This window comes from bacterium, from assembly GCA_035454885.1.
Lineage (GTDB): Bacteria > UBA10199 > UBA10199 > JACPAL01.
The window spans coordinates 1-56,602 of the sequence record DATIGE010000013.1; the positions used below are offsets into that span (position 1 = coordinate 1).

53 protein-coding genes and 6 tRNA genes are annotated in these 56,602 nt (G+C 61.4%); 14 read left to right on the plus strand and 45 right to left on the minus strand.

Annotation, left to right across the window (positions count from 1 at the left end; all coding sequences use genetic code 11):
• The 20 genes from VLJ37_02335 to VLJ37_02430 form a co-directional block, all read right to left on the minus strand.
• On the minus strand, positions 1-705 hold a 705-nt coding region (locus VLJ37_02335; GenBank protein ID HSA58508.1), incomplete at its 3' end, for a flagellar biosynthetic protein FliR.
• Positions 702-971, minus strand: coding sequence for a type III secretion system export apparatus subunit SctS (sctS, locus tag VLJ37_02340; GenBank protein ID HSA58509.1), 270 nt, complete (start codon positions 969-971; stop codon positions 702-704). The genes VLJ37_02335 and sctS, both read right to left, overlap by 4 nt.
• Positions 972-975: 4 nt before the next feature.
• A complete protein-coding gene (gene sctR / locus VLJ37_02345) occupies positions 976-1,776 on the minus strand; it encodes a type III secretion system export apparatus subunit SctR (protein HSA58510.1) in 801 nt (266 codons plus the stop codon).
• The gene (locus VLJ37_02350) at positions 1,773-2,075 is read right to left on the minus strand and encodes a flagellar biosynthetic protein FliO (protein HSA58511.1); all 303 of its coding nucleotides are present in this window, start codon (positions 2,073-2,075) and stop codon (positions 1,773-1,775) included. Before VLJ37_02350 ends, sctR begins: the two co-directional genes overlap by 4 nt.
• Positions 2,072-2,563 carry a FliM/FliN family flagellar motor switch protein gene (locus tag VLJ37_02355; protein HSA58512.1) on the minus strand — a complete coding sequence of 164 codons (492 nt, stop codon included), beginning with the start codon at positions 2,561-2,563 and terminating at the stop codon, positions 2,072-2,074. The genes VLJ37_02350 and VLJ37_02355 overlap by 4 nt, the downstream gene beginning before the upstream one ends.
• Before the next feature lie 2 nt (positions 2,564-2,565).
• A complete protein-coding gene (locus tag VLJ37_02360) occupies positions 2,566-3,474 on the minus strand; it encodes a FliM/FliN family flagellar motor switch protein (GenBank protein HSA58513.1) in 909 nt (302 codons plus the stop codon).
• Between the two features lie 70 nt (positions 3,475-3,544).
• Entirely contained in the window at positions 3,545-4,429 is an 885-nt protein-coding gene (locus VLJ37_02365) for a flagellar hook-length control protein FliK (GenBank protein ID HSA58514.1), read from the minus strand.
• A gap of 14 nt (positions 4,430-4,443) precedes the next feature.
• Positions 4,444-4,944, minus strand: coding sequence for a hypothetical protein (locus tag VLJ37_02370; protein HSA58515.1), 501 nt, complete (start codon positions 4,942-4,944; stop codon positions 4,444-4,446).
• The gene (fliI, locus tag VLJ37_02375) at positions 4,941-6,260 is read right to left on the minus strand and encodes a flagellar protein export ATPase FliI (protein ID HSA58516.1); all 1,320 of its coding nucleotides are present in this window, start codon (positions 6,258-6,260) and stop codon (positions 4,941-4,943) included. The genes VLJ37_02370 and fliI overlap by 4 nt, the downstream gene beginning before the upstream one ends.
• 17 nt (positions 6,261-6,277) lie before the next feature.
• Positions 6,278-6,976 (minus strand): FliH/SctL family protein, encoded by a 699-nt coding sequence (locus tag VLJ37_02380; GenBank protein HSA58517.1) that lies wholly within the window; start codon positions 6,974-6,976, stop codon positions 6,278-6,280.
• The gene (locus VLJ37_02385; protein HSA58518.1) at positions 6,973-7,929 is read right to left on the minus strand and encodes a FliG C-terminal domain-containing protein; all 957 of its coding nucleotides are present in this window, start codon (positions 7,927-7,929) and stop codon (positions 6,973-6,975) included. The genes VLJ37_02380 and VLJ37_02385 overlap by 4 nt, the downstream gene beginning before the upstream one ends.
• A 35-nt stretch (positions 7,930-7,964) precedes the next feature.
• Positions 7,965-8,444 carry a hypothetical protein gene (locus tag VLJ37_02390; protein ID HSA58519.1) on the minus strand — a complete coding sequence of 160 codons (480 nt, stop codon included), beginning with the start codon at positions 8,442-8,444 and terminating at the stop codon, positions 7,965-7,967.
• Positions 8,445-8,453: 9 nt separating this feature from the next.
• The gene (locus VLJ37_02395) at positions 8,454-9,224 is read right to left on the minus strand and encodes a sigma-70 family RNA polymerase sigma factor (GenBank protein HSA58520.1); all 771 of its coding nucleotides are present in this window, start codon (positions 9,222-9,224) and stop codon (positions 8,454-8,456) included.
• Positions 9,225-9,367: 143 nt separating this feature from the next.
• Positions 9,368-9,697: a hypothetical protein gene (locus tag VLJ37_02400; protein HSA58521.1), complete on the minus strand. Its 330-nt coding sequence runs from the start codon at positions 9,695-9,697 to the stop codon at positions 9,368-9,370.
• Positions 9,698-9,706: 9 nt separating this feature from the next.
• Complete coding sequence (locus tag VLJ37_02405; GenBank protein ID HSA58522.1) at positions 9,707-10,144, minus strand: hypothetical protein; 438 nt, start codon at positions 10,142-10,144, stop codon at positions 9,707-9,709.
• Positions 10,145-10,228: 84 nt separating this feature from the next.
• On the minus strand, positions 10,229-11,236 hold the full coding sequence (locus VLJ37_02410; GenBank protein HSA58523.1) for a hypothetical protein: 1,008 nt from the start codon (positions 11,234-11,236) through the stop codon (positions 10,229-10,231).
• Positions 11,236-11,646, minus strand: coding sequence for a tetratricopeptide repeat protein (locus VLJ37_02415; protein HSA58524.1), 411 nt, complete (start codon positions 11,644-11,646; stop codon positions 11,236-11,238). Before VLJ37_02415 ends, VLJ37_02410 begins: the two co-directional genes overlap by 1 nt.
• An 80-nt stretch (positions 11,647-11,726) precedes the next feature.
• Entirely contained in the window at positions 11,727-12,281 is a 555-nt protein-coding gene (locus VLJ37_02420; protein ID HSA58525.1) for a hypothetical protein, read from the minus strand.
• A 143-nt stretch (positions 12,282-12,424) separates the two neighbouring features.
• Entirely contained in the window at positions 12,425-12,724 is a 300-nt protein-coding gene (locus VLJ37_02425; GenBank protein HSA58526.1) for a hypothetical protein, read from the minus strand.
• 15 nt (positions 12,725-12,739) lie between these two features.
• Positions 12,740-14,848, minus strand: coding sequence for a PEGA domain-containing protein (locus tag VLJ37_02430; GenBank protein ID HSA58527.1), 2,109 nt, complete (start codon positions 14,846-14,848; stop codon positions 12,740-12,742).
• Between the two features lie 99 nt (positions 14,849-14,947).
• Here VLJ37_02430 and VLJ37_02435 point away from each other — a divergent pair, with 99 nt between their 5' ends.
• Genes VLJ37_02435 through VLJ37_02445 form a run of 3 tightly spaced genes read left to right on the plus strand, consistent with a single transcriptional unit; the run spans position 14,948 to position 18,074 of the window.
• Entirely contained in the window at positions 14,948-15,667 is a 720-nt protein-coding gene (locus VLJ37_02435) for a hypothetical protein (protein ID HSA58528.1), read from the plus strand.
• Positions 15,668-15,676: 9 nt separating this feature from the next.
• Complete coding sequence (locus tag VLJ37_02440) at positions 15,677-16,954, plus strand: tetratricopeptide repeat protein (protein ID HSA58529.1); 1,278 nt, start codon at positions 15,677-15,679, stop codon at positions 16,952-16,954.
• A 10-nt stretch (positions 16,955-16,964) separates the two neighbouring features.
• Positions 16,965-18,074 (plus strand): FHA domain-containing protein, encoded by a 1,110-nt coding sequence (locus tag VLJ37_02445; protein ID HSA58530.1) that lies wholly within the window; start codon positions 16,965-16,967, stop codon positions 18,072-18,074.
• Positions 18,075-18,080: 6 nt separating this feature from the next.
• On the opposite strand, the gene VLJ37_02450 is transcribed toward VLJ37_02445, so the two are convergent.
• From VLJ37_02450 to secA, 4 genes are all read right to left on the minus strand, one after another.
• Positions 18,081-20,012 carry a hypothetical protein gene (locus VLJ37_02450; protein HSA58531.1) on the minus strand — a complete coding sequence of 644 codons (1,932 nt, stop codon included), beginning with the start codon at positions 20,010-20,012 and terminating at the stop codon, positions 18,081-18,083.
• A gap of 240 nt (positions 20,013-20,252) precedes the next feature.
• Complete coding sequence (gene sctV / locus VLJ37_02455; protein ID HSA58532.1) at positions 20,253-22,382, minus strand: type III secretion system export apparatus subunit SctV; 2,130 nt, start codon at positions 22,380-22,382, stop codon at positions 20,253-20,255.
• Between the two features lie 15 nt (positions 22,383-22,397).
• Positions 22,398-23,591: a bifunctional glutamate N-acetyltransferase/amino-acid acetyltransferase ArgJ gene (gene argJ / locus VLJ37_02460; protein HSA58533.1), complete on the minus strand. Its 1,194-nt coding sequence runs from the start codon at positions 23,589-23,591 to the stop codon at positions 22,398-22,400.
• Between the two features lie 14 nt (positions 23,592-23,605).
• Positions 23,606-26,374 (minus strand): preprotein translocase subunit SecA, encoded by a 2,769-nt coding sequence (gene secA, locus VLJ37_02465; GenBank protein HSA58534.1) that lies wholly within the window; start codon positions 26,372-26,374, stop codon positions 23,606-23,608.
• 104 nt (positions 26,375-26,478) lie between these two features.
• Here secA and VLJ37_02470 point away from each other — a divergent pair, with 104 nt between their 5' ends.
• The gene (locus VLJ37_02470; protein ID HSA58535.1) at positions 26,479-26,853 is read left to right on the plus strand and encodes a hypothetical protein; all 375 of its coding nucleotides are present in this window, start codon (positions 26,479-26,481) and stop codon (positions 26,851-26,853) included.
• A gap of 69 nt (positions 26,854-26,922) precedes the next feature.
• Here the strand turns inward: VLJ37_02470 and VLJ37_02475 are convergent, their stop codons facing one another.
• The 4 genes from VLJ37_02475 to recN form a co-directional block, all read right to left on the minus strand.
• The gene (locus VLJ37_02475; protein ID HSA58536.1) at positions 26,923-27,798 is read right to left on the minus strand and encodes a peptidoglycan DD-metalloendopeptidase family protein; all 876 of its coding nucleotides are present in this window, start codon (positions 27,796-27,798) and stop codon (positions 26,923-26,925) included.
• A 173-nt stretch (positions 27,799-27,971) separates the two neighbouring features.
• On the minus strand, positions 27,972-28,736 hold the full coding sequence (locus tag VLJ37_02480; GenBank protein HSA58537.1) for a Stp1/IreP family PP2C-type Ser/Thr phosphatase: 765 nt from the start codon (positions 28,734-28,736) through the stop codon (positions 27,972-27,974).
• A 3-nt stretch (positions 28,737-28,739) separates the two neighbouring features.
• On the minus strand, positions 28,740-30,059 hold the full coding sequence (locus tag VLJ37_02485) for a TldD/PmbA family protein (GenBank protein HSA58538.1): 1,320 nt from the start codon (positions 30,057-30,059) through the stop codon (positions 28,740-28,742).
• 115 nt (positions 30,060-30,174) lie between these two features.
• The gene (gene recN / locus VLJ37_02490; protein HSA58539.1) at positions 30,175-31,827 is read right to left on the minus strand and encodes a DNA repair protein RecN; all 1,653 of its coding nucleotides are present in this window, start codon (positions 31,825-31,827) and stop codon (positions 30,175-30,177) included.
• A 211-nt stretch (positions 31,828-32,038) separates the two neighbouring features.
• Between recN and VLJ37_02495 the strand changes: the two genes are divergently transcribed.
• The gene (locus tag VLJ37_02495) at positions 32,039-33,319 is read left to right on the plus strand and encodes a replication-associated recombination protein A (GenBank protein ID HSA58540.1); all 1,281 of its coding nucleotides are present in this window, start codon (positions 32,039-32,041) and stop codon (positions 33,317-33,319) included.
• Here the strand turns inward: VLJ37_02495 and VLJ37_02500 are convergent.
• The 11 genes from VLJ37_02500 to VLJ37_02550 form a co-directional block, all read right to left on the minus strand.
• Positions 33,282-33,806, minus strand: a complete 525-nt coding sequence (locus VLJ37_02500) for a hypothetical protein (protein HSA58541.1) — start codon at positions 33,804-33,806, stop codon at positions 33,282-33,284. The two genes, VLJ37_02495 and VLJ37_02500, sit on opposite strands and share 38 nt — an antisense overlap.
• Before the next feature lie 108 nt (positions 33,807-33,914).
• Positions 33,915-34,442 carry a hypothetical protein gene (locus VLJ37_02505; protein HSA58542.1) on the minus strand — a complete coding sequence of 176 codons (528 nt, stop codon included), beginning with the start codon at positions 34,440-34,442 and terminating at the stop codon, positions 33,915-33,917.
• Positions 34,443-34,539: 97 nt separating this feature from the next.
• Entirely contained in the window at positions 34,540-35,316 is a 777-nt protein-coding gene (locus VLJ37_02510) for an undecaprenyl-diphosphate phosphatase (GenBank protein HSA58543.1), read from the minus strand.
• Between the two features lie 22 nt (positions 35,317-35,338).
• Positions 35,339-35,412, minus strand: a tRNA-Asp gene (locus VLJ37_02515).
• A gap of 27 nt (positions 35,413-35,439) precedes the next feature.
• Positions 35,440-35,511: transfer RNA gene (locus VLJ37_02520), tRNA-Val, on the minus strand.
• Between the two features lie 40 nt (positions 35,512-35,551).
• Positions 35,552-38,002 carry an endopeptidase La gene (lon, locus tag VLJ37_02525; protein HSA58544.1) on the minus strand — a complete coding sequence of 817 codons (2,451 nt, stop codon included), beginning with the start codon at positions 38,000-38,002 and terminating at the stop codon, positions 35,552-35,554.
• 130 nt (positions 38,003-38,132) lie between these two features.
• A complete protein-coding gene (clpX, locus tag VLJ37_02530) occupies positions 38,133-39,386 on the minus strand; it encodes an ATP-dependent Clp protease ATP-binding subunit ClpX (protein HSA58545.1) in 1,254 nt (417 codons plus the stop codon).
• A 7-nt stretch (positions 39,387-39,393) separates the two neighbouring features.
• Positions 39,394-40,050 carry an ATP-dependent Clp endopeptidase proteolytic subunit ClpP gene (clpP, locus tag VLJ37_02535; GenBank protein ID HSA58546.1) on the minus strand — a complete coding sequence of 219 codons (657 nt, stop codon included), beginning with the start codon at positions 40,048-40,050 and terminating at the stop codon, positions 39,394-39,396.
• A gap of 152 nt (positions 40,051-40,202) precedes the next feature.
• Positions 40,203-41,492: a trigger factor gene (tig, locus tag VLJ37_02540; GenBank protein ID HSA58547.1), complete on the minus strand. Its 1,290-nt coding sequence runs from the start codon at positions 41,490-41,492 to the stop codon at positions 40,203-40,205.
• A 50-nt stretch (positions 41,493-41,542) separates the two neighbouring features.
• Positions 41,543-41,616 (minus strand) — tRNA-Arg (locus VLJ37_02545).
• 1 nt (position 41,617) lies between these two features.
• Positions 41,618-41,699: transfer RNA gene (locus tag VLJ37_02550), tRNA-Leu, on the minus strand.
• A 62-nt stretch (positions 41,700-41,761) separates the two neighbouring features.
• On the opposite strand from VLJ37_02550, the gene VLJ37_02555 reads away from it, so the two are divergent.
• A tRNA-Lys gene (locus VLJ37_02555) sits at positions 41,762-41,834 on the plus strand.
• 52 nt (positions 41,835-41,886) lie between these two features.
• Here the strand turns inward: VLJ37_02555 and apaG are convergent.
• Positions 41,887-42,273, minus strand: a complete 387-nt coding sequence (apaG, locus tag VLJ37_02560; protein HSA58548.1) for a Co2+/Mg2+ efflux protein ApaG — start codon at positions 42,271-42,273, stop codon at positions 41,887-41,889.
• Between the two features lie 207 nt (positions 42,274-42,480).
• Between apaG and VLJ37_02565 the strand changes: the two genes are divergently transcribed.
• Positions 42,481-43,353 (plus strand): slipin family protein, encoded by an 873-nt coding sequence (locus VLJ37_02565; GenBank protein HSA58549.1) that lies wholly within the window; start codon positions 42,481-42,483, stop codon positions 43,351-43,353.
• Positions 43,354-43,538: 185 nt separating this feature from the next.
• Here VLJ37_02565 and VLJ37_02570 read toward each other — a convergent pair whose 3' ends face one another.
• Complete coding sequence (locus VLJ37_02570; GenBank protein ID HSA58550.1) at positions 43,539-43,685, minus strand: hypothetical protein; 147 nt, start codon at positions 43,683-43,685, stop codon at positions 43,539-43,541.
• A 79-nt stretch (positions 43,686-43,764) separates the two neighbouring features.
• Here VLJ37_02570 and VLJ37_02575 point away from each other — a divergent pair, with 79 nt between their 5' ends.
• Genes VLJ37_02575 through nrfD form a run of 3 tightly spaced genes read left to right on the plus strand, consistent with a single transcriptional unit; the run spans position 43,765 to position 46,358 of the window.
• The gene (locus VLJ37_02575; GenBank protein ID HSA58551.1) at positions 43,765-44,175 is read left to right on the plus strand and encodes a multiheme c-type cytochrome; all 411 of its coding nucleotides are present in this window, start codon (positions 43,765-43,767) and stop codon (positions 44,173-44,175) included.
• Positions 44,132-45,094, plus strand: a complete 963-nt coding sequence (locus tag VLJ37_02580; GenBank protein HSA58552.1) for a 4Fe-4S dicluster domain-containing protein — start codon at positions 44,132-44,134, stop codon at positions 45,092-45,094. Before VLJ37_02575 ends, VLJ37_02580 begins: the two co-directional genes overlap by 44 nt.
• Positions 45,095-45,113: 19 nt before the next feature.
• Positions 45,114-46,358, plus strand: a complete 1,245-nt coding sequence (gene nrfD / locus VLJ37_02585; protein ID HSA58553.1) for an NrfD/PsrC family molybdoenzyme membrane anchor subunit — start codon at positions 45,114-45,116, stop codon at positions 46,356-46,358.
• A 13-nt stretch (positions 46,359-46,371) separates the two neighbouring features.
• Here nrfD and VLJ37_02590 read toward each other — a convergent pair whose 3' ends face one another.
• Both VLJ37_02590 and VLJ37_02595 read right to left on the minus strand, forming a co-directional pair.
• Entirely contained in the window at positions 46,372-47,700 is a 1,329-nt protein-coding gene (locus VLJ37_02590) for a hypothetical protein (GenBank protein ID HSA58554.1), read from the minus strand.
• Positions 47,701-48,678: 978 nt separating this feature from the next.
• Positions 48,679-48,755, minus strand: a tRNA-His gene (locus tag VLJ37_02595).
• Between the two features lie 314 nt (positions 48,756-49,069).
• Between VLJ37_02595 and VLJ37_02600 the strand changes: the two genes are divergently transcribed.
• The 3 genes from VLJ37_02600 (at position 49,070) to VLJ37_02610 (ending at position 51,680) form a co-directional block, all read left to right on the plus strand.
• Entirely contained in the window at positions 49,070-50,236 is a 1,167-nt protein-coding gene (locus VLJ37_02600) for a heparan-alpha-glucosaminide N-acetyltransferase domain-containing protein (protein ID HSA58555.1), read from the plus strand.
• Complete coding sequence (locus VLJ37_02605; protein ID HSA58556.1) at positions 50,233-50,751, plus strand: NUDIX hydrolase; 519 nt, start codon at positions 50,233-50,235, stop codon at positions 50,749-50,751. Before VLJ37_02600 ends, VLJ37_02605 begins: the two co-directional genes overlap by 4 nt.
• Positions 50,752-50,846: 95 nt before the next feature.
• On the plus strand, positions 50,847-51,680 hold the full coding sequence (locus tag VLJ37_02610) for a hypothetical protein (protein ID HSA58557.1): 834 nt from the start codon (positions 50,847-50,849) through the stop codon (positions 51,678-51,680).
• On the opposite strand, the gene VLJ37_02615 is transcribed toward VLJ37_02610, so the two are convergent.
• Together VLJ37_02615 and VLJ37_02620 are read right to left on the minus strand one after the other, a co-directional pair.
• On the minus strand, positions 51,673-53,253 hold the full coding sequence (locus VLJ37_02615; GenBank protein HSA58558.1) for a sigma-54-dependent Fis family transcriptional regulator: 1,581 nt from the start codon (positions 53,251-53,253) through the stop codon (positions 51,673-51,675). The two genes, VLJ37_02610 and VLJ37_02615, sit on opposite strands and share 8 nt — an antisense overlap.
• On the minus strand, positions 53,250-56,168 hold the full coding sequence (locus VLJ37_02620) for a tetratricopeptide repeat protein (GenBank protein HSA58559.1): 2,919 nt from the start codon (positions 56,166-56,168) through the stop codon (positions 53,250-53,252). The genes VLJ37_02615 and VLJ37_02620 overlap by 4 nt, the downstream gene beginning before the upstream one ends.
• Before the next feature lie 162 nt (positions 56,169-56,330).
• Between VLJ37_02620 and VLJ37_02625 the strand changes: the two genes are divergently transcribed.
• A partial coding sequence (locus VLJ37_02625) for a hypothetical protein (protein HSA58560.1) occupies positions 56,331-56,602 on the plus strand: 272 nt, incomplete at its 3' end.

Genomic DNA, 56,602 nt, shown 5'->3' on the forward strand with positions numbered 1-56,602 from the left:
GATGCCGCGGATGGCGAAGCCCAGCTCGTAGACGTTGATGGCCGGCGCCGACTTGCTCATGATCCCCAGCACCACGTCCGTGATGAAGATGGAGATGAGGATGGGCGCGGTCAGCTGGATCGCCGTCACGAGGACGCTCCCCGTATCGTGGATGAACTGGTCGGTCATCGCCAGCATGTCGATCCGGTGCTTGGGGAGCTCGAAGAGCGGGAGGACGTCGTAGCTCTCGAGCAGCGTCTTGAAAAAATAGAGATGCCCGCCGATCGTCAGGAAGATCACGATGCCGAACTGGAAATTCAAGGTGCCGAAGAGGGTCGTCTGCTCGCCCAATTGCGGGATCAAGAGGCGGGCCTGCGCGGCTCCGCGCTGATTGTCGATGACGCCGCCGGCCGCCTCGAAGGCGTGAAAGACGATGCCGGACGCGATGCCGATGGCGATGCCGTAAAAGGCCTCCTTGAAGTAGAGAAGAAAAAGGGCCATCGGCGCCTTGGGAATGATCGATGCGTCCGCCGGGGCCAGGTAGGGGAAGAGAAAGACCGTCATGACGAGCGAGAACCCGAGCCTAATCATGCCGGGCACGGGCTTTCCGACCAGGAACGGGATGATCGCCGTGATCATGACGAAGCGGAGCATGATGAGCGTCCCCACGTTGAAGACGTACGTCCAGTCCGCGTTGATTCCTAGAACCCTGAGAGCATCATTCATTTGACGTAAATGTAGAACGTGTCGAGCAGAGACGTCGCGAAGTTCATGAGTTGGACGAAGATCCACGGACCCACGACGGCCAAGGTCACCATGATGCCGATGAGTTTCGGCACGAAGGTGAGCGTCTGCTCCTGCACCTGCGTCGTCGCCTGCATGATGCCGACGGTGAGGCCCAGGAGCATCGCCGTGAGGACCGGCGGGGCGGTCAGGATCAGCGTCAGGTAAAGGGCCTGCTTGGTGATGGAGATGAGATACGCGGGATCCATGAGCTTATGTATACCCCAAAATCAGCCCCTTCGCTATCAAGTGCCATCCGTCCACCAGCACGAACAACAGCAGTTTGAACGGCAGCGCCACGGTGATCGGCGAGATCTGGAACATGCCGAGCGAGAGGAGGACGTTCGTCACGACGAGGTCGATGACCAGGAACGGCAGGAAGATAATGAACCCGATCTGAAAGGCCTCGGTCAGCTCCGAGATGACGAAGGCCGGAATCAGCGTCTCGAAGGAATCTTCCGACACCTGTTCGCGGTCCTCCGCCTTGCGCATTTTTTTCGCGAGCGTCGTGAACAGCTCCTTTTCCTTGGCGTGGGCGTTCTTGGCCAGGAAGACCCGCATGGGCTCCTTGGCCTCCTTCACCGCCTGCACAAGGAGGTTGACCGTCACCTCCGAAAGCACCGGCTGGTTGGAGCCCTGGTTGATGGTCGCCCCGGCCGTCCGGTAGATCTCCAGGCCCGTCGGGACCATGATGTAGACCGTCAGGATCATCGCCAGCCCCGTGATGATCGTATTGGGCGGAATCTGCTGCGTGCCCATGGCGTTGCGGATGAGCGAGAGCACGACGGCGATCTTCACGAACGACGTCGTCATCATGATGACGAACGGCAGGAGCGAGAGCGCCCCGAGGATGGAGATGAGCAGGAGGGGCCTGGAAATCGCCTGCTGCGCGGCCGTGCCCCCGGCGAGTCCCGGAATCTCCATGGCCTGGCCGAAGGCCTTTTGCGAGACCAGAAGGGGGATCAGGAGCAGCAGAAAAAAAAGCTTCTTGGGGATCCTGCGGACGAGTTTCAAGATTTTCCTCCCGAGGCGATCTTTTCACCCTCCAACGGGGAAAGTTCGGTGATGAGTTGCAGACTGTGCTCGCTTGCCCCCAACACGAAATAGCGTTCGAGAATTTTGACCAGATACAGGCTCTTGTGCGGATCGAGCCGGACGGCGTCCTCGATCGAGGCCCAGGACGCGCCCCCCCGCCGGCCGAATTTGGTGCGGGGCAGGACGAAGCGGAAGAGAAAGAGCGCCAATCCCAGGACCAAGACGAGTCCGATCACCATTTTGACGAAGAGCCAGGTGAAATCCGGGGTTGGGTTCATTTGAGTAATTTGAGGACGCGAATCCCGAGTTTGCCGTCGACCTCGACCAATTCTCCCTTCCCCACCACCTTGCCGGCGGCGACGAGATCGACGGGTTCGGCCGGCGAACGCTCCAGGTCCATCACCTGACCGATCCGCAGGGCCAGAAGGTCCTTCACCGTGAAGCTCTTCCGCCCCATCACGATGACCAGCGGGACCGTCATGTCGGGGGCCAGATCGAGCAGCTCCTTGACCGGAGGCTCGCCCTCGGGGATCGCCTCCATCATCTCCGCGACGTCCGCCGCAACCTCGGGAACAGGTTGGGCCCCGGGGTCGGCCGCGCGCCCCTGTTTGGGAACCTGCGGCGCCTTCAGGTCGATGCGCGTGGGCTCTTCCGTCTCGTGGACCGTCTCCTCGCCCCCCTCGCCCAAATCCGGCGGCGGCGGCTCGAAGTTATCCATCGCGTCGAGCTCGGAGAGGTACGGATCCTTCTTACTCACATCATCCATAGTTATACCTGTTGTTCCAAATCGACGGCGGTGAGCTTCACTTGCAACCCGTCCGGCGAGGGGACGATTTCGCCTCGAAAAGACCCTCGCTCGCCGCGTCCCACGCGCACGGACACGGCGCCGGAAAGCCTCCCCTTCTGAATCCTCGCCTGCGTCCGTTCGAGAAGAATCACGTCCCCCGGTTCGAGGCGGTTGATGTCGGCCACCTTGAGCGCCGTCCGTCCGAGCTCCGTCCAGACGTCCGTCTGCACGAACCCGAGGTTTGCGAGCCGCGCCCCGTAGTACTCCGTCTCCCGATCGCCCGTGGGCGAAGCGCCCTCCAGGGGTTCCAAGAAGGCCTTCTGCGCCATCGGCCCGGGGAGGATCAGCCGCGCGTAACCGGCGCGGTTTCCGAGGGAAAGATGGAACGAAAAATAGATGCCGTCCGGCTGGTTCTTGAAGAACGGCGCCAACTCTTCCGGCGACGACCGGAAACCCTCCATGCGGAAGTGAACGCGCGCCTGCTTCCCGCAGCGGTCGAAGATCAGGGAGAAGATCTTGAGGAAGAGAAACGACAGCACGCCTTCCTCGATCTCGGTCAGCGGCCGGATCATCGTCAGCGGCTCGCCGGCCCCTCCCAAGAGCTTGTCGATCGCCATGTGGGCGATGAGGGGGTCGATCTCCAGCACGCCCTTGGCATCGAGCGGCGGGAGTCCGAAGAGGAGGTAGATGCCCTGGCGCGTGAGACCTTGCAGCTTTTGCGGAATGTTCACCGCGGCCATGTGGTCCCGTTGGAAGGAAAACGTCGGGCCGATCTCTCGCCCGATCAGAATCTTGAGGGCCTTGCCCAACTCGTCCGAAAACCCGATCCGGGGCAGATAGGTCTGAACGGCCTCGAGGAGCTTGGCGTCCTGGCGGGAGACCTTCGGCAATTTAGAGAAATCAAACGGGACAACGTCCAAAAGGCCCCCTGTCTGTTGTGGATAAAGTGGGCTAAGTCCTCTAAACCATTACCACATTTATAGACCCGACATCAATGCCTTTCTCGGTGAGGACCTTTCTCAGTTCTCCCTTTTGGGCGTTGAAGAGGTTCAGGACGTCTTCCGACTGGGCGATGAATGTGGCATCCACCTTGCCCTTGGAGACGGAGACCTTGAGCTTCAGGCCCTTGAAGGCCTCTTCGTGGAGTTGCATGTCCAGCTCCTTGTCCCCGTCCGTCTTGGTGACGATGCGGCAATACTGGACGAGCTGGTCCATGACGCTCTTGGGGATCACGTTGGGGTCCTTGGGCGGCTTGGGCGGCGGAGTGGCCAGCGTCGTCGTCCCCACGGACTGGGCGGCCTGCAGCTCCATCTCGAAACGCCCGCGCACGTTCTGCAGGACCATCCCCTCGCCTTGCGCCCCTTGCATCTCCGGGGGCAACATCGGCGCGCCGCGGCCCTGGCGGCCGGTGCCGGAACCGAATCCCTGTCCGCCCTGACCACCCTCGCCGCCCTCGCGTTCGCCGGTGGAACTCCGGCCGATGACGCGCCGGTCGGCCTCTTTGGCCCGGGGACCGGAGACTTCCTTCGAATCGCCGGGCTTGGCCGCGTCGTCGCGGTCGTCGTCGCGTTCGCGGGACGTCTTTTTCGAAAGGTCTTCTTTGGGGCGCCCAAAACGTTCCTGTTGGGAGGCCACGGAACGCACGGCCTCGCGCGTTTGCGTTTCGGCCCCCTGGTTGCCGCCGGGCATGCGGTCCATGAACGAGTCGTTCTTCGTCTCTTCCATGACTTTGTCGAAGGCCGTCTTCTCGCCGGGCAGCTTGGGCGTGAGGAGACGCCCGCCCTGCGACGCGCCCTGGCGGTCGGGACGGATCGTTTCGCGTCTCACGTCGGGTTTGTTTTCCACTTTTTCAGCCATAATTACGCCACATTCCTTAATTGATGGATGACGTTGCCCAGCTCATCCATTTCGCGTTCCTCGATGCGCGACAGTTCCTTCTGCAGCTTCTTCCTCCACAGTTCCTTGTGCTTCTCGATGACGCGCAATTCCTTCACGGCGTCGATGTAGTCCCGGCGCGCGCGCTTGACCATGATCTCGCAGTTTTCGATGACCTGCTTCTGGTTCTCGATCTCCCGGTCCTTCTCCTTCTCGTCGTCCTCGAGCTTTCTCAAATAGTTCACCCGCACGCTGCCGTCCCGCGCGTGGGCGCGGCCCTCCAGGATCTTCTCCTGCAGCTCGCGGCGCGATTCCCTGCGCCGCTTGATGATCGCCTGTTTTTCCTCCTCCAGCTTCTTCAACTGCTTTTTCTCCTTTTCGAGCCGCGCGATCGCCTGGGCCAGCCGGATCTCCGCGTTCTTCTTCGCACGGGTCTTCAGGACGAGCATGGGCTCGAGGCGGTACTTGAGATCCGACTTCTTCAAGCGAAGATCCCCTTCAGCTGCGAGATCGTCTCGTCAAAGTTCACCTTATCCTGCACGCCCTGCTTCAAAAACGAGTTCACTTCCTCGATCTTCTCGATGGCGTAATCGACGCGGGGGTCGCTGCCCGACTCGTAGGCGCCGATCAAGATCAGGTCGCGTTCCTTTTCGTAGGCGGCCACGACCTCCCTGAGTTTCCTCGCCGCCTCCACGTGCTCGGGATCGACGATCGAAGTCATCACGCGGCTGATGCTTTCGGACACGTCGATGGCCGGATAGTGGCCGCGCGCCGCCAAATCCCGGGACAGGACGATGTGGCCGTCCAAGATGGACCGGACTTCGTCCGCGATCGGCTCGTTCATGTCGTCGCCGGCGACAAGCACCGTGTAAAAGGCGGTGATCGATCCCTTGTCGGAATTGCCCGTCCGCTCCAACAGCCGCGGGAGCGTCGAAAAGACCGACGGCGTGAATCCCTGCCGGGCGGGCGGCTCGCCGACGGCGAGCCCGATTTCGCGCAGCGCCCTCGCGAAGCGCGTGACCGAATCCATCATGAGCAGGACCTTGAGCCCTTGATCACGAAAATATTCCGCGATGGCCGTCGCCGCGTAAGCCGCCTTGGCGCGGACGAGGGAAGGCTGGTCGGACGTCGCGCAGACGATGACGGAACGCGAGAGACCCTCCTCCCCCAAATCGTGCTCCAAGAAATCCCTCACCTCGCGACCGCGCTCGCCGATCAGTCCAATCACGTTCACGTCGGCCGTGGTGTTCCGGGCGATCATGCCGATCGTCGTGCTCTTGCCGACGCCCGCGGCGGCAAACAAGCCGACGCGCTGGCCCTCGCCGCAGGTGAGGACCGAATCGATCGCCTTCACGCCGACGGAGATGGGGCTCAAGACGCGCTGGCGCTTCAAAGGATCGGGCGGCTCGGCCTGGACGGGATAGAATTGATCGCAGAGGAGAGGGCCCTTGGTCTCCGTGTCGAGCGGTTCCCCCAGGCCGTCCAAAACGCGTCCCAGGAGTTGACGTCCCACCGGCACCTTGAGGCAATCGCCTGTGGACGTCACCTCGCTGCCCGGCGCGATGCCTTCGAGGTTGCCCAAAGGCATCAAGAGGACCTCGTTCTCCTTGAATCCCACCACCTCGGCCTTGATCTTGCCCCGTCCGCCGGCCGCGTCGATGAGGCAAAGCTCGCCCACCTTGACGTTGGGGATGACCGCCTTGGCGACCAGGCCGACCAACTCCGTCACCCGGCCCTTGACCTTCACGGTCGCCGCCTGGTTCAGATTTTTCTGATATTTTTCGAAATTAATGACGGCCATGTTTTTTGATTATAAACCTAAACGGCCCCCAGCCCCAGAGCCTTCTTGATCGCCGCGAGTTGGGTCTCCAGGCGCGCGTCGACCGCGCCCATCTCGGTTTCCACGACGCAGCCGCCCGGCGGGATCTGCTCGTCCTCCTTGATCGCCACGGACTGGGTCTGGTCCAGGGCCGACGCGAGGTCTTTTTCGCGTTCCTTCAAGAGGGGCATGTCCATGGGATGGATGCGGACGACGATCTTCCGTCCCACCGCCTGGGTGATCGCCTTCTTGACGACGTCGACGATGGCCCCTTCCGCCACCTCGCGTCCGATCACCTTCTCGGCGATGTCCATCACCATCCGGATGATCTGAGGCTCGGCGTCGTTCAAGGCCTTTTCCTTGGAGAGTTCGGCCTCCATGATCTTTTGCGAGAGCTGCTCGAGACCCTCTTGCAAGCCCTGATTGTATCCCCTTTCACGCTCGGCCTTCTTTTCGGCGACCGCCTGCTCCCGGGTTGCTCGGGCCTCTTTTCGAAGCCGGGCGGCCTCCTGACGGGCTCGGGTGACGATCTCCTTGGCCTCTTCGAACGCCGTCATCACTTTGGTTTTCAGGATGGGACCGACGTTCACGGGGCGAAATTCGGGATCAAATTGAAGGCTCTTGATGATCTTGGGAGGCGCTTTGGGCGCCGGAGCGCCTTTCGGCGGCACAACCGGCCTGGGGGGGATCGGTTTCATTTGTCTTCCTTCCAATATTTTCGGATGGCGCCCGTCTTGGCGAGGAAGGCCACGCGGGCGAGGATTTCCTGGCGCCGCGCCTCGACCGCCGCGAACGCGCGGCGCTTGACCGTGTCCTGCAGCACGCGCTTCAGCCGGTAGCCCTCCTCCGGCGGAAGTTTGTGGTAGATCATGTCGGCCCAAGCCCGGTCCTCAACCTCCAGGGCGTGCGCGAAGGCCGAATAACCGATTTCCCGGAAGATCTCTTCGACGGGAAGCCTTTCGAGCGGAAGGGAGACCAAATGGCGCTGGGCCTCTTGGTGCGCGTCCCGCGGGACGGATCCGCCGTGCTCGATCCGTTCGCGGATCTCCCGCGCCATCTTGGGAACGAAACGGGCGAGAAAGGCCCTCAGCACCTGGGGCTCGACGTCCTTGAACGCCTTGCGGATCTCCTCGATCCCCAGGTCGCGGAACAGGGCGCGGAGATCGTCGGTCTTGAGGACGGTCAGGTGCGCGAACGAAAACGCCCCACCCTGCCGCGGCACGGTGAACGTCAGCCTCTTTTCCGCGAGCTCGCGCACGATCTCCGAAACCTGGGGGGAAACCTTGTAGGACTCGTTCACCTTGGGGAGAAGCTTCCGGCGCGATTCAGGCAGGTGTTCGATCAGGTACTTGATCTTGTCGCCGGTCAAGAACCGGCAGAGGAGGCCCAGAACCCGCGGGCTCTCGCCCTCGAGTTTTTCCAGGATCCAGCCCGGATGGATGTCCGAAAAACCGGTGCTGAGGCTGAAACCGCGGAGCTTGCGGATGCGGGCCATGAGGGCGTCGGAATCCACTTCGCCCTCCCGGACGAGGCGGTCGGCGACCTTGCCGAGCTCCCCCTCGTCGGCCTCCGAGGCGAAGGCGAAGAGGGCGCGCGCGCCTTCGCCCTCGTTCATCAGACACAAAGCGGCCAGGAGTTCGGTGCGGTTCATGGTTTGACAACCGCGATTTTACTGGATTTTCAGGCTTATTGGAAGCTCGTGTTCAAGAGCTGCTTCGTGCCGGTGTTGACCTGTTCGACGATCTTGCCGGTCAGGTCGATCGAAAGGGCGATCTGGTGCATGCCCGCCTGCATGGCCAGGAGCTCGGGCGGCGTGAACTTGCGGCCGGAGGTCGTCAGCTCCATGAGGCTGTCCATTTGGAGAGCGCCGCGGTTGACGTCGGAGAGAAGGTCCATGGTTTTTCCGTGGGTTCGAATTTCCTGATTGGCCGTGATCTCGCCGGACTTGATTTCCAGCCCCTCGGCGGAGACGGCCTGGATCTTGGTCTCGGGACCCATGCCGAAGGCGTTGACGATCTGCTTGGTCATCTCGGACTGCGACTCGAGACGGGCGGTCAAGACTTTTTGAAAGTCGGACTCCGTCCCCTTGAGGGGCGCGTTTTTCTGAACGTCCGTCAGGACCTTTTCGGCGATGGACGTTCCGATTTTTGCTGCGATATCCGCCATAAAATTCGATTAACGGGCTTGCGCCACGCTCTCCTGGCCCGCGGTCTTGTCCGCGCGGACGCGGCTGTTGATCTTCTTGAACAGAATCTCGAGGGCCCGCGCGTGCAGGCGCGAGGTCCAGGACTTGGACAATCCCAAGTCGCCGCCGGCCTCTTCCAGCGTCTTGTTCTGGAAGTAGTACATCTTGATGAGCTTGCGCTCCTTGTCGGGAAGCGACTCGATCGCCTCCTTCATGTACTGCTTGATCTGCTGAAACTCGGCCGACTGTTCGATGTCCTTATTTTTCTTGTCTTCGAGCTCCATGCCGTCCTCGGCGGCGTCCACCGAGATGACGTAGATGGAGGCGAGCGAGTTCACCGTGTCGTACATCTCGCTCATTTCGTCTTCCGCGACCCGGGCCGTCGGTCCCGACTTTTCCGCGATGTACTGGAGGTACTCGTTGGTCGCCTGCTCGAACTTGATCCGGGCGTACAGGGAACGCGGGATCCAGCCGGTCTTGCGGAGGCCGTCGTAGATCGCGCCCTTGATGCGGTAATAGGCGAAGGTCTTAAAATCGACGTTCAGGGAGGCGTCGAACTTCCGGGCGGCCTCCAAGAGGCCCAAACGGGCGTTGCACATGACGTCGTCGAAATCGACCGAGGAGGACAGGGTCTGCATGACGCGGCTCGCTATGGACGCCGCGTAGGGGAGGTATTGCTCGACCAGGGAATTACGCTTCTCGAGGTCCTTCGGAGTCATCGCCGCTGCTTCTACCTTCTTGACCGTCGCCTTGGGTCCCATAGGAGATATTCCTCTCTGGACTTAAGTCATGCACTTCCTATGCCAATAGGACCATTTTGTTCCAGTCAAAAAATAGTTTCATTTTCAAATACTTAAGTCGTCTTCAACGACCGGATTCCGGACCGAGGGGGGTCAAAATGGAGTCAGGGGACCCCAGAATTGGGGTCTGAACCACCGGAACTCGGGTCGAAATTCTTTGCGTGAGCACCCAGGAGGGCCAGGATCATTCGTGTCGCCAAACGGGCCTTGACGGGATCGATGGCGGTCGGAGAATCCGCTAGGATTCTCTCCACACCGCGCGCGCTTGAAGTTCTCAAGGCACCCGTGACCTCGTCCGCATGAGTGAATTTGTCCTGAGCACCCTTGATGATGGTGGGGACGGCATCTCCCGGAAGGACGGGGGCCGCTCCGGGGGTCGGGTTCAGATCCACAGGCTGCCTGGGGGTACTGCCGCCGACTCGGTCTCTGGCCATAAGAATCTCCTAGAAGCTTTGAATCGCCTGCGTCATCGAGGCGTCCCGCGATGACACGACGGCCATGGTCGGATCGCTCGCCAAGGACGCGGACATCATGCCGGGGTACGAGACCGTCACCGGCTGCTGCTGGTTATTCGCCTGCTGGGCCTGAAAATTCGCCTGGGACTTGGCGCCGATGGCACCCATGGACTGCAATCCCGCCCCGGCGATGAGGCTTAAGCCCCCGGTGAACGGGGCGGCCAGGTAGGCCAGGGGGGCAAAACCGCCCAAGGCCCGCAGAAGGCCGGAGAAAAAGCCAGGCTTCTTGGGCTGGGGGCGGGCATCGTAGATCACCTGCTCGAACTTGACCCGATTCAGGTTGTTTTCAAAACCCGCTGTGGTCAGGGACCGGCCCGTCGTCGGGTCCGTTTGTCCGGGGTCCAGGTTGGGCGTGGTGATTTCCATAGCTAAACTCCTACTCACTGGAGATTATCGGGCGGTCTCAAGTCTCCAGTTTCCATCTCGAAACTCTTTTTTCAACGCGGCGCATCATCGCATCTGTTGCTGTTCCGCCCCGACGTCGAACGTCCCGTCCATCGCGGCATTGCCCGTTCCCTCTCCCAAGAGTCCGCCTCCTCCGCCTCCGGCGGACAGGGCCCCGCGCTCAGCCCTCATGCCGCGCTGGACCCGGAGCCTCATGCGGTTCAAGCGCATGATGTTGAAGAGCAGGAACCCGGAGACACCCACCAAGAGCAGCAACAACGTAATGATATACCCTTTGAACCGCGCGACGGAAGCCCGGTCGAGTTTCAAGCCCGCGATCTCCACGACGTCCGCGTTGGCCGTTGAAATCGGCGTCAGCTCCGAGGGCATCTCGCCGTCCTCCGGAGGCAACCCGGGATTCAGCGGCATCGGCGTGGGCTGAGGCGTCGGCGTCGAGAGCCCGATCGGCCCGGCCCCGGTGTCCGTCCGGGTCACGATGACGGCGACGTCATTCGCATCCAGGTTGGGCACGGTGTTGGCGACGAATCTCTGGACCTTTCCTTCGGTCACCGTCTGTGCCACAAGCTCGTCGTTCCGCGTCTTGACGACGACGGAGGCCGTGGGTTTGCGCTTGACCGGGTCAAGACTCGCGAATTCGCTCTCGTTGGGGACGTTCAACACCACATCGACGTCGACCACGCCCGGAATCTTGAGCAAGGAATTGATGATCTCGCCCTTGAGGGCCAGCAGGAAACGCGCCTTTTGTTCGTCCGGCGTTGGGATCAGCCCCTTTTCCCGGTAGACGCCCGAAAGCCCCAATTCGCGCTTGCGCGGGAGGTTGTTGGCACGGAGGATGCTTCGCGCGCGCGACTCCTCCTTGGCGGGAACGCTGACCATCCACGTCACTTCCTGTCCGGTCCCCTCCTCCTTTTTCTTCATCGCTTCGATGCCGTTTTGGCTCAAGACGACCAGGATTTCGTCGGCCTCGATCTCTTGAAGACTGTGGTGGAGGGCGGTCTGGCCGCACCCGGCCGCGAAGACCGCTAGAAATAAAATGAGGAATAATCTTTTCATCAGTGCTGTGTCATCTGCCCGGGCGGAACGTACCCGTTCTTGATGGCCTCCAAGAGTGCGCGCGCGAAATCGCCCGACTTGCCCGCGGGCTCGAGCGCGCTCGCCTTCTCCAAAGCGGCGACCGCTTCGTCCTTCTTGCCGCGGAAAAAGAGGGATTCGCCCAGGTAGGCGTGAGCGAACGCGGACTCGGGATTCACCGCCAGGGCCTTTTTATAATGCTGGATCGCCTGGTCGTATTTCATCTGGGCGAAGAAGACGCTGCCCGTGGCGACCCAGGGGACCTCGGTCTTGGGCGCCAGGACTGACACGCCCTCGAACACCTCGCGGGCCTGTTCGAAACGCCCCATGCGGAGGAGGAGGTAGCCGCCTTCCATCAACACGACGAGGTCTTCACGCTCTACGGACACCATACCCACCTCCCTCTCGCGATGAGAGGATATTACTCGTTTTTTGGAATTTCCGAAAGCGCTTACGAGACTTAGCGATCAGATTACGCCTTCATGTTTCGGACGGAGTTGGCCTCCGCATCCGACTTGGTCTTGAGGATGTTCGATCGGGCCTGGTAGTCGCGAGAGAGGTCGTTGACCGTCACCTGAGCGACCAGCATCTCCCAGTTCGCATCATTCATCTGTTGGAAAAGGGCCTGTTTTTCCTGGTAGTCCTGCGAAGGAGCGCCCGGGGCGCCGTAACCCGCGCCGGCACCCACGCCGTAAGAACCCGGAACGCCACCGCCGACGCCCGCGCCGACCCCCACGTAACCGGGGGAGTAGGTCGCGCCGCCGTAGCTGTAGCCGCCCGAACCGAAGGGGGAGGCGGTCCCGACCGTGGGGGAATAATAGGGGGCATTGGCCGCGCTTCCGCCAAAGGAGGCCGGGGCTCCGGCCACGCCGGTCACCGCCGCCTGGGTCACGGCCGCCGTGTTGTAGCCTTGGTTCATGGCCAGGGCCGCCGTCGCCGGGGCCGCGGAAGCCATGAGATAATCCGAAAAACCGATATTGCTCAGGAGAGGGGTTTTCTGATCACCCGACTGGTTTCGCATCTGCATTTTTGTTTCAGAAGTAATCGGCATGATCCCCATGGCACAAACCTCCAAAAAGTTACTCGCCAAGGGCACTCGGGCCCTTCAGAGACTTTATCGGGGCGGGGGCGTGGAGCAGTTGCTCCACCGGGCACAATTTGAATGGGGACTTAGGACCCCACCTTCCCGCCCTCTTGGATCTGGTACTTCACCTTCAGGAGCTCCCGCAGCAGGTCCATCACCCGTTCGATCGCCTTCATGGCCTTCTTGGCGTCCCGGGACTTGCCCATCCCGCCCTTGGCCTTGGTGAGCCGCTCAAGCTCCTCATAGGCCGCCGTAAAGCTCTTGTTGATTCTATCAAAGTCCTCCGTCTCGACCAACCTCTCGATTTCGGGGAACTGGGACGTGGATTGACGCTCCGCGTCGGCGGCGGCGGTTGCGTTCGGGGAGGGACGGGATTGGGATCTCATCATAGGTTCGCGTGATTATTGGCGCTTGAGCTTGGCCACCACCGGCCGAAACTCGCTGACACCTAAGTTTAGCTTAATTTCCTCGTCTTGGTAGCCTTCTTTTCGAAAGAGGATCTTGTACGACCCCACGCCCAGGTCGTGTAGGATGAGCGGAGTCTTCTGCTCCACCTCCGAGGCGTTCACGAACACCCGCGCCCCCGATGGCTCCGAGGTGATGTACAGGACGCTCTTGAGCGGCGAGAGCCTTTGGAACAGGGCGCCTCCGTCCGTCCGCACCTTGGCGTCATCCGCGGAGACCAGCACCTCCACGAGGAGTTGCAGGGCCTTCATCCGGTCGCCCTGCTCGAAGATGACCGTCGCGATCCCCAGCCGGCCCGCGTACTTGTAGGCGTCGTTCTGCATGGCCTTCAGAAAATAGTCCTGGGCCTCTTTGTAGGACTTTTGCTTCAGGTAGCAGAGGCCCACCATGTAGGAGATCTGCGCCGTCTCCAGATCGGACGGATTTTTCGAAAATGCGTCGACCAAGACGGGCAGGGCCTCGGCGTAGCGCGACTCCTTCATCAGGGCGTCGGCCTTGTTGATGAGTTCGCCCGAAGCCGAGGTCTTGAGAGGCACCTCGGCCGTGTAGGGCATGTTGATCTCCATCTTGACGACCTGGACGAAATCGAAATACCCGTCATGCTTCAGCGTCAGCAGGTGTTCGCCCACCGGGAAGGTCCCGTTGAACGGCGTCACGCCCACTTCCTTTTCGTCAATGAAGACCTTCGCGTTCGGCGGCACGGAGGTGAGTTGGACGGGGAAGGACGTGAGGTCGTCGTCCTTCACGTCCACCGTGTAAGTCGTCTGAGCGGCGCCCAGGTTGAATTCGCGGCGGTAGACGACTTCGTCCAGATACGTCTGCGAAAGCCCCAGCTGGCGGTTCTTGCGCAATTCCAGAATGTAGCGGCCGAAGGGCACGTAGATGGGCTTTCCGAAGACGATTTCCGCGAATTTGATGGGCTTCGCCCGGTACGGGTCTTTTTCAAAATAACCTTCCAGATAGAGCTGGGCGTCCCGGGGAAGATTCGCCACCTTGAAGATGCCGATCTTCCCGGCAAAGTTGATGGGCATGACGGTCGCGCCTTGAGGGGGGCTGAATTGCTGCCTCTCCTCCACCACTTCTCCGACCTCGGGGAGCTGGAAGACGGCCCGGGCTTCGTACCACTTGCCGTACTTGAGATTGGTCGACGTGCGGAGCGGCGTCACGCCGATGGGCTCCTCGCCGAAAAAGACGCGCGCCGGAATCGGCGTGGAGGAGACGTCCAAGAAAACCGGCTGCATCTCGGGCACGGCGACGGGCAACGATTCAGCGGGGAGGACTCCGCCGATCTGCCCGGCCGGGCCCTCCTCCCTTTTTCCCGGCGTTTTTCCCGAAATCTCCGTTTTGGCGACGCCTCCGTCCTGGCCCTTCACCTTTTTCAGAATCTTGGGGAGCCCGTAGGCGAGGGCGGCCACGAGGACGACCGCGAGGACGCCGAATAAAAACAATTTTCTCTTTTTTCCGGGCGCTCCCGGGGCGACGGCGACGACCTGGCCGCTCTTCAACAACTCCGACGGGACTCCCGCCTCTTCCTCCACCGCGGGCAGGTTGTCCGGGGCGCGGTGCATCTCGGCCGGGATCGGCTCGGACCTCGGCTGTTCTTGAGGGGCATCCTGGGGTATGTGAGGCGAAGACACCTCATGCGCCGACGCCGGCTCGGGCTCGGGTGCGACGTCGACCTCCTCCTCCGCCGGCCCGGTCAGAAACCGCAGGAGGAAGACGCCGACCTTGATCCTGGTCTTGTGCGCCAGCGAGACGGCTTGGCTGATCTTTTGCCCGCCCACCTTGGTCCCGTTGCGGCTTCCCAGGTCGGCGACGGTCGCTCCGTTTTCCGCCACCTCGATCACGGCATGACGGCGCGAGACGCTGGAGTCGTCCAAGACAATGTCGTTTTCCCGCGAGCGGCCGATGGTATTGTTGCCCTTTTGGAGACGGTAGCGCCCCCGTCCCCGGGGCCCGCTCAAGACCTCCAGGCAGGGATAACCCCCCTCCTCGTCGGCCATCTTCCGAATTTCCGTATTTTCGCGATCGTCAGGGGGAGGCATGAATGTTCTAAGGTTAAGTAATTTTTATCACAAAGAGACCGGGCGCGAAAGAAATTAATAATTCTTTTCGAGGGGTTACCTGAATGTTATACCTCTGACGTGTCCTCCAAGCGGCTCGCAAGCCTCTTTCTCATGATCGTCTGCTGGGGATCTCCAGTTACGGCAGCAGCGGCCTCTTTGGCCTGCGAGACGTTCCCCACGCCCCCGGAGGAGTCCAAAACCTTTCGGGTCGAACCCGCCCGTCCCTACCGGAAAGGCGATGATCCGCTGAAACCGGCCGTCATCCTGCTCGAAGAATACCTCAGTCACGCCAGAGCGCCCAAGAAGGCCGCGGTGATCACCTTGGACGTCCTGCCGGGGGGCCAGGCGCTGCGCACCGAGATGGGCGGATTAAAGATGGAGGCCCCCTTCTCCTTCCCGGACACGATGAACGAGGCGTTGACCGGTCTGACGGAGCGAATCACGGCGGAGGAGGGCAAACGGCTCGACGCCAAGAAGCTCCTGCCGTTCCTGAACGAAACGCGGTCGCCGTTGGCCTACCTCCGCTACGCGGACGGAGCCCTGGCCCTCAAATCAGGCGATTTTCAACGCGCCGCGGCCGCCTTTGAAGAAGCCATCCATTCGGATTATAATTATGTTTTTGCATACGCGGGGTTGGCTGAGGCCCAGGCGGGCCTGGCCTTGCGGACGGGCTCGGAGGAACTGAAGACCCGGGCTCGGGCCAACCTCCAAAAGGCGAAACTCTTGAATCCCTACCGGGCGAAAATCCGGGAAGAACGAGTGAATTTCTACCTCAAGGCGCGTTGCGGGAAGACATAAGCGATGACGATGAAACTCAAAGGCCTCACTTTGCTCCTGCTCCTCCTGGCCACCGCCGGCCCTCTCTCCGCGGCCAAGAAGCACATCCCTCTCGATCTGGCCGTGATGCACAACAACCAGGGCGTCGCGTATCTCTCCAAGAGCGACCTGGACCGCGCGGAGGTTGAGTTCAAGACCGCCTGCGAGCTCGATCCCCTCTATGCCGACGCCTTCAACAACTTGGGGCTGATCTACAAGTACAAGGGGCAGTTCCCGCTCGCGATCGCGGCGCTGGAGACCTCCGCGAAACTGAAACCCAAGTGGGCCGCACCGCACAGCCACCTGGGCGCCGTCTATCTGGCGACCGGCGATCTGGACAAGGCCATCAAGGCCCTGATCAAGGCGACCAATCTGGACAAGAAGTACGCGGACGCCTACTTCAATCTTGGCATCGTCTACCTGGAGAAGGCCAAGAAGGCGGCGGACCCCAAGAAGGACTGGGAGAGCGCGGTGACCGCCTTCCAGCAGGCGACGACGATCGACACGCGGCTTTTCCACGCGCACCTCGACCTCGCCGACACCTACCGGAAGCTGGGCCAGTTGGAGAAGGCGATCCTCCGATACCGTCTGGCCATCGAGACCAACCCCAGCGACCCCGAGCCGTGGCGGCACTTGGCGGAACTCTACCGGCAGACGGGGGACGAAACGAAGGCCAAGGACTGCGATGAGAAGGTCCGTCTCCTCGAGCCCAAGTCGGAGGACGATCTCATCAAGATGGGGGAATCGCTCATTTCGCAAAAGCGCTACGACGAGGCCATGCAGGTCTTTCAGCGCGCCCTAAAGAAAAACCCGAACAACGCGATGGCCCACTTCGACATCGGCATCCTGTTCGGCCTTCAAGGCAAGCACGGGGAGGCCGCCGGCGCCTACCAGAGCGCGGCCCGGCTCAAACCCGATTTCCTGCCGGCCTATTTCAACCTGGGCGTGGCGCTCAAGAAACTCGGAGACGCGCGCGGCGCGCTGATCGCCTTCCGCCAGGCGGTCGCGATCAACCCAAACCACCCCCAAAGCCTTTTCGAGGCCGCCGGACTTGAAACGCAGACGCGTAACATGCGCGGGGCGCTGGCCGCCTACTGCCAGTTCCTCGTTGCGGCGGGCGACCGTTTCCCCGAGGAGGTCAAGTTCGCCAAGTCGGAGACCGACAAGATGGGCGGCTGCCGCGCTCCGGAGCCTCCCCCGACCGGACCCAAGAAAGAGCCCGAGAGCGGCCCGTCCCGGACCGAATCGCCGGGGCATTCCCCTCAATAAAACACATTTCATGGAAATCCGTCCCCAGATCAGCGTCAGAAACAAGAAGACCGGAGAAAAGCAGGTCTTCCGCGTGGACCAGGAGAGGATCACCATCGGGCGCGACCATGCCAACTATATCGTCCTGGACGGCCGCACCGTCTCCCGGAAACACTTTGAGATCTTGAGCGAGGGATCTCAGTTCTTCGTGCGCGACCTGAAGAGCAACAACGGCACGAACCTGAACGAGAAGCTGTTGGAACCCAACGAAAAGGCCCTCCTCCGCTCCGGCGATCTCATCCAAGTCGAGGACTTTGAGCTCCAGTTCTTGATTCCCGCGACCGACCAGGTCGAGGAGATCTACGAGATCACCGACACGGATCTTCTTGAAGTGAAGATGGTGAAGAAGCTCCTCAAGGCGATGGACCGGGAGAACGCGCCGTCGCTGGAGGTGATCGAAGGCCCGCAGACGGGCCAGCACTTCGTCCTTGAGGAGAAGAACCAGGACGTGGTCATTGGCCGCGATCCGGCCTGCGAGTTCGTCATCGACTCGAACGTCATCTCGCGCAAACACGCGCGCATCGAAAAACGCTTCGACACCGTCATCGTCCACGACCTCGGCAGCAAGAACGGAACGTTCGTGAACCGCGAGAGGGTGTCCGAAAAGCGGCTCCAAGACGGCGACATCATCCACCTGGGGACCCTGGCCTTGAGCTTCAAGAACCCCCAGGAGCTTTCGTTCGATTTCGAGCCTCCTCAAATCAAGAGACCCGAGTCGTCCGCTCCATCCTCCGCACCGAAAATCGTCCCGGTCGAAGAGATGCGGGACGACGAATCGGCGGAGGCCCAGGGCCCCGAGGAGTCGCCTTCGGGAACGCGCGCGGCGCGCCGCAAGGACGGTAAGAAAAAGGCGTCACCGGTCAAACCCCAGCCCGCGCCCCAGGAGACGCTTCCGCCGGAGCAGATGCCCGAAGCCCCCATGGAACCAGGAAGCGAAGGGCCTCTCGAACTGCCGGAATCCGCCGGGGCGGGTGGAATCGGGTTTGGCAACTTCCGTTTTTCCATCATGGAAATCCTCGCGGCGGCCTTGGGCCTCGCTGTCCTCATTGGTTCGATCTGGGCGATCTTGAAGATTCTCTAAAGACGATTAATTGAGGAGCGCGGTCGGGACGGCGGAAAAGTATTCCGGGCGGGTTTGCGAATTCGCGAAGGCGGCGAATCGTACTTCGACGGCCTCCACCAGGCGTTCGACGTCGGGCAGGACGCTTTCCAGCTCCCGGCGGTCCTCGTCGTCGGCCCCGGTCCGGGACATCCAGGCCGGATGATCCAGGAGGAGTTGGGCCGCCGCCGCGTGGGTCTCGAAACCGGCGAGGTCTTTCGCCGAAATCTCGGCCTCGTGGACGGGGATAATTCCGGAATCGACCAAATCGAGGGCGACGAAGGCGTCGTGCAAGGGCTCCAAGACGGCGCGGACCTTGTCGCCCTTCCACTTCGTCCGATAGCTCGCGAGTTGGTGCAGGGCGGCGTTGACGGCCCCGAATTCCGGAGACAGGCCCATCCGCGCGTTGATCAATCCCAGCACGTCGATCAAATCCAGGCCGTTCGGCACCCGGCCGGCGACCAAACGTAAGAAGGACCGGCCTTCAATGGCGTCCAACAAACGGCGCACGTTGCCTTCGGGCGTCACAAACCCGCCCTGCTCCAAGGCCGCCTGCAATTCCTGCCAGAGGGCCTCCAAGGCGTGCGCGTCTTCCTCGCCGCTCGATCCGGGATGGGATTCCTGGTCATGAGCGGCACGGCGTTTTTCCAGATCGACGTCCGCGGTCTCGGTCCGTTCGTGATGCTCGTCGCCGGAGAGCCTCGGCTGGGCCTTGCCGTCCCGAACGGTCCGGTCGAGGCCGGCCTCCAAGCGGGCACCCTCCGCAAAACGGGCCGGGGCGGCATCCTTTTCCGAACCCTTCGCAGCGGCCGGGCCGGCCTGCGGGACCACCGGACCCTGCCGAACGGCGTCGTTCGGTTGGGCCGCCCCGCGGTCGGTCATCGGATTTCTCGAAGCCAACACCGGAAATTGATTCAATGCGTTGATGACCGCCTGGGCAATATCCGCTCGGGTCAGGGGAATGAAGCGGCCGTCGGCCTTCCCGCCTTCCCTAAAGAGCGGGTTGCCGAAGGGGCTCGTCGGCATCCGCGAGGCCTCGGGGCTCGACGGGGCGGTTCCCTGTTGTCCGGGAAGAGCGGTGGCGAGGACCGCGGAGGCCAGAAAATTGTTGACGACGCGAACCACGTCGGCGGGCAAATCCGTTTGCGGGGCGCCCTCGGCCGTCCACAGGCGGATGACCTCCTGCAAACGCGGCAAGGCCTGGTCGGTACTGACGCCCGGGGGAAGGATCTGCAGGCGAACCAGGACCTCTCGAACCACCTCGGGAATCCGCGCCGTCTCGACGGCGGCCGAACCCTTGGGGAGCGCCGTCTCGGCGCCCCTCGCGGACGTCCCGCGGTCAGCGGCGGCCGTTTGCCGCGGGTCGGAGGGGGCCGCAGCCGGGGCCGCGCCATGCTCCGCCGGCCTCGTCTCGGCGGCGGCCGGAGTGAATTTCGCAAAGACCGATGCCGGGGCGTCGCCCGTGGATCTCTGCGACGTCGGATAAACGTTTTGGGAACCCAACAAGAGGGTCGAAAGGACGGACAGCTCCGCATGCTGTTGGGCGTTCGTGAGGGCGTCCAGCAAGACCTCTGGATTCGAAAGCAGGGTCTGGAGGCTGTGGAGGTCGCCGACTTCGAGCGGGATGCCGGCGGCAGTCGCCGCGGGGGTCGAGGGCGAGGCCACAACGATGCGGAAATTCCCAAACTCCTTGGGGATGCGGAACCCTGAGATCCGGAGCGCTTCGGACAAGGCCTCCGCGGTCCGCCGATCCGGCAAGACGATGGAAACATCCGGACGCGAGTCGGGCGTATTGCCGGTGGACGGGCTGCCAGGGAACGCCCCCCCTCCGATCAAGATGCCGGCGCCAAACTGCGGGGCGGTCGCGACGTTATTTCCCGACTGGGCGGCACCGCTGTTCGCCGCCCCAAAGGTGATCACGACTGGTATCGGATTTGGCCCCACGAACCATTCCCTTTCTTAAGGCGCAAAGCGCCAATTACGTTATCGACACAGCCCGGCAAAAGTTGTGTCCGGAGTCAAAGATGCAATTTTTGAGCCGAATTGGCCCCCCGATGCCAAATTTGCAGTTAATTGAAATTATTAAGTAATTTATCTTGATCGGCATGGGGCCTTCGACGGAGGTGGGACCTAAGACCCCAATATGACTGGAGAAAACCCCTAGGCTGCCTGGGCCTGGCCGGGCAGCGCGATCCGCGCAATGGGCTGGATGCGGAGATTCTCCGAAAGCTCCTGGTAGGACAGGACGGCCAGCTGCGGGAATTCGAGCTCGATAATCTTCCTAAAATAGCGCCGGACCTCGGAGATGGTCAGGATGACCGGCGGCTTCGCCCCCGGCGGCAGCGGGTGGCTGGCGATTTCGCGCCCCACCGACTCGACGATCTCCTGCGTCGTCTCGGGCTCCAGAGCCAGGTAGTTCCCCTTGTCGGTCTTGCGGATCGCGGCCCGGATCATCTCCTCGATGTCCGGGTCGAGCAGGTACACCGCAAGCGTGCCGGTCTGTCCCGCGTATTTGTGCGTGACGTAGCGCTTGAGCCCCGCGCGCACGTGCTCGGTCAAGGCCACCGTGTCGCGCTCGACCTCGCCCCACTGCGCCATCGTCGCGAAGATGTTTTTCAGGTCGCGGATGGAGATGTCCTCCTGAACCAGTCGCTGGAAGACCTCGGAGAGCTGCAGAACCGTGATCACCTTGGGCACGAGCTCCTTGACGAGCGCCGGATGCGTCTTCTCGAGCTCGGTCAGCATCGTCTGCACCTCCTGGACGCCCAGGAACTCGTGCGAGTGTTTTCGCAGGATGAACGAAAGATGCAGGATCAGGTACTCGGAGACGTCCCACATCCGGAATCCCGCCTGGGTCGCGATGTCCTTGAACTCGGCGGAGATCCACGTGACGACGGAGTTGTCGATCGGGTGCAGGGTCTCGCGGCCCGTGATGTTGAAAAGCTGGAGCTGTTCGAGCGATTCGCCCACCAGGATGCAGCCCTTCTCGATCTTGCCGCGGGCGACGGGGATTTCGTTGATGTTGATGACGTAACTCTCCGGGTCCATGTCGATCGTCTGACCGCGCACCTGGATGCCGGGGAAATTCACGCCCAACTCGTAATAGAGCCCGTGGCGGAGCAGCGGAATCAGCTCGTTGATGAACCGCCCGCCGTCCTGGCTGTCGTCGACGTAGGGGATCATGTCCGCGCCCACTTCCAGCGAAATCGGCGACGGCATGATGAAGGGGAGCACGTCCCCGTGCTTGGCCACCGCCTTCTTGACCACTTCCTCCTTGGGCGTCTCGGAGATCTCCTGGATCTTCTTGGCCTTGCCGCGCGCGAGGAAAAACGCGAGCGACGCCAAGGCCGCCGAGAGGATGAAGAACGGCAACTTCGGCAGACCCGGAATGAGCGCGAAGGTGAGGAGCAGGATCGCCGTGATGACCAGGGCTTTCGGGTAGGCGGTCACCTGTTGGACGATGTCGCGGCCCAGGTTCGAGCCTTCCTTGGTCTCCGAGGCCACGCGGGTCACGACCACGCCGGCGGAGACGGAAATCACGAGCGCCGGGATCTGGGCGACGAGCCCGTCGCCGATCGTCATGAGGGAATAGAGTTTGGCGGAGTCGCCGAACGCCATGCCCCTCTGCAGGACCCCGATCACGAACCCCCCGACGATGTTGATGAGGCAAATGATGATGCCGGCGATGGCGTCTCCCTTGACGAATTTCATCGCGCCGTCCATCGCGCCGTAGAGCTGCGACTCGCGCTGGAGGGTGGAACGCCTCTCTTGCGCCTGCTCCATGTTGATGATGCCGGCGCGCAGGTCGGCATCGATCGACATCTGCTTGCCGGGCATGGCGTCCAGGGTGAAGCGCGCGCCGACTTCGGAAACGCGTTCGGCGCCCTTGGCGATGACGATGAAGTTGATCAACGTGATGATGGCGAAGAGGATCCCGCCGACGACGTAGTTCCCCCCGACGACGAAGCTCCCGAACGCGTGGATGACCTCTCCCGCGTGCCCTTCGGCCAAAATGAGGCGCGTCGAGGCGATGTTGAGGGCGAGGCGGTAAAGGGTCGTGATCAGGAGGATCGTCGGAAAGGACGCGATCTTCAGGGCGTCGGAGATGTACAAGGCGACCAGGAGGATGATGACGGCGATCGCCAAGTCGACGGTCAAGAGGATGTCCAGAATCCAGGTCGGCAGCGGGACGATGATCATCCCCAGGACGCAGAGGACCAGGGCGGCCAGGACGAGGTCGCTGTACTTGTTGATGAACTCGTTGATGCTGACGAATTTGAATTTAGGCATAACCGCTACCGCCGGTCAGGTGCGGTAGCAGGAATTGATCGTAACATACTCCAGCGTGAGGTCGCTAGAATAGACTCGGAACGCCCCCCGGCCCAGCCGGCAGTCGAAGGTGACCGTGAAGGACGGGGCCTTCATGACGGCCTTGGCCCTCCGATCGGCCGCAACGCCGGTCGATTGGCCCCGCCGGGCCACGCACACGTTCCCGTAGTGAATCGTGACCCGGTCGGGATTCAGAGTGGCCCGCGCCCGGCCCGCCGCGCCCAGGACGCGCCCCCAATTGGGGTCTTCCCCGAAGAACGAGGTCTTCACCAGGGGCGAATTCGCGACCGCGTAAGCGATCTTGCGGGCATCGGCGTCCGTTTTGGCGTTCCTGACGTCGATCGCCACGCATTTGGTCGCCCCCTCCCCGTCCATCACCATCTGGCGGGCGAGCGAATCCATCACGTTGTAGAGGTTTTCGGCGAACCTGCGGCACTCGGGCGTTCTGAGCTTGAACGCCCGGTTTCCCGCGAGCCCGTTGGCGAGCACGACCGCCGTGTCGTTGGTCGACATGTCGCCGTCCACCGTCACGCGGTTGAAGGTCTCATCGACGCAATTCCGGAAAAGGACACGGAGGACGTCTTTTGGGACGAAGGCATCGGTGAGAACGTAGGCCAGCATCGTCGCCATATGCGGCTCAATCATCCCCGCGCCCTTCGCGAATCCGGCGATCTGATACGGCTTGCCGCCGATCTTTCCTTCCGCGTGCGCGAGCTTGGCGCCGTTGTCCGTGGTCAAAATGGCCTGGGCGCTGCGTTTCAGTCCATCCCGCGAAAGCGCCTTTGCGGCCCTGGGAATCCTGGAGACGATTTCTTGGATCGGCAGGGGCACTCCGATCTTGCCCGTCGAACAGACCAGCACGTGTTTTTCGGGAACCTTCAATGCCTTCGCCGTCGCGCGCACCATCGACTCCGCATCCCTCAGACCTCTCGCGCCGGTGCAGGCATTGGCGTTGCCGCTGTTGACGACGATCGCGCGGCAAACACCCGAGCGGGCGTTCTTCCGGGAAACCAGGACGGGCGCCGCCCGGGCCAGATTCGTCGTAAAGGCCGCGACCGTTGTCGCCGGCACGTCGGAGACGATGAGGGCAAGATCCGGTTTCCCCGTCTTCTTGATGCCGGCGGCGACGCCTGAGAACCGAAAACCGGAAACGCGATAGGGATTTCTCATAGGAGGTTGAGGGTCTAAGCCCCGTGGCATTTTTTGTACTTTTTGCCCGACCCGCAGGGGCATGGGTCGTTCCGGCCGGCGTGGGCCTCGGCGTGGGCGGGAACCTGAGGCGCCGGAGCCGCCTGTTTTTGACCGGCGGCGAGCCCCAGGGGACCGATCCCTGCGGCGCGCGGGACTTGGGAGATGATGCCGGGGCCGGGCTTCGCCGCCGGGGGCGCCTCTCCCGCGGGACCGCGGCTCAAGACCATCCGCGCCGCGGCCCGGGGGGCCGCCTTCATTTGAGCCACCTGCCTCTCCTCGGCGATCTGGACGTGGAAGACCTTTTCCAAGACGTCCTCGCGGAACTCGCGGATCATCCCCTGGAAGATCAAAAAACCCTCGCGCTTGTACTCGAGGAGCGGATCCTTCTGCCCGTAGCCGCGCAACCCGATGCCCTCGCGCAGGTGGTCCATCGAGAGGAGGTGGTCCTTCCAGAGCTGGTCGAGCGTCGAGAGCAGGACCACCCGACCGACCTCCTGCAGGATCGGCGCCGAGTACTTGCCCTCGCGCTCTTCATAGGCGCTTTGCAGTCTCTCAAAGAGGGCCTTGCCGACCGCCTCCTGCGTGAAGTTCGTCACCCCCCAAGAATTCCAATCGGCGGCGACGTCGAAGATCTTGCGGATGCGCTCGTCGACGGGGGTCATGTCGACGTTCGTTCCGCCCTTTTCCGGCACGAACTCGTCGACCAATTCCGTCACCAGTTCGTCGATCATGTCGAGAACCTTGTCCCGCGTCTTTTCTCCGGAGAGGATTTCCCGGCGGAGCCCGTAAACGGTCTTCCGCTGCTGGTTCATGACATCGTCGTAGTCGAGCAGGTGCTTGCGCAGGTCAAAGTTGTGGCCTTCCACCCTCTTCTGCGCGCCTTCGATCGCCTTCGTGATCCAGGGGTGCGTGATCGGCTCGTTCTCCTCGATGCCCATCCGGTCCATCATGGCGCTGATGCGCTCCGAGCCGAAGATCCGGAGCAAGTCGTCCTCGAGCGAGAGGTAGAAGCGCGTGGAACCGGGATCTCCCTGGCGACCGGCGCGGCCCCGGAGCTGGTTGTCGATCCGCCGGGACTCGTGCCGCTCCGTCCCGACGATGTGCAGCCCCCCCGCCGCGATGACCTTTTCCTTTTCGGCCTCGCATTGCTTGCGAAACGCCGCCAACGCCGCTTCGTAACCCGCAGGGTCCTCGTCGCGATTGACCTTGTTCTTGGCCATGAACTCGGGATTTCCTCCGAGCACGATGTCCGTGCCCCGGCCCGCCATGTTGGTGGAGATGGTGACGGCGCCAAAACGTCCGGCCTGGGCGACGATCTCCGCCTCCCGTTCGTGCTGCTTGGCGTTCAACACGTGATGTTGAATCCCGTCCCTCTTGAGCAGGGCGGAGAGTTTTTCCGATTTTTCGATGGAAATGGTCCCGACAAGAATCGGGCGCCCCTTGGCGTGCAGTTCTTTGATCTCTTCGATCGCTTGACTGAACTTCTCCCGCTCGGTCTTGTAGATGACGTCGGCCTCGTCCTTGCGGATCATGGGACGGTTCGTCGGAATCGCCATGACTTCCAGGTTGTAGATCTTGGCGAACTCCTGGGCCTCGGTGTCGGCCGTGCCCGTCATGCCGGCGAGCTTTCGGAACATGCGGAAGTAGTTCTGGAAGGTGATCGTCGCGAGCGTCTGGTTCTCGTTCTCGATGGTGACGGCTTCCTTGGCCTCCACGGCCTGGTGCAGCCCGTCGCTCCAGCGTCGTCCCGGCATGAGGCGCCCGGTGAACTCGTCGACGATGGTCACCTTGCCGTCCTTGACCACGTAGTCGACGTCCTTCTTGAAGAGCGAATGAGCGCGCAGGGCCTGGTTCACGTGGTGGAGGATCTCGATGTTCGCCGGGTCGTAGAGGTTCTGGACGCCCAAGATTTTTTCGACCTTCGCGACGCCCTCCTCCGTCAGCACCACCGTCCGGCTCTTCTCGTCGACGACGTAGTCGTTCGTCATCGTCTTCACGCCCTTCTCTTCCTTCAAGACCCCCGGCGTGAGCTTGGGGATGACGACGTCGATCCGGTAATACTTGTCGGTCGATTCCTCGGACGGTCCGGATATGATGAGCGGCGTGCGCGATTCGTCGATCAAGATCGAGTCCACCTCGTCGACGATCGCGTAGTTGAGCTCCCTCTGGACGTAGTTTTCGAGGGAGTACTTCATGTTGTCGCGCAGGTAGTCGAAGCCAAACTCGTTGTTGGTGCCGTAGCTGATGTCCGAGGCATAGGCCGCCTTGCGCTCGCGGTCGTTCAGGCCGTGGACGATGACCCCGACGGAGAGGCCCAGGGCCCGGTAGATCTGCCCCATCCATTCGGCGTCGCGGCGGGCGAGGTAGTCGTTGACGGTCACGACGTGGACGCCGCGCCCCTCCAGCGCGTTCAGGTAGACCGGCAGCGTCGCGACCAAGGTCTTGCCCTCGCCCGTCTTCATTTCGGAGATCTTGCCCTTGTGGAGGACCGTCCCGCCGATCAACTGGACGTCGAAGTGCCTCATGTTGAGGACCCTGCGGGAGACCTCGCGGACAACGGCGAAGGCCTCCGGCAGGAGAGCGTCCAAGTCTTCGCCTCGGGAGAGACGTTCCTTGAAAGCACCGGTTTTTCCTCGAAGTCCGTCGTCGGTCAGGGCTTGAAGGGACGGCTCCAGGCCGTTGATCCTCTCGACGAGGGGCCGGATTTTTTTGAGTTCCCGGTCGTTCTTCGTGCCGAAGATCCTGCGGGCGAGATTCAGCATACGGGGGCGGGATATACGCACGGGAAGCCCCTGAAAGCTATACAAAATTTTCTTGCAGCGGGGCCTCGAATTTGATTCATTGCCGCCCTAACCAAGGAGGATTCATGAAGAAAGCAACCACCCTGCTATTCGTCTTCGCGCTCGCGGCCGTCGCCGTCAGCGGTTGTACGAAGAAGGAAGGCTCGGCTCCCGCGGCGACGGCGCCTGCGGCCGGCACGACCGCTCCCGCCGCCGCCCCGTCCGGCGATTCCGTCGGCGTTCCGGAGTGCGACGACTACATCACGAAGTACCAGAGCTGCCTGAAGGGCAAGATCCCCGAGGCGGCACAGGCGGCGATGAAGGGCGCCTTCGACACGACGGTCGCCGAGTGGAAGAAGGTCGCCGCGACGCCGGAAGGCAAGAGCGGTCTCGCGATGGCCTGCAAGTCGGCCCTGGATGCTTCCAAGCAAGCAATGGGCGCTTACGGCTGCGAGTGGTAATTTGATTTGACTGTTTGGGAACGAAAGAGGGCCTCCTCTCCGCCTGAGGCGGAGAGGAGGCCTTTTTTGTTATTTCAGGATGTACTTCATCGGATCGACCGGAACGCCGTCCGAGTAGATTTCATAATGAAGATGCGGACCGGTGGAATGCCCCGTGCTGCCCACGAGGGCGATCTTTGTGCCGCGCTTGATCCGGTCGCCTTCCTTCACGAAGAATTCAGACGTATGGCCGTACTTGGTCACGATTCCAAAGCCGTGGTCGATGACGACCATCTTGCCGTATCCGCCCTTGTATCCCGCAAAGGTAACGACCCCGTCCGCCGGCGCCGACACGGGCGTACCCCGGGCCGCGGCGATATCGATCCCCTCGTGGAAATCGGCGGCGAGGGTGAACGGGGAGCGCCGGTAACCGAAGTCGCTCGTCACCCAGCCCTTGACCGGCCAGACGGACGGCGTGGAGGCGATGTACGTCAGCTTGTCTTCCTGGATCTTGGTCAGCTCCTTGATCTTGTCTTGGAGCGTGACCACCCGGTCTTCCAAACTGTCCAACTTTTCTGGCTCAAAGGCGGAAGGAGCGGACGGAATCGGACCGATGCCTTTTTCGATCGATACCCGCTCCGACCCGACGAGGGCGGCGAGCTTGCCCGCCATCTTCTCGGTCTCACCGACCGTGCTTTCCAACATCGCGACCTTGCCCAGGAGATCCACCCTCTCCTTCTCATAGGCCCGAATCGTCTCGTGCTCCTTTTCGAGAGAAGCGTAGAGCGAACGGTAATGCAAGAATCCCACGGCAGCGAGGACGAGGAGTAGAGCCACGGCCACGGCCAACCCCGACATGCCCAGGATGCTTCGCGGTCTCAGCCTGAACTTGCGGATCTTGGAGTTATTTTCCGGAATAAGATAGACGTGGTAGCTCATGAGCCCCTTATCGACGAATCGACGCATGAGTTTCCCGTTTTTCTGATCCAATCGTCTCCGGTCCTTTCCCTGGTCTTTTACTTATTTAAATTAAGGGGTTAAATCTTTCGGGCGAGTAAAAACTACCTAACAAGGGTCTTCGGGGGCTGTCAATTCAATTCTGCCCGGTCCCTTTCCACTTTGTAATGCATTGCGGCAGATCAATCCGTGGCGAGGACGTTAGCGATGACGACGGTGACGTTGTCGTCGCCGCCCCGCTTGTTGGCGAGGTCGATGAGCTTCCGGCAGGCCTCTTTGGGTGCGCTCTTGAGGACGACCTTATGGAGATCGGTGTCCTCGACCAGGTTGGTCAGTCCGTCCGAACACAGGAGAAAACGGTCCCCCACCTCCAGATCGCGAATCAGGAGATCGATCTCGACCTCGTTCTGAAATCCCACCGACCGGGTGATGATGTTTTTGAATTTGTGGTGCTTGAGTTCATCCTCCGTGATGAAACCCGCGCGGAGCTGCTCGGCCACGAGCGAGTGGTCGGCCGTCAACTGGCGGATCGCCCCGTCGCGGATCAGATAGGCCCGGCTGTCGCCGACGTGGGCGATGAACCCCTTGCCGTCCTGAAGAAAGAGGACCACCGCCGTGGTGCCCATGCCGCGGAGGTTCGTGTTGCGGCAGGCCTCATCGTAGATACGCTGGGAAGCGACACGGATGGCGTATTTGAGGAGCTCCCCCGGGTCCGAACGGTCGAACACGTGGTCGGTGGCGATCGTCGACTCCGGATCACTCAAGAGTTTTTGAAGGGTCTCCTCAACCGTTTTGACGGCGATCTTGCTGGCGAACTCTCCGCCCAGATGGCCGCCCATGCCGTCGGCCACCATGAAAACGCCCAAGTCCGCGTTGACGAGGAGGCTGTCCTCGTTCTTTTCGCGTTTTTTGCCGACGTCCGTCAGGCCGTAACATTCAATTTTCACGCTTCAGATTCCCCCAACATCAATGGATTCGATCAATAAGGGCGGCGCCCCAAAGGCGTGATAACGCCGCATCTCCTTCCCCACGGCTGTGACGCGTTTCAGAAGGTCATGCAGATTCCCCGAAATCGTCACACCCCGGACGGGAAAAGACCGTTTTCCGCCGTCGATCCACACCCCGCTGGCGCCCAGGGAAAAATCGCCCGTCACCGGATCCGCCGTATGAACGCCGATCACGTCCCTCACCCACAGTCCGGTCCCCAGACGGCGGAGAAGTTCTTCCAGATTCAGGTCTCCCGCCTCAATGAAAAAATTGGTCGCCCCCACGCGCGGCGGCTCCTTGACGGCGGGCCGGATCGCGTTGCCCGTGCTCGGGACTCCCGCTTGAACACCGGACGCCAAGTCATAAAGGAACCGACTGAGCACCCCCCTCTCGACGACCGCGTGGCGAGCCGACGTAACGCCTTCGCCGTCAAAGGGAAAACTGTTGTAGCCCCCCTCGAGCCTCCCGTCGTCGACGACCGTCACGCCGCCGCCGTAAATCGTCTCTCCCAGACGCCCGCAAAGGGCCGAACGGCTCTTGAGGACCTGGTCCCCGAAAAAGGAGGAGGACAGGACCCCCAAGAAGGACGCGGCAACCGTCGCATCCAAGAGGGCCGGTGTCTTTTGGGTTGCAACGGGCCTGCCGCCCAATTGGGAAACGGCCTTCTCGGCCCCTTCCCGAGCCGTCCTCTCCGGATCCAGCCGGGCTTCGTCCGCCGCGAAATCGTTCTCCCACGCCATTTCCTGGCCCTGGGCGTCCTCCGCCATGACCATGAGCGAGAGCTCGTGCCGGGCGGCCGTCCATCGGGTTTCCAGCCCCGTCGAGTTTCGCAGGGTCACCGTCCTCACCTCTTCCCCGTACGAAGCGTCCCTCACGCGCGCGACCCGGCGGTCGTATTGCTTGGCGAACTTCTCCAGGTCGAGGGCCATCCGAAGCTTGACCGAACGGTCGCCCGGAGAAACGGCGGCTTGGGAAGGCCCGGCGGTTTCGCGAGCCGCGGGCAGGGCGATCACCGGCCCTTCCTCGACCACGGACAGGGTATTGTAAGCAAGCAAGGCCATCCTTTCAAGAAAAGGGACGGACAGGCCGCTGGAACTGGCGAAACTCGTCTTTCGCCCCTTGAAGAGGCGCACGGCCGCGCCGCGCTCCACCGCCTCATCCACCGAGTCGATTTGTCCCTCCTTGGCCTCCACCGAGAACTGACGGTTCTCCAGGGCGTAGATCTCGTAACCGTCCACGTCCATCCCTCTCAATGCCCGCTCCAACGCGTCCAGTTCATCCATAAAAGTCAGGGGGCGATACCGCTCTCCCCCTGAATCCCCCATCTGTTCATTTGTGATTTCATCGTTCGTTCCGTCGCCCCAGATCAGCAAAGCTGATCTGGGGTGTACTCACTCACTATTGTTGGTTGCCGGCGCTCTTGAGCATCTCGCGCGCGTGCGCCATCGCCTGATCCGTAACCTTGACCCCCGCGAGCATGCGGGCGATCTCCTCCTCGCGTTGGACCGTCTGAAGGCGCTGCACCTTCGTGTGAGTCCGCCCCTTCTCCGTCTCCTTCCGGATCATGAAGTGATGGGCGGCATAACAGGCGATCTGCGGAAGGTGCGTGATGCAGAGCACCTGGCGGCGCCGGGCCATCTCGGCCAGATTGCGGCCGACGACCTCCGCGATACGCCCGCCGATGCCGGAATCGACCTCGTCGAAAACGCACGTTTCGGCGCCCCGGACCACGCCCAACACCTTCTTGATCGCGAGAAAGACGCGGGAAAGCTCGCCGCCCGAGGCGATCTTGGCCAGGGGATGCATGCCCTCGCCCATATTAGGCGCGACCAGGAATTCGCCCTCGTCCGCGCCCCGATCCCCCAAGAAAACTCCTCCGGCCGGGGCCCCGCTCTTCAGAGGCTTGAGCGACACGGTGAACTTGGCGGAGGACATGCCCAGATCCTTAAGCTCCCGGATGATCTTGACTTCGAGATCCCCGGCGGCCTTCTGTCTCGCCTGGGTGATCTCCCGCGCGAGACGGAGCATTTTTTTTTCGTGAGCTGCGATCTCCGCGTCGATCCGTGACGCCTCGCCCTCAAAGTCATCGAGCAGCGCGAGCCCCTGCCGCAGCTCCTTCTCCTTTTCCAGCAGAGCTTCGACCGTTCCGCCGTGCTTCTTTTTCAACCGGGCGATCAGAGCGAGACGGTCCTCAACGGCCTGAAGGCGTTCCGGATCGCAGGAAACCCTCTCCCCGTAGGCGCCGAGGTAACGCGCGACATCCTGCAACTCGCAGAGGGCCGCGTCCAGTCGGGCCGCCGTCTCGGAAAGTCCGCCGTCGAGTTGCGAGGCCTGTCGGATGTCCTTGGCAACGCGAGAGACCCTCTGAAGAACGGCGTCCTCGCCCGACTCCAGCGCCTCCTCGGCCCGTACGCCCGCTTCGCGCAGGCGCACGGCGTGTTTGGAAACGTCCTTCTCCTGAAGGAGGGCTTCCTCCTCGCCCGGACGGACGGCCGCTTCGCCGATCTCGCGGAGTTGAAACCGGAGGAACTCCTCGCGCTCGCGGGACTCGCGCGCCTTCGCCTCCAGGTCCCGCCTTTGCCCGGCCAGGGACGTATAAGCGGCGTACTCCGAGCGGTAGCGGTCCAAGGCGGAATCGGCACCGAACCCGGCGAATTCGTCGAGGAGGGTCAAATGGCGGTCTTGATCGAGAAGGACTTGGTGCTCATGCTGCCCGGCGAGGTCGACCAACTCCCTGCCCGATTGCTCCAAGACCGAGACGGGAACCGGCCGCTCGTTCAAGTAGGCGCGGTTCTTGCCGCTCCGGGAAATCACGCGGCGCAGGCTCACCTCATCGGCCCCGCGGACAAACAACCCCGTCACTTCGGATTCGTCCTCGCCTTGACGGATCAATTCCGAGGACCCACGGCCTCCCAGCAGGAGGTCCAAGGCCTGAATGAGGATCGACTTGCCCGCCCCGGTCTCTCCCGAAAGGACGTTGAGACCCTCTCCCAGCTCGATTTCGGCGTTCTCAATGAGGGCGAAATTGCGGATCTGGAGGGCGCGGAGCATTGCGGATTTTTAACATAGGGATTAGCCTACAACAAGTCGTCCGTTTAAAATCCACTGCGACTTGTCGTACTACGAGACCGTTGAGGAAAGTCCTCTCGGACTTGCGTCTTAGGGGCGGTCTCGTTAGTAAGTCCACGTGAACGACCTTTTCGAAACCCCTCCAGCCGGGACAACGAAGGACTCCAAGGCCCGGCATCCCCTGGCCGACCGGATGCGCCCGGAGACCCTCGATGAACTCGTGGGCCAGGAGGACTTGGTCGGCCCGGGTCGCCCCCTCCGGCGGCAGATCGAGACGGACCAGGTCCCCTCGCTCATCCTCTGGGGACCTCCGGGCACGGGCAAGACGACGCTCGCCCGCGTGATCGCGCACCATACCCGCTCCTCATTCCACGCCCTCTCTGCGGTGTTGACCGGCGTGAAGGAGCTCAAGGAGGTCATCGAACTCGCCCGCCGCCAACAACGCTTCGAGGGCCAAAAGTCGATTCTCTTCGTCGACGAAATCCACCGCTGGAACAAGGCCCAGCAGGACGCCCTCCTGCCCCACATCGAGGACGGGACCATCACGTTGATCGGCGCCACCACCGAAAACCCGTCCTTCGAGGTCATCGGCCCCCTCCTCTCGCGCACCAAGGTCTACGTGCTTGGGCCGCTTGCCGAGGAGGAGCTGTCCCGCATCGTCCGCCGCGCCTTGGAGGACAAGGTTCGGGGCCTGGGCGCCCTCAAGTTGAAGATCGACGACGAGGCCCTGGACTTCGTCGCGGCGACCTCCGACGGCGATGCGCGGCGCGCCCTCAACACCGTTGAGATTTGCGCGACCTTGCTCCCAAAGAATGATCCGCGGATCACGAAGAACGTGGCCGAACAGGCCCTTCAGAAAAAATCACTCCTCTATGACAAAGCGGGGGAGGAACATTACAACGTCATCTCCGCCTTCATCAAATCCATGCGCGGCTCGGACCCAGACGCCGCCGTCTACTGGCTCGCCCGCATGCTGGAGGCCGGAGAGGAGCCGCTCTTTCTCGCGCGCCGGATGGTGATCTTCGCCTCGGAGGACGTCGGCAACGCCGACCCCCAGGCGATCCAGGTCGCCGTCGCGGCGCAACAGTCCTTCGATTTCGTCGGCATGCCGGAGGGATGGATACCGCTCGCGCAGGCCGCGACGTACTTGGCCTGCGCCCCCAAAAGCAATGCGAGCTATTTGTCCTATCTCAAGGCCAAGGAAGACATCGTCAAGGAAGGGTACCTCCCGACGCCGCTCCATCTCCGGAATGCCCCGACGAAGCTGATGAAGGATCTGAAATACGGGAAAGACTACAAGTACCCCCATGACTTCGAGGGACAGGTCGTCGCCCAGGATTATCTCCCGGAAAAACTGCGGGGGCGGCGTTACTACGAACCAACGGAGAACGGTTACGAAGCGGAAATCAAGAAACGTCTGCGAGACGTCCGTTCGTCTACCTCACGTCCCGCACCGAAGCGACGGTCGCCATGAATTGAGGCTGATACGTGCTGAAATCCTGCGTGCCCGCCGTGTACTCAATCTGGAGAACCTTGTTCAAGCCGGATCTCCAAAAGAGCGCCGCGCTGAAACGTGAACCCTTGGCGGTATCCTCCCCGCTGACGATGTAAACGTCCTTGCCACCAACGACCTCCTTGGTCGTCGTAATGTCCTTCAAACCGCGTGACTCGTAACGGGAACGGACCTTAGCCGCGTAGTCGGACGCGGACGGGGCCGAGGCGAGGTTGTCCAGAATGATCCAGATGACGGGATTCGCGCCCGACTTGGCGTAAACGAGCTTGACGGGCCGGGTCGATTCTTCCGTCTTTTGGGTGTCCCACTTGTCGTCCGGCTTGCACATGTAGAAGCTGCTGTCCATGGTGAAGCAGGTCGTCCCCGACCACTTCAAATCGACGGCACCGGCCGACGACGCGGCCAGAAGACCGGCCGCGGCAAGAAGAGATGCAAGGCTGATTTTCATGACTCCCCCTTTGTTTTGATGTCGGAATCTTAATCCCCCGCACGAAAAAGACAAGAGGGGATCGGCCGGAGGCCGATCCCCTCTTCAAGAACTCAAACCACGACCGGATCAATCCTCGCGGAGAATGCGCGCGGACTGGATCGAGGCCATGCAATGCGGCTCGTAAACGCTGAAATCCTTCGCTTCCGCCGTGCACTCCAGGTTGAAACCCTTGTTCCGGTTCCGCCACACGCCCACCAGGTAACGGAATCCGCTGGCGTTATCGACACCCGAGATGAGCGAGACGTTCCGTCCGCTGATGACCTGATTGCGGATGCGGAGGTCCGAGATGCCGCGGGACTTCAGACGCGACTGCACGTCCTTGGCGTAATCGTGCGCGGTCTTGCCGCGGACGGCCTGGTCGTAACGGAGCCAAATGACCGGGTTGGCGCCTTCCTTGTGGAGGACCCACTTGACCGGAGCGGCCCAGTCGTTGGTCTTCTGCGTATCCCACTGCTTGCCGGGCTTGCTGACCTGGAACGTGCTGTCGACGATGACGGTGTTCTTGTCCACCCAGTTCAGGTCGAGAGCCTGGGCCACCGTGGCCGATAGGAGCATGGCGGCTCCGGCGGCCAAAGCGAGTTTCGTCTTCTTCATTGGATATCCCCTTTCTTTCAATTGGTTGATGATAATAAACAGCTAAAATTCAATAGTTTAGGGGGCCTTAACTAGACGAATCCCCCCGAAAAGACAACTAAAAAATCAAGAGGGCCAGAAGGGCCGCAAGTCCGACCGCCCAGCAATAGTAGGCAAAATAGTGCAAACGGCCCCGGCTGATGACTCCCAGCAGCCAGCGTATGGAAAGGAATCCGGTGACGGCGGACACGGCCGTCCCGAGCACGACCTGCGGCCATAACGCGTGGGGGAAATGGGCCAGGTCCTTGGCTTCCAAAAGACAGGCGCCTCCGATCGCGGGAATCGACATGAGAAAAGAAAACCGCGCCGCCGTCTCCCGGCTGAAACCGCAAAAGAGCCCCGTGGCGATCGTCATCCCCGAACGGGAGATCCCGGGCAAAATCGCGACGGCCTGCGCGGTCCCGACGGCCAGCGCCGATCCCGGCGCCGGCTCTCGATGGGCCTCTCCCGCGAATCGCTTCGTCCACCAGAGAACGGCCCCGGTCACGAGGATCTCGACCGCCGACTCGACGGGGGAAACGAAGGTCTTTTCGATGAGCGATTTCAGGCCCAGACCCACGGCGACCGCCGGAAGGGTCGCCAAACCGACAAGGAGCAACAGCCTCCAGGATTGGCCGGTCAGCATGGACCAGAGTTCCCGCCGGTAGGCGTAGACGACCGCAAGCAGAGTGCCGAAGTGCAGCGCGACGTCGAACGCCAGGATGCGGCTGGATTCCCCCAGGCCGAAGAAATGCTGCGCCAGCACCAAATGCCCCGAGGAACTGACCGGAAGAAATTCGGTGAATCCTTGAAGGATTCCTAAGAGGACCGCCTTGACGTGGGTCAGCTGTTCGATATCGGGGCCTTTGTGGACTCAGCGGGGACGACGGGGCTCGAACCCGCAACCTTCGCCGTGACAGGGCGACGATCTAACCGATTGATCTACGTCCCCACTGAAGCCACAACCTCATAGTCTGAGTGGGCGCGACAGGATTCGAACCTGTGACCCCCTCGGTGTAAGCGAGGTGCTCTACCGCTGAGCTACACGCCCAGGGCCGCTTCGGTAACAAGCCGTCCCCAAAACTTCAATATTAATGTACGGGCGGGGCTTCGCCTTTCGGTGCCGCCGGAGGCGGAACGGGCGGAGGGAAAACACCCGTCTTCGGCGCGCTCTCCAAGACCGGATTTTCCTCGACCTTCTTGAACAAGGAGTCCGGATCGTCCACGGCCAAGGCGTTTCTCAGGACCTGATCCATGTGGTCCACGAGGATGATCTTGATGTCCTTGAGGATCTTTTTCGGGATTTCCTCGATGTCCTTCTCGTTTTCTTTCGGAATGATGATCGTCTTGATCCCGCCCCGGTGGGCCGCCATCACCTTTTCCTTGAGTCCGCCGATCGGCAAGACACGGCCGCGCAGCGTCACCTCGCCCGTCATCGCCACGTCCTTGCGCACCGGGATCTTCAAGAGCGCGGAAGCGATCGTCGTGGCCATCGTGATGCCCGCGGACGGCCCGTCCTTGGGAACCGCGCCCTCGGGGACGTGCAAGTGGATGTCGAACCTCTGGTAGAAATGCCTGGGAATGCCCAGTTGGTCCGCCCGCGAGCGCACATAGCTCATGGCCGCCTGGGCGGATTCCTGCATGACGTCCCCGAGCTTGCCGGTCACCGTCAACTTACCCTTGCCGGGCATGACGCTGACCTCCGTGGTGAGAAGCTCGCCTCCGAACTCCGTCCAGGCAAGCCCCGTCGTGAGACCGATTTGATCTTTTTCCTCCACGACACCGTATCGGAATTTGTGCACGCCCAGGTACTTGTGAAGCGACTTGGGCGTGACATGGATGCACTTGTCGCGACCCTTCTCGGCGATCTCCTTGGCGGCCTTTCGGCAGATCGTCGCGATCTCGCGCTCCAGGTTCCGGACGCCTGCCTCTTTGGTGTAGTGGCGGATGATCGCCTTGATCGACGCTTCGCCGTACTTGAGATTCTCCGTCGTCAAACCGTGAGTCTCCAACTCCTTCTTCAGGAGATACTTTTCCGCGATGTGCAACTTCTCCAGCTCCGTATAACCGGGAATCCGGATGATCTCCATGCGGTCCTGCAACGGGATCGGAATCGAATGCAGGCTGTTCGCCGTCGTGATGAACATGACGTTCGAGAGATCGTAGTCGAGATCCAAATAGTGGTCCTGAAAGGACACGTTCTGTTCGGGATCGAGAACCTCCAAGAGGGCCGCGGACGGATCGCCGCGGAAGTCCATGCTCATTTTGTCGATCTCGTCCAAGAGAAACACGGGATTGTTCGAGCCGGCCTTCTTGAGGCTTTGGACGATCTTGCCCGGCAAGGCGCCGATGTAGGTGCGGCGATGCCCGCGAATCTCCGCCTCGTCACGCACGCCGCCCAGGGAGCACCGCACGAACTTGCGTCCCATGGCGCGGGCGATCGACCGTCCTAACGAGGTCTTTCCGACACCCGGAGGACCCACGAGGCAAAGAATGGGCCCCTTCATCTTCTCGACCAGGCTCCGGACCGCCAGGTATTCCAGAATGCGTTCCTTCGGCTGCTTGAGGCCGTAGTGATCCTCGTCCAAAATGCGGCCGGCCTCCTTGATGTCGAGCTTGTCCTCGGTGACGTCGTACCAGGGCAGGCCCAGGATCCAGTCGATGTAGTTCCGGACGACCGTCGCCTCGGCCGACATCGGACTCATCATCTTGAGCTTCTTGAACTCCTTCTTGACCTTCTTGGTCGCCTCCGCGGACATCTTCTTGTTCTTGATCTTGTCTTCCAGCTCCTGGAGCTCGCCCTTGAACTCGTCCCGCTCGCCCAGCTCGCGCTGGATCGCCTGCATCTGCTCGTTGAGGTAATACTCCTTCTGGGTCTTCTCCATCTGCTTCTTGACGCGCGTCCGGATCTTCTTCTCGACCTGAAGGATCTCGATCTCGGTCTGGATCTGGCTGTAGAGGCGTTCCAACCGCTCGGCCGGACTCTCGATTTCCAGGATCTTCTGCTTGTCCGGCAGTTTGAGCGAGAGGTGGGCGACGATCGTGTCCGCGAGCCGCGACGGGTCGTCGATGGTGGCCACGGAGGCCAGCATCTCCGGCGGAATCCTCTTGTTGAGCTTCACATAGGTCTCGAAGGCCACCTTGATCTCGCGCATCAGGGCCTCGACCTCGACCGTAATCTCGCGGTTCTCGATGATCTCCTCGACCTCCACCAGGAAATACGGGGGGCTCGGGACGAATTTCTTGATGCGGGCGCGGCGTTTGCCCTCGATCAGGACCTTGACCGTGCCATCCGGAAGCCGGAGGAGTTGGATGATGGTCCCCAGCGTCCCCACCTTATAGATGTCCTCGTCCCGGGGATCGTTGGTCTTCGGGTTGATCTGGGCCGCGAGCAGGATGTCCTTCTCCTTGCCCATGGCCTCCTCGAGGGCGGCGATGGACTTCTCACGGCCCACGAAGAGAGGCACCACCATGTGGGGGAAGACGATGATGTCCCGGAGCGGCAGCAGCGGGACCAGATGGCCTTGGGTTTTTTCGGGCATATTGGGGTTGTCTCCAAACACGTTTCAGACCCTCCAGAAGATCTCATAAGCCCTGAATACGCACCTTGAGGCGTATGACTCCCAATTTAATGGCGATGCGCCCCAAAGGCAAGCCCCGCGGGGCAAGTTGTTAAGCCGACTCGGCTTTTTTCTCGTAGACAAAGACGGGTTCCGCTTTTTTCGTGATCACCTCTTCATTGATGACCACTTCCTTGATCCCCGTCCGGGAGGGAATGTCGTACATGATCTCGAGCATGACGTTCTCGAGGATCGCCCGAAGGCCGCGGGCACCGGATTTGCGCTTGATGGATTCCTTGGCCACGGCCGTCAACGCCCCCGGGGTAAACTTGAGTTTCACCCGCTCAAACTCGAAGAGCCGCTGATACTGCTTGATGAGGGCGTTCCGGGGCCGCGTGAGGATGTCCATCAGGGCGGATTCATCGAGTTCGCCCAAGGTCGCAATCACCGGCAAGCGCCCGATGAACTCGGGGATCAGCCCGAACTTGAGCAGGTCCTCGGTTTGGACGTCTTCCAACAGCTTGGAGAGATTCTTCTCGGACTTGCTCTTCACCTCGGCGCCAAAGCCCATGCTCTTCGAACCGCCCCGCCTGGAAATAATGTCTTCCAGCCCCACAAAGGCCCCGCCGCAGATGAAGAGGATGTTCGTGGTATCGATCGGGATGAATTCCTGCTGGGGATGCTTCCGCCCGCCCTTGGGGGGCACGTTCGCGACCGTCCCCTCGATGATCTTGAGGAGGGCCTGCTGGACGCCCTCGCCCGAGACGTCCCGAGTGATGGACGGGCTGTCCGACTTGCGGGAGATCTTGTCTATCTCGTCGATATAGACGATGCCCCGCTCGCAGCGCGCCTTGTCGTAGTCCGCCGCCTGCAGGAGGTTCAGGATGATGTTCTCGACGTCCTCGCCGACGTATCCGGCCTCGGTCAGGGTCGTTGCGTCGGCGATGGTGAACGGGACGTTCAGGATCTTCGCAAGCGTCTGGGCGAGCAACGTCTTCCCCGAGCCCGTCGGGCCGATGAGCAGGATGTTGCTCTTTTGAAGCTCGACGTCCGAGGACGTCCCGCGGTTTTCGATGCGTTTGTAGTGATTGTGGACGGCGACGGAGAGGATCTTCTTGGCCTTTTCCTGGCCGATCACGTACTCGTCGAGGATTTTCTTGATGTCCGAAGGCTTCGGCACTCCCGAACGCGACACCATCTGCGTCGCGCGGGCGTTCTCCTCGGCGATGATGTCGTTGCAAAGGTCGATGCACTCGTCGCAGATGTACACCGTCGGGCCGGCGATGAGCTTTCGCACCTCTTTCTGCGACTTGCCGCAGAAGGAACAGCACAGGTTGGTCGGATCTTCCACGAATCCGCGGCTCATAATCTTCTTAGGCCTTGCCCTTTCCGCCCACGAGTTCCATTTTCTTGCCCTTGTCCCGGAACGTCACCACCTCGTCAACGATGCCGTACTCCTTGGCCTCCTCGCCGCTCATGAAGTAGTCGCGCTCCGTGTCCGTCTGGATCTTCTTGATCGGCTGCTTCGTATGCTTGACGAGGACGCTGTTCAATTCCTCGCGCATCCTCAGGATCTCCCGCGCGTGGATGTCGATGTCCGTCGCCTGTCCCTGAAACCCGCCCATCGGCTGATGGATCAGGATACGGGCATGGGGCAATGCAAACCGCTTGCCGGGAGCCCCCGCCGCCAGAAGCACCGCGCCCATCGAGGCCGCCTGTCCCATGCAGGTCGTCGAAACGTCCGGTTTGACGTACTGCATCGTATCATAGATGGCCATGCCGGCCGTCACCACGCCGCCCGGCGAGTTGATATAAAGGTGGATGTCCTTGTCCGGATCTTCCGACTCCAGGAAAAGGAGCTGGGCGATGATGACGTTGGCGATTTCGTCGTTGATGCCCGTGCCGATGAAGACGATGCGGTCCTTGAGCAGCCGCGAATAGACGTCATAAGCGCGCTCCCCGCGGTGCGTCTGCTCGATGACCATGGGGATCAGCTGCGACTGCGTCGGGATGTGCGATCGATCGATCATCAGAGTCCTCCCAAGTCCCACTCCGTCGCCGCCGCAAAAGTCGCGCCAGCCTTAAGATTCCTGGCGATTCCTCACGGTTCCTTAATTTTGATTTTAGACTGGGTCAGCCCCGCACCTCAAGAAAAATCCCCTAAGGGTCGGGGCAGTCCCTGTCATCTAATCTTTATTGTGGAAAGGGACAGCACAAAATCAAGGGCTTTTTCCTCCAGGAGCGCGCCTTCGACGCGTCCCAGCATGTTGTGTTCCTTGAAATATTTTTTCCACACCGGCGCCTGCTGTCCCGCGAGCTTTGCCATCTCCTCGATGCGGCGGTCGACCTCCTCCGGCGTCACCGAAATGCCTTCCTTACGCGCGACGGCGTCGAAGATGAGCGCCCCGCGCACGCGGTGGACGGCCTCGTCGCGATTCTTGGCGTAAAAGTCTTCAACCGTGACCCCCGCCTGCTCCAGGGTCACTCCCTGGGTGCGGAGATTGCCTTCGAACCGGCGGAACATGTCCTCCATCTCGACCTGAATCATCGCCTCCGGCACGAGAAAATCGTTCAGGGCGATCAGCTTGTCCAAGACCTCGCGACGCAGGTTGTTCTTGGCCGCCTGCTCCTTGGCGCGCGAAACGTCCTCGCGGATTTTCGCCTTGAGGGCATCCAGGTTCTCGTAGTTGCCGACATCCTTGGCGAATTCGTCGTTCAGTTCGGGAACCTTCTTCTGCTTGATCTGCTTCACCGTCAGCTCATAGTCGATCACCTTGCTTGCAAGGTTCTTATCGGTCCAGTTATCGGGTAGAGTTACCTGGGTCCGTCTTTTTTCACCGGCCTTGCAACCCAGCAGGAGCTTTTCGATCTCCGGAAAGAGATACCCCTTGCCGAGTTCCACAAGGAAATCCTTGCCCTCGAAGCCGGCCACCGGCTTTCCGTCCATCGCCCCCTGATAATCGAGGCTCACGATGTCGTGGTCCTGGGCCGGGCGGTCTTCGATCAAGGGCATGAGCTGGGTCAGGCGGTCTTGGAGACCCTTGAGGTTTTCCTCGATCTCCGCGTCCGTGACGACGATCTTGTCCTTCGTGAGATCCAAGCCCTGATAACCCGTCACCTCGAACTGGGGCGGGATTTCGATCATCGCCTCGTAGGCCAAGTCCTGTTCCGGGCCGAAGGCCGTCACTCGGATTTGAGGGGCCGCGATAGGCATCACGCCCGCCTCACGCACGGCCGCCGGATAACTCTTGTTGATCAGGTCGCGGATCGCCTCGGATTCCGCGTCCTGGCGGTAATACTGCTCCAAGACGCTCCGGGGCACCTTGCCCGGCCGGAAGCCCTTGAGCCGGGCCTTGCTCCCGATGCGTTTGTAGGCCTCGTCCAGTTGGCGGGCCACGTCGGTGACCGCCACAATGACTTCGAGGTCCTTTCTGATGGGGGAGACGTCCTTGAGGGTGACTTTTGGGTTCACGTTTTCTGGAATGATAACCGCTTTGTAGGGTATTTGCAAAAATTTTAATGTGCGCCCGGAGAGATTCGAACTCCCGACCCTCTGGTTCGAAGCCAGATGCTCTAATCCACTGAGCTACGGGCGCGTGCCGCGGGAGGGACTCGAACCCCCACGGTTTTACCCGCCAGGTTCTAAGCCTGGTGCGTCTGCCAATTCCGCCACCGCGGCGATCAAAAAAAGGTTCGTTGACAATTAATAGGAATCTAAAGCAGAAAAGCCACCTATTTTTGGGGCCGTTAGCTCAGTCGGTAGAGCAGCTGACTCTTAATCAGCGGGTCGCAGGTTCGATCCCTGCACGGCCCACAGTCAGTCCCGCTTCCCGCGGGACAGCACTCGCTGCGGCTCGTAGCGGTTGCTAGTGGTACATCACTTCTTCGCGGGAGAGGGTGAACGGCGCAATCGCGACGTCGAACTCCTCGCCGCCCTCGTTCACCATCTGGTAGGTTCCGTGCATCATTCCAAAGGGCGTGTTCAGCGGGCAAAAACTCGTGTATTCGAACGACTCGCCCGGCGCCAGGGTCGGCTGCTCGCCCACGACCCCCGGCCCGCGGACTTCCTCCTTCTTGCCGTCGGCGTTGGTAATGATCCAATGGCGGCTGATCAAGCGGACGGTCCTGTCGCCCACGTTGCTGATGACGACCCGGTAGGCGAAGAAATAGACGCTCCGCTCGGGATCGGAACGATCCGGAACGTACTCGCCCTCGACCTCGACCTTCACGCCACGTGTGATTGCTGAAGACATGTTTCCAATCGATTCCGCGCGAACGGGAGGACTCTACATTGAAGGACGAACCTATTTCCAGGAAAGTTTTTTGAGAAAAATGGCTGGTTCCAATCACATGGTTACATGATGCCGATCATATTCAAGCCGGCGACCAAAGAGTTATCAAGGACTTGGTTGCCATGAAGTCCGTTATGAGAGACACGTTTTAAACAGGGAGGAGCTTTTATGAGGACGCATCCGTCGATTGTGGTCTTAGCCCTTGGCCTGATGGCCATCGGTGCCGTGGTGGGAGCCGTAACGAAGGTTTTCGTCTACACGGCGATCCTGGCGGGGGCCGGATTTTTTTGTTTGTTCGTCTTTCGGGTGGCGAGTCAGTGGCAAAGAGCCGTGATTCTTCGCTTCGGCAGGTTCAAGGGTTTGCGGGGGCCGGGGATCGTGACCATCATCCCCTTCGTCGACACGATTCCCTACTGCATCGACATTCGTACCGTGACCACGCCCATTACCGCGGAGCAGACTCTGACGAAGGACAGCGTACCCGTCGACGTTGACGCCGTGTTGTTCTGGCGGGTCGTCGATCCCATCAAGGCGGCCTTGGAGGTCGAGAATTACGGAAAGGCCGTGACTTGGGCCTCACAGACGGCCTTGAGGGATGTCATTGGCGAGACGGTCTTGGCCGACATGCTGGTCGGCCGCCAACAAATCGACAGCAAACTGTGCCACAAGATTGATACGAGCACGGAGCCTTGGGGCATCAAGGTTCTTTCCGTCGAATTGAGGGACGTCAAGATTCCCACCGGGCTGCAGGACGCCATGTCAATGCAGGCTCAGGCCGAAAGGGAAAGGCAGGCCCGCGTCATCTTGAGTGAATCGGAGCTTCAGGTCTCGGAAAGATTCCGACAGGCCGCCCTCCAGTATGTGGACAATCCAACGGCCCTTCATTTGCGGGCGATGAACATCCTTTTAGAGGGAATGAAGAACAACTCATCGGTCATCATCGTTCCTTCTTCGGCGGTGGAAACCATGGGCCTCGGATCCATGACCGGGCTTACGGCTCTGGCGCAACAGTCCACAAAAAAGGACGTGCCCGCGGCCTGAAAGAGAGGTGCCTTCTGTTCGAAGCCTGACTAATCAGGAGCCAAAGTGACGAGCAGCAACAAACGATTTTTTATGATGATGCCTTTGGTCATGTTGATGTCGGTGATGGCGTGGCGATCGGGCCGTGGCGCCGAATCCACGGGAGTTGCCGATCATCAGACTCCGCAGGCCGGCGAACGCACCGATCAACCCGCTACGCAGCCATCCACGAGTGGGCCGGCGCAAACGATGCCGACCACCATGCCCACGACGATGCCGACCACCATGCCCACGACGATGCCGGCCATCAACGAACAAGACCAGTTCGGTGAACCCGGGGATACGATCGTCAAACGAATCCCGAAATTGGAAATGTATCCTTGTTCGGATTGTCACAGCACTCCGGAGGATTTTAATCCGACGCCTCGAATCATGACCAAGGAACATACCGACAAGAAGGTTCATTTCGTTGAGAGGAACGACAGCGCCGCGTGGTGTCACCGCTGTCACAAGCCGGGGAATTATCTCAAACTTGAACGCCAAAATGGCACGGCCATCTCGTTCAATGAGGCCTACTTATTGTGCGGCGAGTGCCATGGGACGCAGTACAACGATTGGAGGAGAAACATCCACGGGAAGAGGGTCGGCAGCTGGAACGGGCCGAAGCAGGTCTACTCGTGCACGGAATGCCACGATCCGCATGCCCCGGCCTTCAAGCCCATGAAGCCTTTGCCGATGCCGGTTCCTCCGCGCGGGCGGAGCAAGTCGTTTCTTAAGTTACTCTTCGGAGACATGATTCATGACACAGGAGAAGTTCACCCAGAGACCCAGCCGTCTCGTTGAGAAGAAGCTACAGGAAAAGCTTCCGCGCCGCGAATTCCTTAAAGGAATGATCGCTGCGACCGGCGTGGCGGCCGCCGTCTCTCTGGGGACCAAAGATGCGGGCGCTTCGGCGCTTTCGGATTTTTTTAAGAGCGCCTTCTTCCAGAAGCATTACAAGGAGATGACGCCGGATGAAAAGAAAGTCGTTCTGGCCCGGCTGGAAAAAGAGACGCGCGAACGCTACGGGGTCGAGGTCAAGATCGGCGATCCGCCTCCCCTGGACGGCGTCGAATTCGCCTATTTTTTGAACCTGCAGAAATGCATCGGCTGCCGCCGCTGCGTTTACGCCTGCGTCGCCGAAAACAACCAATCACGCGATCCGCAGATCCAGTATATCAAGGTCCTCGAAATGCCGGAAGGCTCGCTGGACGTGGACGAGGGGGAGATTTTCTACGATCACGAAAAGGTTCCCCAGCCCGGAAAGTTCTACATGCCCGTCCAGTGCCATCAATGCTCCGATCCCCCCTGCACCAAGGTTTGCCCGGTGGAGGCGACGTGGAAGGAGCCCGATGGCATCGTCGTGATCGACTACGACTGGTGCATCGGCTGCCGCTATTGCGAAGCCGCCTGTCCCTACGAGGCGCGGCGTTTCAATTTTACCGAGCCTCAGATCCCCAAGGATGAGATCAACCCGAACCAGAGTTACCTGTCGAACAGGATCCGGCCGCGCGGCGTCATGGAGAAGTGCACGTTCTGCCTCCATCGGACCCGTGAGGGGCGCTACCCTGCGTGTCTGGAGGCCTGTCCGACGGGCTCGCGCAAATTCGGCAATCTCCTCGACCCCAAGAGCGAGGTCAGGGCCATTCTGGAGACGAAGCGCGTCTTTGTTCTGAAGGAGGACCTCAAGACGCACCCGCATTTTTATTACTTCTTCGGTTAGCAAGAAGGGAAGATGATCGATGGCGATTTATTTCCAGTTCTGGAAGGACATGATACGGCAGGTTCTGATCGGCCCCAGGATTTACTACATCTGGCTCGGATTCTTGGGCGTCCTGATGCTCATCGGGTCGGCGGGGTACTACTACCAGCTTCGGAACGGCCTCATCGTCACCAACATGAGCGACCAGATCTCCTGGGGCGCCTACATCGCCAACTTCACTTACATTGTGGGTCTGGCGGCCGCAGCCGTCATGCTGGTGATTCCCGCCTACGTCTACAAGATCAAGGCCATGAAGGAGATCACGCTGATCGGCGAGCTGTTCGCCATCTCAGCCATCGTCATGTGTCTCATGTTCGTGACGGTCGACATGGGCCGCCCGGACCGGTTCTGGCATCTGATTCCGAAGCTGGGCCGGATGAATTGGCCGATTTCGATGTTGAGCTGGGACGTCATCGTGCTGAACGGCTACCTTCTGATCAACCTCCACATCCCCGGTTACCTCTTGTACAAGAAATACAGGGGACAGCCGCCGACGGATGCTTATTATATGCCGTTCGTCATCATCTCCGTCTTTTGGGCCGTGAGCATCCATACCGTGACGGCCTTTCTGTACGCGGGGTTGGGCGGCAAGCCCTTCTGGAATTCGGCCGTTGTGGCGCCCCGATTCCTCGCCTCGGCCTTTGCCGTCGGGCCTTCGTTCATTCTTCTCACGCTGCAGATCATTGAAAAATATTCCAGCTTCAAGGTCGAACATGAGGTTTATAGGGTCCTGAAAAGGATCATTGCCGTCTCGCTCCTCATCAATTTGTTCCTGCTGGCTTCAGAAGTTTTTAAGGAATTTTACACCGATTCCGCCCACAGCGCGTCGGCCAAGTACCTGTTCACGGGCATCGACGGGTATGTTCTGCTCGTTCCCTTCATCTGGACGGCTATTGTCCTCAACGTGGTCGCAACCGTCATTTACGCGAGCCCCCAATGGAGCCGGGGCATGCGTAACGTCAACATCGCCTCGGTCTGCGCCATCGTTGGGATTTGGATTGAGAAAGGAATGGGGCTGATCGTTCCCGGGTTCGTTCCCAGCCCATTGGGCACGATCGTGGAATATTCCCCTTCGCTGGTCGAGTTGGCGGTCTGTCTCGGAATCTGGGCCACGGGCTTCTTCGTCTTCACCCTCCTCCTCAAGGCGGCCCTGCCGATCGAAATCGGCACGGTGAGGCACAGGGAAGAAAACTGGGAATTCCCCCGATCATCCTCATGGCCTTAAATTCGGATGGAAATTAAGCGCAGTCCCGCCGGTCCTGCGAGGCTCTCCGTGGGCCGAAGTAGGCCTCCAAAACCACTTGGGCCTTGTTGACGTCTCGCAACCTCGCCTCTGCCAGTTTGCGGGCTGCGGTGGTCGAATCTTGAAGGCGATCAGGATGATACACCTCGACAAAGGAGCGGAAGACCGTCTTGTATTGCTCGTAGGAAGCCGAGGGAGTCAAACCCAATGTCTCAAGGGCTTGCGCCACTTCAGGACGAAGCATGACCCCACTATCCGAATTTCGCGGCCGAGTCGAGGTTCCGACACTCCCCAAGACGTCACGAATCCTCCGGCGCGTCGCCGCCTCCGCCTCGACCGCACGTTCGAGTTCCCGAACGCGTTCCCTGAGTTGCGAGGCTTCGGCCCCGAGGCGCTCGTTCCTGTCGGCCCGTGCCTTCTCTTTCTTCGCCGCCTCCCGCTGCTCCAAGGCGTCTTCCTTGGCCTTGGCCTCGGCGTTTCGGGTTTCCCTCAAGACCTTGCGTAGGCGCTCGATCTCTTCCACAAGCTTTTGATGATCCTGCTCCCGGGCCCGAGCCGTCTCGAGAGCCGCTCTGTGTTGCGAAGCTTCTTTCTTGGCCGCCTCTTCGGATGTCTTCGCGCGCGCAATCTCACTTCGCAAAGATCTGATGTCGGCCTTCATCGCTTCCGTATCTTGAAATTGGGTCCTCAGCGTTTCAATTTCCGCCCCCTTTGCGGCAAGTTGGTTCCTCAAATCCCCGATCTCCGCTTCCATGCGTTCCGTGTTCTGCGCCTGCGCCCTGACCGCATCGAGAGCCGTCCGATGGCGCGACGTTTCTTTGCGGGCCGTCTGTTCCGATGCCTTTGCATTCTCAAGCTCTAGCCGCAGCGTTCCGATAGCGGCGTTCAATGTGTCGACGTCCCGCAACCTGACTTTCATGGCTTCGATTTCGGCCTGCCTATCGGCGAGCTGTGCCCTCAATTCCCCCAGCTCTCCGGCGGCGTGTTCGTCTCGATCTTCCTTTCTTGGTTCGACGCGAAGGCTTGCCTCCGCGAATTTTCTCCGAAGCGACAAGATCGCCTCTCTCAGCTGCCCGATACCCGCTTCGAAGGATTCGATGACCTGGAGATATTCGTTGGCCTGACTCTCCGCTTTGACCCGAAGCCGCTGCTCCATGCCTGCCACCTTTTCGAACTGCTTGTAGACTTCGACCCTATCGCGAAGCTCGCGGGCCTCCAACTGAGCGATTTCGAGGCTGTCTTGCAAACCCTGGACCTGGGCCTCCAGATCGATCGCTTGCCGGGCGAGCTCGGCGTTTTCTTCCGCCCTCGCGTTCGCGCTCACGAGAGCCTTTCTCGCCTTCTCAAGGGCGGCATCGGCTTCCTCACAGACGCGATGAAGGGTCTCATTCTCATGACGAAGGACCCTATTTTCATCCGATGCTCGTCTCTTGATCTCTTCGAGGCGCCCTAAATGTTTTTTGAGTTGATGAAGCTCAAGGGCCGCAGGGGCGTATTCTTCGGCGCGTTGTCGATAATGTTCCGCCCGAACCCGTTCTTTCTCAATTCCCGAAATCGCCAGTTGCAGTTCTTTTTGCAGCGCCTCGGCGACCCTTGACCAGTCTGGAGCCGCGCGGGACCCCGCTTCCCCTTCCGTTCGGGATTCGCCATTCGTTTTGGGCGGAGCACCGCGGGGAGCCGGGGGCGTCGGCGGGGAGCTTTCAAAGCGTCTGCCTCTGGAAGGACGTCTGGTCGGGAAGAATGCCTCATCGGGCGGATCGTTCAAACCGATAAAATCTTCGTACGCCCCCGACAATCCCCGGAGCACTCTCCTGAGGCCGAAACGAACTTCCTCCGCGCGAGTCGGCACATAGGTGGAGGCGCATCTCTGGTCGTTGGATGCCTCGCAGGCCCCGCCGCCGCCGCCCGATGCGAATTCGTTGTAAACAAAGGTGCCGCATGCCGGATCATGCACGGGGGCGTCTCCGGGATTCGCCGAGAAAACGCCCGTTGCAGATAGACCGGTAACCCACGGCATCAAATTTCCAAAAACGGGGGACATAGGCGATTTTTTCGTCGTCAAAAATCGCAAAATGTTTCTCGTTTTTTATTTGTGGCTTTTCATGAAAAGGGCGTCTGTCGCGGTGTGGACGCGTTGCGTCGTTCACGAGGATGTTCATTAGAAAAAGGACTTGGAAGACTTTGGAGCAGGGGGCGATCGGTTGGCTCGAACTTCCGGCTGGCGGCGAAAACCCTAAGTTTTTCATACCGGATGCCGTGGCGGCTCGTCGAAAAACGGGCCGCCGCGGCCCCGGCTGAAAATTGGGGTGGGCTATCGGATTCGAACCGATGACCTCCAGGGCCACAACCTGGCGTTCTAACCAGCTGAACTAAGCCCACCATTTGAGTCAGGGGAGATACCGCTCTCCCCTGAAACCCCATCTGTGTTACCGCGGTATCATCGTTCACTGTTCACTACGCAGAGTGAATCTGACTCCGTTCACTATTTGTCTTACGCGCGGGGAGACCAGCGAAGCGCGGCACCGACTTGTCGGTGTACCGCTCTCCCCTGAAACCCCATCTGTGTTACCGCAGTATCATCGTTCACTGCGCCCGGCTAAGCCGGACTTCGTTCACTAGCGAAGAACCGATCAAATCGCAAGGTCTTGAAAAGAATACTTTATTTTTGGGGTTCTTGCTGAAAAAAGACGGCGATGCGGGATCAACGTCTTCTTTTTCTCGACGTCTTTCGCGGACTGGCCGTCCTTTGGATGATCGAGACGCATGTGTTCGAAGCCGGGCTCGCGCCCGTCTGGCGGTCGGGATGGTTCTTCCACGCCGTCTATCTCTCGAACGGTTTCGTCGCGCAGGCCTTCGCCTTCGCGGCCGGCGCGGGATTTTGGCTCGCCACCGAGGCCTCGCCCGATCTGAGGAACGTCCGCGCCGCGGTCTTTTGGCGTTACGTCCGGCGGCTCGCCTTTCTTTTTCTTTGCGGTCTCTGGCTCAACATGGACCCGTTCTCGCTCGATCATTTCCGGAACGCGGGACCCGAGGGGCAGGCCGTCACCTGGCAGTTCGACATCCTGCACCTGATCGCCTTCACGGCGTTCGTCTCCCTCCTCCTTCATCTCGCCGCCGGACGGTTTTCGCGCCGGCACTGGGTCTACGGGGTCTTGGCGCTGGCGGTCTTTCTCGCGACGCCGCTCGTCTGGCGGGCCCGGCTGGGCGAGGTGCTGCCCCTCGCACTGGGCCTGCCGTTGATGCCGATCCCGCCGTCCAAGTTCCCGGTCTTTCCCTGGGCGGGATATTTCCTCGCCGGCGTTTTTCTCATGGGACTCCTGATGCGGTCCCGCCGCCCCGAACGATCGGCCGCGATCCTCGCCGTTGTCGCCGCGGCGTCGCCCTTCGCCCTCTTTTGGATCAAAGGGTGGAACTTCACGTACCCGGGCATGAGCGGGCCTTGGGCCGATTGGTACCCCTCGCCGGGACATTCCCTCTTCCGCTTGGGCGGAGTCGCCTTGGTCTTCGCCCTGCTCTTTCTTCTCGAGAAACGCCTTTCCGCCCAAGGGCCCGCGGTCGGGTTTCTGCGCCTCAACGGGCAGGAATCGCTCTGGATGTTCGTGAGCCATATCATTCTCGTCTACGGGTCATCCTATACGGTGGGCCTGATCGACCTGTCTGGAAAGCGCCTGGAACCCCTGGCCGTCGCCGGGGCAACCGTCTTCATCACGGCCGTCTGTTTTGCGCCGGCTGCGATTTGGCATGCGTTCAAGCAGGATCATCGCGACCGGGCCTTCGCCGTCCTGTGCTTCGCCGTCGCCGCGGCCGCGGCCGTCTTCGCCGTCGCGCCGGCGAACCTTTCCCGAGGAGGCCTCCCATGAAGGTCAACGAAATTTTCAAAGGCCGCGTCGTCACGTTGAACCTGGAAGAGTTTGACCTCCCCAACGGCCACACGGTGAAGCTGGAGGTGGCGCGGCACCTGAGCGCGGCGGCGATCGTGCCCGTCGCGGAAGACGGGCGCGTCCTCTTGATCCGGCAGTTCCGCCCGGTCCTGAACGCCTGGCTGTGGGAGATCCCGGCCGGGCTCTTGGAAAAGGACGAAGACCCGGCGCTTTGCGCGGCGCGCGAACTGGAGGAAGAAACGGGCTGGATCGCAAGAACCGTCGAACCCGTGACCCGCATCCACAGCTCCTGCGGTTTCACCGACGAGGTCGTTCACATTTTCAAGGGAACCGGGCTTGAGCCGGGCCGCATGGCGCGGGAGAAGGGAGAAGTGATCGAGGAGAGGTTCTTTGCCCGCGAAGAGATCCTGCGGATGATCGGGAACCGCCAAATCACCGACGCCAAGACCCTGGCCGGCCTTTTTTATGTCTTATTGGGTAACTCGTTGGAATAAATAGGATTCTGAGGTTAAACCGCAAGCCTTCTCACCCTCAAGGGCAACTGCCTGGTCTGTTCCGGTCGAAAAAGAACATATACTATAAGGTAATTGTGAACCGCATTCGCGCCTTCATCTCGGGGTTTGTCCTTGCCGTCTTGGTGTCTTGTTCCGCCTGCCTCACGGGGGGAGGTCCGACCGGCGCGGGTCCCTCGGGGCCAGCCGGGGCCTTGCCGACGGGGAACATGGGCGGTGCCCCATCCGGTGGGATGATTCCAGGGTCGACCGAGGCACCGCCTCCGGGCCCCGCGGCCGCCGCGGCCGGCGGTGGCGACACGATGCCCCCGCGCGCGGACGCGGGCGACTGCATGACGATCGGTCTCGACGGGACGGTTCATTGCGGTCCTCCCCGGCGCGAGGCCTGCCGGGTCGCTTACGTGCCCGTCCCGAAGCTCAAAGTGATGGCGGGCACGGGAGAACCGTTGCCTCCCATCCCCCTCGTCGGAAAGACCTCGTTCGACGGACGCTTCTACGCCGAGATCGGTTCGGCGGACTTGAGCTGCGAAGATCCGTCCTGCTGGACGTGGGGACCGGTAAATTTCGGCGACGTCCTCATGATGAGGCTGACGCGCCTGCAGACGGCCGCCCCGGCCCTGACCTTCCACCAGGACGCCGTGGCCACCCTGCCTGAGGCGGACGGGGCCAACGTCGCCGTCGCAGGCGTCCCCATCCAGGACGAAGATGCGATCGAATTCTACGCCACCCTCTCGGAGGCAAAGCCCGAGGGTTATAGCGAGACCCTCGTCCCCCTGACCGACGAGGTCTGGACCAAATTCGGCATCAAGTGCGAGATGGGCGGATTCAGGATCGACACGGGCGTCACCTACGAGCGCCGGACGGACGTGCCATCGGCCGCGGAGCGGTTTTTCGACGTCCTGTTCAAATAAATCTCTCGTCAATGTAGCTCTTCAAGTCCTTCAGCTCGAAGGGCACGCCGTATTTCTCAAGCTTCGTGTAGAGATTCCGCCGCGAGATGCCCAACACCTTCGCCGCATTCCCCTTGTGATAGCCCTGGTCGCGGAGCGCCACGAGGACCTTCTCCAGCTCGGGTTCCATCGGGGCCCTGGGATGCGACCTCATGGCGCCCGCGGCCGTTCCTGCCCGGCGCTTGGTGAGGACGGCCGGCTTGAATTCGAAGGATTTCGGAAGAATCACGCCGTTTTCGGCGAAGAGCATCGCGGTCTCGATGGTGTTTTGAAGCTCGCGGATGTTGCCGGGCCACGGATAGTTCATGAGAAAGCGGAGCGCGTCGGGATGGATCTTCGCTCGGCCTTTCAAGAAATGGTCGATCAGGAGAGGGAGATCCTCCATGCGTTCGCGGAGCGGCGGCAGGGTGATCGTGATCCCGTTCAACCGGTAGAAGAGGTCTTCGCGGAATTTCCCGTCCTCCACGAGCCTCGCCAGGTCCCTGTTCGACGCGGACACGACGCGGACATCGACCTTCACGACATCGTTGGACCCGACGGGCCTCACCTCGCCTTCCTGAAGGAAGCGCAAGAGCTTCGCCTGGAGGTTGGCGCTCATGTCGGCGATCTCGTCCAAAAAGACCGTCCCCTTGTTCGCGTACTCGAACCGACCCTTCTTGTCCCGGTCGGCATGGGTGAAGGCCCCCTTCTTGTGGCCGAAGAGTTCGCTCTCCAAGAGGGTTTCGGGCAGGGCCGAGCAGTTTTCGCTCACGAACGGCTGCTTGGCCCGCACGCTGTTGAAGTGCAGGGCGCGCGCAATGGCCTCCTTGCCGGTGCCCGATTCGCCGTAGATCCAGACCGGCACCTTGGAGTCGGTGATCTTGTCCACCAGTTGGAGGACGGCAATCATCTTGGGCGAGCGCCCGACGATGTCGCCGTATTGGTGCTTGAGCTTGAGCCGGTTCGCCTCCATCTCGCGCTCGAGTTCCTGGCGGCGGCCCATCTCCTCCTCGACCTCGACGGCCAGCTCCGAGTTCGATTTCTTCAGCTCTCCGATCATTCTCGACTTTTGGAGGGCGAGCGACGCCACGTCGGCGAAGGCCTTCAGGGACGTGACCGTCTCGTCGGCGAAGATCCCGGCGTCGAGCGGGTTGTCGAGATAGAAGACGCCCAGGATCCCCCCGACGTCCTTCAAGGGAAGCGCCAGAATGGACTTGAGGCTGTGCAACTCCACGCTCTTGGATTTTTGAAAACGCGGGTCTTGGAGGGCGTTGTCGGTGACGACCGGTTCGCCCGTCTCCATCGCCTCCTTCACGGCCGAGAGGCTGACCGTGAAGTCGTTCTTGCCCAAGTCCTCATGGGAGAGGTTGCGGGCCACGACCACGCTGTAACCCGCGAGCGGTTTCTCGGACGACTCGTCCTTGAGAAGGAGGAGGCCGTTTTTCGCGCCGGAGATCTCGAGGGCGGCGTCCATGAGGCCCTTGAAAACAGCGGTCATGTCGTCGGTCCGGAGGAGCTGGCGGTTGAGGGCTGAGAGTTTTTCCAAAATGTTCATGGCGCGTCCTTTCCTTGATGGCGGATCCATTTCTTGAAATCGAACCGGTCCTCGAAACTCACCTGCAACGCCTTCGGGAGGCGGTCGTAGAGCGCGCGGAGGCGGGCTTTCGCGGCGGCGTCGGCCTCGGGCAGGCCTTCTCCGCCGCGGAATTCGCGCAAGGCTTCTTCGACCTCGCGCGCCTTTTCCGCGGCCTGGGGCAGACGCGCCACGAGCGCGCGGATTTCCGCAAGGCGACGCTCCGCCGACTCGAAACGGCCGACCTGGACCTCGGTGATCGCGTTTTGTTTGAGGCTCTCGGCCAGGTCGCCCCAGTTGCCCAGGGGGCGGAACACCTCGAGGGCCTTTTGGAGGCGATCGAGCGAACGCGCGAGATCGCCGCGGTGGCGTTCCAGGATTCCCTCGTTGTTCCAAACGCTGGCGAGGAAGAGGTCGTCCTCTCTTGCGGCGGCGACGGCTTCCGCCTCGGCGTAGGCGCGCGCGCAGGCCTCGAAATCCCCGCGCTCGAGGGCGAGATTCCCCTCTTGGAGCCACGTGGCGTAGACGCCCTCCCCGTTCGCCTCATCGGCGTACAGGCGCCTCGCCTCCTCGAGAAGATTCAGGGCGTTTTCCACGTCGCCCTCCGCGTGGCGCACGACGGCCAGGTTGCGGCAGATCTCGGCGCGGCGCCACCCCCGGAATTCTTCGAAGGCCAGCCCCTCCGCGAACTGCCTCCCGGCCTCCCGCAGGTCGTCGCGGCGAAGGGCCTCCATCCCGATCAAGGAATGGCAGCGCATGGCGTAGGTGCGCGGGACCTGGTCTCCGAGTCTCCCGCATTCCTCGAGGCACCGCCGAAAACGCTTCTCCGCCTCCCCGTGATCGCCGAGATTCTGATGTCCGAGTCCCGTGATGAGCCAGTACTTGACGGTTTTGAGCGCCGCCGGTTCGTCGGCGGCCGCCAGGCCCCGGATTTCCTCGCACAGCGGAAGCGTCTCGCCGAATCGCCCGAGCTCGTTCAAGAGATTCACCTTGAGACGGAGGAGTCTTGAGGTCTCGACGTCGTCGGGGATCCGCCTCACGAGGGAGAGGGCTCCGTCCGCGAGCTTCAGCGCCTCTTCGCAGCGCTTCGACCTCCAGAGGCGCTCCACGACCCCGTGAGCGGAGCGGGCGGCAAAGTCAGCGTCGCCCAAAGCGAGGGCGTGATGGAGCCTTGCGGGACTCGCCTCGCCCTCTCCCGAGAGGGCCCTCCACCAGTCGCGGTGACGATCGAGCTGATCGTCGCCCGGGAGATCCTCAAGGACGGCCTCCCTCAACCCGGCCATCCCGAGACGGTAACGGCCCGTATCGGCCTCGAGAGCGACCAACCCCCTCGACGACAGACGGTCGAGGGCGACGACCGCGTCGAGGGCGTCGCCCCCGAGGGCCTGAAAAAGCGGGTCGGCCTCCACGGGACCCGGCGCCGCCGCCAACAACTCCAGGAGGCGGCGCTCCAAGGCCGTCGATTCGCGGATGCGAATCTTGAGGACGGCGTGAAAGTCGGACGGCGCCGAGTCCAGCCGAAGGCTTTCCAGCAACATGAGCGGATTGCCGCCCGTCATCCGGTGGAGCGTCGCCGCTGTCTTTTCGGCCTCCGCGGCCGGCGCGCCCGGAAGCGCCGAGAGGACGAGTTCCCGCGCATCGGCCTCGCTCAAATTCCTCAGCAGCACTTCTTCGATGTCCGGATGGGAGGCGAATCCCTCCAACACGCGCCGCGCATCCTCCTTGAGGCCGTCGTCGTTCCACTCCCAGATGACCAAGACATCCTTGTCCGGGGCGCTTTTCCGCGTGACGCGCAAGAGACCGGCGAGGTCGCCGGCCGGGACGTCTTCGAGAGAGCGGAAAAAGACCGCGCCGCTGGCGCCGGGCAATTCCTCCACGCCCTTCTTGAATCGCCCCGGAAGAATCTCGCGGACCGTCCGGCCCGCCAGAGCGCACTGAAAGCCGATTTCCCGGAGGAACCTTTTCTTCCCCACGCCCGTCACGCCGTGGAGCGCAAAGAACCGCGAGCGCTTCCCGATCGTTTCGACCGCTCTCCCGACGGTTTCGAGGGCCTCCGAGGCGCCGAACATCCACACCGGATGGAAGGCCGGAACCCGGGAAGGCTCCGGGCGGCCGCCGCGCAAGGCCTCCAGAACCTCGCGCGCCTCCGAAAACCGCGCCGCCGGATCGGCCAGGATCATGCGGTCGACCGCGCGGGCCAGGAGGGCATGGGAGGTCGCAAGATCCGGGCGAACGTCCAGGACAGACCGGGCCGGTTTGCGGACCATCTCGCTCAAGCTCCGGCATCCCGCGCGCGGGTGGACGCCGGCCAGGGCCTCGTAAAAAAGCGTGCCCAAAGAAAAGAGGTCGCACGCGGGGCCGTTTTTTCCGCCGATGCGCTCGGGGGCGAGATAAAGAACCGTCGCCGCCCGCGAGGCCGCATTCGATCCCGCGAGGCTCGCCGTCCCGAAGTCGATCAAACGGAGACCGCCCTTGGAATCGACGCGAAGATTGCCCGGCGAGAGGTCGCCGTGAAGGACGCCTTGGGAGTGCAGAAAATCGAGCGCCTCCAGCGCCTCGCAGAGCCAGTTTTGGATTTTTCCGGGATCGCGGGAGCGTCCGGCCGCAGAGAGGAGGTCCTCGCCCTCCACGTACTCCATCCAAAAACAGGGCCCCCGGTCTTGCCCGAAGATGTGGCCGGAATCCTTCGCATACCCCAAGACCGGCGCGATCGCCGGGTGACGGAGCCGGACCAGGAGCTTGGCTTCGTGCTCCAGCAGCGGCCTCTGTCCCGGATCGGACAGGACCTTGACCGCCACCTTCTCCCCCTCCGGGGTCCAGGCCGCATAGACCTTGCTCGTACCCCCTTCACCAAGCTTGGTCTCGACGCGCCAACCCGAAATAGGGCCGCTCTCCATTAAACTAGCTTATCACGGCCCGACACATGATGTGCAGATGAAAAGGTCAGAACGAGATTCATCTTGTAACCTTTCCCAGCCTGAAACTTAAAAAAATCAATAATTACAGGCCATTTTGTTCTGGCATCCCACTTGCTTCTCTTTTCAGTCACAGGGGGAATTATGAAATCAGCGATTCGTATCTTCGTGGTCTCGATCATTCTGGCGAGTGCCTATGGCTGTACCGGCGGCGATGGAACGACGACAATCGCGGTGGCCGACGGCTCGACGGGTTCCAAGTCCGCGCCGACCTCCCCCGCCTCTGAGGGGACGACGGACGAGACGATCGCCCCCACGTCGGAGACGCCCCCGGCGCCCGCGCCGGCCCCGGCCACGCCTCCGGCCCTGCCGACGCCTCCCAAGGTCCCCGAGACGCCTCCGGTGACGATCGTCGA

Coding starts and splice junctions, on each gene's coding strand:
- sctS (HSA58509.1), bottom strand. CDS start 971: ATGGATCCCGCGTATCTCATCTCCATCACCAAGCAGGCCCTTTACCTG.
- VLJ37_02350 (HSA58511.1), bottom strand. CDS start 2,075: ATGAACCCAACCCCGGATTTCACCTGGCTCTTCGTCAAAATGGTGATC.
- VLJ37_02355 (HSA58512.1), bottom strand. CDS start 2,563: ATGGATGATGTGAGTAAGAAGGATCCGTACCTCTCCGAGCTCGACGCG.
- fliI (HSA58516.1), bottom strand. CDS start 6,260: ATGGCCGTCATTAATTTCGAAAAATATCAGAAAAATCTGAACCAGGCG.
- VLJ37_02380 (HSA58517.1), bottom strand. CDS start 6,976: ATGAAACCGATCCCCCCCAGGCCGGTTGTGCCGCCGAAAGGCGCTCCG.
- VLJ37_02385 (HSA58518.1), bottom strand. CDS start 7,929: ATGAACCGCACCGAACTCCTGGCCGCTTTGTGTCTGATGAACGAGGGC.
- VLJ37_02390 (HSA58519.1), bottom strand. CDS start 8,444: ATGGCGGATATCGCAGCAAAAATCGGAACGTCCATCGCCGAAAAGGTC.
- VLJ37_02395 (HSA58520.1), bottom strand. CDS start 9,224: ATGGGACCCAAGGCGACGGTCAAGAAGGTAGAAGCAGCGGCGATGACT.
- VLJ37_02400 (HSA58521.1), bottom strand. CDS start 9,697: ATGGCCAGAGACCGAGTCGGCGGCAGTACCCCCAGGCAGCCTGTGGAT.
- VLJ37_02405 (HSA58522.1), bottom strand. CDS start 10,144: ATGGAAATCACCACGCCCAACCTGGACCCCGGACAAACGGACCCGACG.
- VLJ37_02410 (HSA58523.1), bottom strand. CDS start 11,236: ATGAAAAGATTATTCCTCATTTTATTTCTAGCGGTCTTCGCGGCCGGG.
- VLJ37_02415 (HSA58524.1), bottom strand. CDS start 11,646: ATGGTGTCCGTAGAGCGTGAAGACCTCGTCGTGTTGATGGAAGGCGGC.
- VLJ37_02420 (HSA58525.1), bottom strand. CDS start 12,281: ATGCAGATGCGAAACCAGTCGGGTGATCAGAAAACCCCTCTCCTGAGC.
- VLJ37_02425 (HSA58526.1), bottom strand. CDS start 12,724: ATGAGATCCCAATCCCGTCCCTCCCCGAACGCAACCGCCGCCGCCGAC.
- VLJ37_02430 (HSA58527.1), bottom strand. CDS start 14,848: ATGCCTCCCCCTGACGATCGCGAAAATACGGAAATTCGGAAGATGGCC.
- VLJ37_02440 (HSA58529.1), top strand. CDS start 15,677: ATGAAACTCAAAGGCCTCACTTTGCTCCTGCTCCTCCTGGCCACCGCC.
- VLJ37_02445 (HSA58530.1), top strand. CDS start 16,965: ATGGAAATCCGTCCCCAGATCAGCGTCAGAAACAAGAAGACCGGAGAA.
- sctV (HSA58532.1), bottom strand. CDS start 22,382: ATGCCTAAATTCAAATTCGTCAGCATCAACGAGTTCATCAACAAGTAC.
- argJ (HSA58533.1), bottom strand. CDS start 23,591: ATGAGAAATCCCTATCGCGTTTCCGGTTTTCGGTTCTCAGGCGTCGCC.
- secA (HSA58534.1), bottom strand. CDS start 26,374: ATGCTGAATCTCGCCCGCAGGATCTTCGGCACGAAGAACGACCGGGAA.
- VLJ37_02470 (HSA58535.1), top strand. CDS start 26,479: ATGAAGAAAGCAACCACCCTGCTATTCGTCTTCGCGCTCGCGGCCGTC.
- VLJ37_02475 (HSA58536.1), bottom strand. CDS start 27,798: ATGCGTCGATTCGTCGATAAGGGGCTCATGAGCTACCACGTCTATCTT.
- VLJ37_02485 (HSA58538.1), bottom strand. CDS start 30,059: ATGGATGAACTGGACGCGTTGGAGCGGGCATTGAGAGGGATGGACGTG.
- recN (HSA58539.1), bottom strand. CDS start 31,827: ATGCTCCGCGCCCTCCAGATCCGCAATTTCGCCCTCATTGAGAACGCC.
- VLJ37_02495 (HSA58540.1), top strand. CDS start 32,039: ATGCGCCCGGAGACCCTCGATGAACTCGTGGGCCAGGAGGACTTGGTC.
- VLJ37_02500 (HSA58541.1), bottom strand. CDS start 33,806: ATGAAAATCAGCCTTGCATCTCTTCTTGCCGCGGCCGGTCTTCTGGCC.
- VLJ37_02505 (HSA58542.1), bottom strand. CDS start 34,442: ATGAAGAAGACGAAACTCGCTTTGGCCGCCGGAGCCGCCATGCTCCTA.
- lon (HSA58544.1), bottom strand. CDS start 38,002: ATGCCCGAAAAAACCCAAGGCCATCTGGTCCCGCTGCTGCCGCTCCGG.
- clpX (HSA58545.1), bottom strand. CDS start 39,386: ATGAGCCGCGGATTCGTGGAAGATCCGACCAACCTGTGCTGTTCCTTC.
- clpP (HSA58546.1), bottom strand. CDS start 40,050: ATGATCGATCGATCGCACATCCCGACGCAGTCGCAGCTGATCCCCATG.
- apaG (HSA58548.1), bottom strand. CDS start 42,273: ATGTCTTCAGCAATCACACGTGGCGTGAAGGTCGAGGTCGAGGGCGAG.
- VLJ37_02565 (HSA58549.1), top strand. CDS start 42,481: ATGAGGACGCATCCGTCGATTGTGGTCTTAGCCCTTGGCCTGATGGCC.
- VLJ37_02575 (HSA58551.1), top strand. CDS start 43,765: ATGACCAAGGAACATACCGACAAGAAGGTTCATTTCGTTGAGAGGAAC.
- VLJ37_02580 (HSA58552.1), top strand. CDS start 44,132: ATGACACAGGAGAAGTTCACCCAGAGACCCAGCCGTCTCGTTGAGAAG.
- nrfD (HSA58553.1), top strand. CDS start 45,114: ATGGCGATTTATTTCCAGTTCTGGAAGGACATGATACGGCAGGTTCTG.
- VLJ37_02600 (HSA58555.1), top strand. CDS start 49,070: ATGCGGGATCAACGTCTTCTTTTTCTCGACGTCTTTCGCGGACTGGCC.
- VLJ37_02605 (HSA58556.1), top strand. CDS start 50,233: ATGAAGGTCAACGAAATTTTCAAAGGCCGCGTCGTCACGTTGAACCTG.
- VLJ37_02615 (HSA58558.1), bottom strand. CDS start 53,253: ATGAACATTTTGGAAAAACTCTCAGCCCTCAACCGCCAGCTCCTCCGG.
- VLJ37_02620 (HSA58559.1), bottom strand. CDS start 56,168: ATGGAGAGCGGCCCTATTTCGGGTTGGCGCGTCGAGACCAAGCTTGGT.